Here is a 56,673-nt window from a genome sequence, read left to right on the forward strand (position 1 = left end):
ACGGTGCAGGCAAGGGGGATGCCGCCCGCGCCGCCCTGCTGCCCTTCACCACCACCGACACACGCTCGAAGCGGCGCGGCGTCTATCTGCAGGACCAGATCAGCCTCACCGATGCGCTGCTGCTGGTCGGCGGGATGCGCTACGACTGGTTCCAGGACAAGGTGACGACCAGCACTGGCGGCACCGTCAGCAGTCGATCATCCTACACTGATAATGATATCAGCTTCCGCACCGGTCTGATCTTCAAACCCCGACCGGACGTTTCGACCTACGTAAGCTGGTCGCAGAGCTTCGAGCCGCAGAGCGCCGCCAGTCAGGACGCCAATGCGGGCGGCCCCTTCGCGCCGGTGACTGGCAATCAAATCGAAGGCGGTATCAAGACCGAGCTGCTCGACGGGCGCATTCAGGCGAATGCCGCTGTGTACCGGATCGTGCGGCGGAACATCCTGCAGGTCGATACCACCCGTGCGCCGGTCAACGGTGTCGATCAGTTGGCGCCCATCGGCGAAGTGACCAGCAAGGGGTTCGAGATCGACCTCGCCACGGACATCACGCCCAACTGGGTGTTGCTCGTCAACTATGGCTATAACGACGCCCGCATCACCGACACGGCCCCCGGCCAAGCCATTACCAATGCCGTCGGTGACCGGTTCGCCAATGCCCCGCGCCACAAGGTCGGCTTCTGGACGCGCTATCAGCTGCCCGTCATCGACACCGCTTTCGCCTTCGGCGGCGAGCATGTCTCGCGCCGCATCAGCCTATCCGGGCAGACGGTGAAGCCCTACACGATCTTCGACGCCTCGATCACCAAGGGGCTGGGCTTTGCCGAGGTGCTGCTGCGGGTGGATAACATCTTCGACACGGTCTACGCCGCCTCGGGCTTCAGCGCGCAGAGCGGGCACTTCCCCGGCGAGCCGCGCACCTTCCTCGCCGAGCTGCGGTTCAAGTTCTAAGCGTTCATGACAAGCGCCCGGAAGCCCAAACCCCGTTCGATCTGGTGGCGTGTCCATAGCTGGGCGGGGTTAAAGCTATCGATTTTCCTGACCTTCATTCTCGCGACCGGCACGCTGGCGGTGTTCGCGCATGAGATCGACTGGCTGGTGACTCCAGCCATGCGCGTCACCCAGCAGGATGGGCCCGTAGCAAGCTGGGGTGCGATTGCGCAGGCGGCCGCCCGCGCGGAGCCGGAGGGGCGGCTGCAGATGGTCCACGCCCCACTCGATCCCTGGTTCGCCGCGGAGGTGTGGGTGGACATGGGCAAGGGTTCGCCCCGCCGCGTCTATGTCGATCCCTGGGAAGCGCAGGTGACCGGCACCCATGGCTGGGCCAATGTCCACCGCTTCCTACGGCAGGTGCATCGCCACCTCATGCTGCCGACCAAGATCGGCATTCCCATCGTCAGCGCGCTCTCGCTGCTGCTACTGGCATCGCTCGTCACGGGTATCGTGACGTACAAGAAATGGTGGCGCGGCTTCTTCCGCGCGCCAAGACGCGGGGACTCACGACGCTTCCATGGCGACCTGCACCGCCTTGCCGGCCTGTGGTGCCTGTGGTTCGTCGCGCTCATCACGGTGACCGGGCTCTGGTATCTGGTCGAAACGCTCGGCGGTCGGGCGCCGGTGCCGGAGCTGCCCGAGGTCGCCGCCGCCACTGCGCCGCCGCCGACCGGCGCCGCGCTGGATCGGCTGGTCGCAGTCGCCCATGCGGCCAAGCCGACGCTCTCGATCAGGGAAATCCGCTTCACGCCGGACAATGGCGTCATCTTCCTCGGGCAGGATCAGGCCTGGCTAGTGCGGGACCGCGCCAATGGTGTCGCCGTCGATCCCTCCACCGGCCGCGTGACCGCCCTGCTCGATGGGCGCGACCTCAACGCCCATCAGCGTATCTCGGAAATGGCTGACCCGCTCCACTTCGGCGACCTCGGCGGCCTGCCGACCAAGATCGTCTGGTTCCTGTTCGGCGTGCTGATGACCGGCCTCTCGGTCACCGGGACAATCATCTACGCCCGCCGGCTGCAGAAGGCCGACGGCATGGAGGGCGGCGCCCTGCGCGCGGCCTGGGCAGGCATGGGCGTCTGGGCCTATATCGCCACCGCGCTCATCCTGCTGGCGCTGGTGCTGACGCCGGGCGCAATCGGCGGCGCAAGCTGAAGACGACCTGCATTGCCTAACAATTTTATGGAGCCAATGACCGCCCCGCGCGGCACTGTGCGCCCTATGAAGATCGTGAGAACAAGGGCGTTGCGAGTGAAGGCTGTTCGGAAAATCATCCTCTCCGGCATGATGGCTTTGGCGGGCGTCGCTGGCCTCAGCGCCTGCGCGACCAGTGGTCTGCCAAAGGCAGTGTCGAACGAGACGCCGCTCGGCTCTGGCCCATTTCCGGTGACCCCGTCCACCGATGCCCGCCTGCCCGATCACACGATCTATGATCCCCTGCGGGGGGGCACGCTGCCGAACCAGAAGCTCCCTATTGTGGTGTGGGGCGTTGGCGGCTGTCTGGACAAGGGCACGTGGTTCCGCTGGTTCCTCAGCGAGATCGCCTCCCACGGCTATCTCGTCGTGTCGAACGGCAAGATCGGCGCGCTGGAGGATCAGCGCTGGCGACCCGAGCCTGCCCCCAACCAAGGCCCGCCCGATCCGGCAACGGCACCGCCCGCCCCGACATCGGCCCGGCAGCTGATCGCCGCCATCGACTGGGCCATCGCCGAGAACAGCCGTGCCGGTAGCCCCTATCAGGGCCGCATCGACACGGCGAACATTGCGGTGATGGGCATGTCCTGCGGCGGCGTGCAGGCGATCGAGGCGGGTGCCGACAGGCGCGTGACCACCACCGTCGTGTGGAATATGGGCCTGTTCCCTGACGAGTCCGGCCTCAATGCCACCGCCGGCGGCAAGGCGCTGGTCAAGGCCGATCTGGCCAAGCTGCATGGTGCGGTCGCCTATATCAGCGGCGATGAGATGGATGTCGCCTTCCCCAACGCGAATGACGACTTCGCCCATCTGCCGAACATCCCGGCCCTGCGCGCCTATCGCAAGCAGACCCCGCATGAGGGCACCTATTGGGAGAAGAATGGCGGCGAGTTCGGCAAGGTGGCCGTCGCCTGGCTGGACTGGCGCCTCAAGGGCGATCCCCACGCGCGCGCCATGTTCGTCGGCACCGATTGCGGCCTGTGCCGCAACCCGCGCTGGGTCGTGCGGCAGAAGAACCTGCAATAGCGCAGCACCCGCTTGCGACGGTCACCAGACTTTCAAATGCTGAGGAAAGTGGTGCCCGGGGACGGAGTCGAACCGCCGACACTGCGATTTTCAGTCGCATGCTCTACCAACTGAGCTACCCGGGCACGGGGATCGCCTTTGGTGCAAGACCCGGCGAAAGAGCGTGCGCTATAAGCATGGTCGCGGGGGCATGTCCAGCCCCGTTTCGACCTTTTCCGTTCAAGAAAGTGACGGGAGAGGAAGATGCGCATTCTACCCGCATTTGGCCGGCCTTGCGCCCCGGTCAGCCCCGTGAACCGTCTTCATTGGCGGGCCCGGCACTGCCGCCTTCGCCATCCTCGTCATCATCGGTACGGACGGGGACGCGATAACCCTCGTCCATCCAGCCGATCAGATCACGGTCGCGGCAGCCGCGCGAGCAGAAGGGGCGAAATTCCTGCACGCTCGGCTGGCGGCACAAGGGGCAGACATTCTTAATGGGCATGATGCGCCCCCAGCGCCAGGGCGTCGTCGATGCGCAGGTCCAGCGACCCGCCGCGCCGGCGCTCCAGCAGCTTGATCCAGTCCGGATGAGTGCGGATATCCTTGGCCACCGCAGCCGGCACCGTCAGCACGACCGGCCCGCCTCCTCCGCCGGCCGTCTCTTGCCGCTCGGCCGCGCGTAGCGCCGCCATGCTCGCCGCGCGCACCGGGTCGGCGCGCAGCAGTTCCATGAGCGAGGGCCGCTCGCGCTTGCGGATGATCTGCACGAAGCCAAAGCCGTTGACCGCCGTGCGCTCGAAGGGCTGGGGCAGATATTTGTCGATCTGCGCCGCCGCGATCAGGCGCTCGTCCTTGTTATTCATCGTCGGCAGATCGATGCCGATGGAGCCGGATATGCCCATGCGCGCAATGGCCTGTGCCGCGAGCTTGGCGCCTTTGGGGCCGAGCTGGGCAGGCGGCGCGGCGCCGTCCACATCGATGAGCGTCATCGCCGGCGTCGGGAAGATGCGCAACGCGGCATCCTCGGCGCCGACCTCACCGCTCATCGCCTCGGCCAGCAACTCGCTCCAGCCGGCCGCTTCCATGCGGTCGGCCTCATGCGCCGGGCATGGCACGATCGGCACGCCGCTCGCCTGCAGGCGCTGGAGCAGGCTCGGCCCGGGACCGGCCTGTACGCCGGGCTGCGCGATGCGCCCCTTGGCCAGCTTCTCGCGCGCCTCGTCCAGCCCCGGCTCGGCGATAGCCTCGCGCAGGATCTCGACGCGCACCGGCGCGCCTTCCGCCACCTTGGGCGGGATCGGCTCGATCAGGACCATCTCGCCGCTATCCAGCCGCGCGATGCCGCGCTTGCGGGCGATGAGCGTGCGCACCAGCCGCCCTGAATGAATGCCGCCTGCGCGGGCGCGCTTGTCTTCCCGCTCGATCTGAGCCTCGACGATCCGCCCGCCCCTCACCAGCGCGGCGCGCGCCTCGCCAATGCCCTCTTCATACAGCCAGTGGAGCGTCGTGGGTGTATCAGTCACAAGAATAGCCTGCTGAAAGGAGGAGCGTGCGCGTTTCGTAGAGCGGCAGGCCGATCACGCCGGACGGGCTGCCGGAGAGGGCGCGAATCAGTCCCGCCGCGCGTCCCTGAATGGCATAGCCACCCGCCTTGCCGTCCCACTCGCCACTGGCGAGATAGGCATCGATCTCCTGCGGGTGCAGGCGCTTGAAGGTGACGGTGCTGGTCGAGAGCTTGTGGCGCGCCTTGCCCTCAGCATCGATCAGCGTGACCGCACTCAGCACGCGATGGCGCCGGCCGGAAAGCAGCGTCAGGCAAATACGGGCGGTCGCCTCATCCTCCGCCTTGGGGAGAATGCGCCGCCCGCAGGCGACCACCGTATCGCCGCTCAGCACCAGCGCGCCGGGATGACGCGCCGCCACCGCCGCGCCCTTCTGCGCGGCCATGCGCGCGGCATAGGGCGCCGGCAGCTCGGTCTTGCCCGGCGTTTCGTCGATGTCGGCAGGGTCCACGCCATCGGGCGTCACGCCGATCTGGGCGAGAAGGTCCAGTCGGCGCGGCGAGGCGGATGCGAGAATGAGGCGCATGGAGTCGCCTGTCCGGCTACCGCGGGGCGGAGACGCCACCGCGCTGCCGATCAGGGCTGGCCGGGGCCAGGGCCGCCGCGGCCGGGCATGTAGCGATAGGTGATCCGGCCCTTGGTCAGGTCATAGGGCGTCAGCTCGACCAGCACTTCGTCACCGACGAGCACGCGGATGCGGTTCTTGCGCATCTTGCCTGCGGTGTGACCGAGGATTTCGTGATCATTTTCCAGACGGACGCGGAACATGGCGTTGGGCAGCAGCTCAACCACCTGCCCGCGCATCTCGAGGAGTTCTTCTTTGGCCATAATCTTCCAGTTTTTCGCGAATGGCGCCCCATAGCCGCAAAAGCGCGGATTGGGAAGCGATTGAGCCGTCCGGTGAATTTCAGCGCGTGTGCCAGTTCGGGCGGGTATCCACCGCGTCCGCAATGACGGAGAAAGCCTGCGCAATCTCGGCCGGCGTCGTACGATAAGGCGGCATGAGATAAATGGTGTTGCCGAGCGGCCGTAGCAAGAGCCCCTGCGCCAGCGCATGCGCCCGCAAGCGGGGGGCGACGTCCGACAGATAGCCGCCATCGGGCACCACCATGTCGATGGCCGCAATGGCACCGATCCGCCGGGGGTTGTGCAGGCGGCCACGGCCGGCGAGCGTTGCCAGCCCTTCATCAAGGGCCAAGCCCAGCGCGGCGATGCGCCCCGGCACATCCTCGTCTCGCCAGATCGCCAGATTGGCATTGGCCGCCGCGCAGCAGACCGGGTTGGCCGTGAAACTCGATGAGTGAAAGAACATCGTCGCGCGGTCCATGCTGCGGTGCGACTCGAAAATTGCTGCGCTGGCCAACGTCGCCGCTAAGGGGACTGCGCCTCCGGTCAGCCCCTTGGCCAGGCAGAGGATATCCGGCGCCACGCCGGCCTGTTCGCATGCGAAGAGCGTGCCGGTGCGGCCCCAGCCGGTCATCACTTCATCCACGATGAAGAGCACATCATGCTGCGCACAAATTTCGGCAAAGGCGCGGAGTGTTTCGGGCGGATAGAACAGCATCCCGCCGGCCCCGAGCACCAGCGGCTCGACAATGAACGCCGCAGGCTTCCCGCCCGTCCGGCACAGCCGCTCCAGTGCATCGAGGCTGGCCTGTACCTGCCCTTGCGCGGGAAAGGGCACCGTCTCCGCGTCGAACAGCAGCGGTGCATAAGCGCGATTGAACACGCCGCGCTCGCCCACCGACATCGTGCCAATGGTATCGCCATGATAGCTATGCTCGAGCACCAACAGGCGGTGCCGCGCCTCGCCGCGATTGTGCCAATGGCCGAGCGCCATTTTGAGCGCCACCTCGACAGCCGTCGACCCACTGTCCGAGAAGAATACATGATCCAGGCCGGGCGGGGTCAGCGCCACCAGCGACCGGGCCAGCGCCTCCGCCTGCGGGTGGGTGTAGCCCGCGAAGATCATCTGATCGAGCGTGCCCGCCTGCGCCGCGATGGCCGCCGCGATGCGCGGTTCGCAATGGCCGTGGGTGATGACCCACCAGCTTGAGATGCCGTCGAGCAGTCGATGGCCGTCATTGCAGGTCAGCCAAGCCCCGGAGGCGGAGACGATCTGCGGGATGGGCTCGCCGAGCCCGTGCTGCGTGAACGGATGCCAAACAGGGGAGGTCATGATGCCATGCCCATCGCCGTGCGCACCCCGGCCAGATCAATATGCGCGTGCATGGCCTGCCGCAGATGCGCGGCATCGAGCGGGTCCAGCATCGGCAGGCGGCCGAAGCTGCGCACACCGGTGAGCGCCGGCACGATCGTCTCATTGTCGGGATGTGCCTCCCCGACGAAGATCAGCCCGGCAATGGGGATGGACCGCCCCTTCAGAGCTTCGATGCTCAGCAGGCTATGGTTGATCGTGCCCAGCCCCGTCCGCGCGACGAGCAACACCGGCGCGCCCCAGCCCGCGAACAGGTCGATCATCAACATCGGCGGATCGCGGCGGACGGGCACCATCAAGCCGCCGGCGCCCTCGACGATCAGCGGACGCGCGGACGGGAGGGCGAGACGGGACGGGTCCAGCACAAGCCCTTCCCGCTCGGCGGCCAGATGCGGCGAGGCCGGGAGCGCCAATCGATACGCCTCCGGCAGGCATCGATCCGGCGCGACGCCGAGCGCCACGGCATCCGCACTGTCCGTGCCATCGGCCGTGCCGGCCTGGATCGGCTTCCAGTAGGAGGCGCCGAGAGCAGCAGCGAGGCCGGCCGCAACCACCGTCTTGCCGATGCCGGTATCGGTGCCCGACACAATGAGGGCGCCGCTCATGCCGGCACCTGTCGGAGCGCTTGCTGCAAGGCTTCCCCCAGTTCTGCGATGATCTCCTCATCGACATTCAGCGTGAGCGACAGGCGCAGGCGCGCGGTGCCGCGCGGCACCGTGGGCGGGCGGATACCGCGCACATCGAACCCGGCCTGCTGCAGCAAGGCCGCAACCTGCATCGTCCGCGCATCGTCCCCCAGCACGATCGGCAGGACCTGGCTGGCAGGCGCGGGAAGCCCCAGCGGCGCGCATAAATGCTGCGCAGCATGATCGATCAGATCGCTCAGGCGGGCGCGCAGATCGTCGCCCTCCAGACTGCGCGCCAGCGCGGCCTGCACCGCAACCGCCATCAGCGGCGATGGCGCCGTCGAGAAGACGAAGCTGCGCCCGCGATTGACCAGCAGATCGATGATCGGCCGCGTGGCCGTCACCAGCGCCCCCTCCGCGCCCAGCCCCTTGCCGCAGGTGTGGAGCGCAATGACATTCTCCGCCGACTCAAGATGCGCGCCCAGGCCCCGCCCGCCCGGCCCGTGAACGGCGGTCGCGTGTGCCTCGTCCAGCACCAGCATCGCATCATGTCGCGCGGCGACAGCGGCAAGGTCATCGACCGGCGCCCTGTCACCGTCCATGGAATAGAGCGTTTCGGCGACGATCCACACCCGCCCCGTGCCCCCCTCGCGCCGCCAACCGGCAATGGCATCGGCAAAGGCGTCGGCATCATTATGCTGCGCCAGCACGGAGCGGGCCTTGCCGAGCTTCATCCCGTCATGGGCGCTGGCGTGAATGAGCGCATCCGCGACGACAAGATCGCCCGGACCCGGCAGGCCGGCAAGAATGGCGATGTTCGCGGCAAAGCCATTGGCCAAAAACAAAGCCGCCTCGCTGCCGAATATCTGCGCGGCCTGCACCTCCAGTGCCTCATGCTCCGGCGCATTGCCGCGCAGCAGCCGCGACCCGCCCGAGCCGACCGGCACACCCCGCGCCAGCGCATCAGCCACCGCAGCCGCAATCGCCGGATCGCCGGCAAGGCCGAGATAGTCGTTGGACGCGAAATCATGGCCAGCGCGCGGCATGAGCCGTCGCCGGCGTGCGCGACGCTCCAGCGCGTCAAGCTGGGACTGGAAGGAGGCAAGCGCAGAAGACATGGCCGGCGCTATAGCGTCGGCGCCTCCGGCTCGCCAGCATCGCGGAGAGGGCCCATCGGCCAAGACGTGAAAAGCCCGCCCGGACAGGATCCGGACGGGCTTTCCTCCTCTCCCGTTTCCGGGATTGTGCGCCGGGATCTTTACATCGCCCCGTGCGCCAGCGCGGCGAGCAGAAGCAGCGCCACGATATTGGTGATCTTGATCATCGGGTTGACCGCCGGGCCGGCCGTATCCTTGTAGGGATCGCCCACCGTGTCGCCGGTGACAGCCGCCTTGTGGGCCTCGGAGCCCTTGCCGCCATGATGGCCATCCTCGATATATTTCTTGGCATTGTCCCAGGCGCCGCCGCCACTCGTCATCGAGATAGCGACGAACAGCCCAGAAACGATCACGCCAAGCAGCAGCGCGCCCAGCGCCGCGAAGCCCTGCGCCTGCCCCGCCACGGCGGTGATGATGAAATAGACCGCGATGGGCGTCAGCACCGGCAGGAGCGAGGGAATGATCATTTCCTTGATCGCCGCCTTGGTCACGATGTCTACGGTGCGGGCATAATTGGGTCGGGACGTGCCCGCCATGATGCCCGAATCGCTGCGGAACTGCTCACGCACATCCTCGACCACCGCGCCCGCTGCCCGACCCACGGCAGTCATGCCGAATGCGCCGAACAGATAGGGCAGCAACGCCCCCAGCAGCAGACCCACGATGACGTAGGGATTGCTCAGGGAGAAATCGACCGCGATGTCCGGGAAGTAGATTTCCAGATCCGCCGTGTACGCCCCGAACAGCACCAGTGCGGCCAGCGCCGCCGAACCGATGGCATAGCCCTTGGTCACCGCCTTGGTGGTGTTACCCACGGCATCGAGCGCATCGGTGCGGTGGCGCACATCATCGGGCAAGCCCGCCATTTCCGCGATGCCGCCGGCATTGTCGGTCACCGGACCATAAGCATCGAGCGCGACGACCATGCCGGCCAGTGCCAACAGCGAGGTAGCCGCGAAGGCCACGCCGATGATCCCGGCGATCTGGTAGGTTGCGATCACCGCGATGGTGATGACCAACGTCGGCAGCGCCGTCGATTCCAGGCTGATCGCCAGACCCTGGATCACATTGGTGCCATGGCCCGTGACGCTCGCCTTGGCGATGGACTTGACCGGGCGATAGTTGGTGCCGGTGTAATATTCCGTGATCCACACCAGCAGGCCGGTGACGATCAGGCCGATCAACATGCACCAGAACAGCGCCATGCCGGTATAGCCACCGGTGCCATCCAGCCCCGCGCCGATCGCCATATCCATGTCGCCCAGCACGCGGTTGGTGACATAATAGATGCCGAGCACCGAGAGGCCCGCCGTCACCCAGAAGCCCTTGTAGAGCGCGCCCATGATGTTCTGCGACTTGCCCAGCCGCACGAAATAGGTGCCGATGATCGAGGTGATGATGCAGATGCCGCCGACGACCAGCGGCAGTGACATCAGCGCCATGAGTTGCGCAGACGGCGCATCGACCAGCAGCGCGATGGAGACCATGGTGAGGCCGAGCGTCACCACATAGGTCTCGAACAGATCGGCGGCCATGCCGGCGCAGTCGCCGACATTGTCGCCGACATTGTCCGCAATGACCGCCGGATTGCGCGGATCGTCCTCGGGAATGCCGGCCTCGACCTTGCCGACGAGATCGGCGCCCACATCGGCCGCCTTGGTGAAGATGCCGCCGCCCAGCCGCGCGAAGATGGAGATGAGCGAGGCACCGAAGGCCAGCGCCGTCAGCGCTGCGATGATCGAGCGATCATTGGGCGCGAGGCCGCCCGGCCCGGTCAGATACCAGAACGTCCCGGCGATGGAGAGCAGGCCGAGGCCCGCCACGAGCATGCCGGTAACCGCGCCGGACCGGAAGGCCAGCGTCAGCCCGCCCTGCAGGGATTCGCTCGCGGCCTGCGCGGTGCGGACATTGGCTCGCACGGAAATGTTCATGCCGACATAGCCGGCGACGCCCGAGAGCACCGCACCGATCAGGAATGAGACGGTGGAGAGCAGACCGAGCGTGAAGAAGAGAATGATGGCGACGATGACGCCGACGATAGCGATGGTGGTATATTGTCGCCCGAGATAGGCTTTGGCGCCTTCCTGAATGGCACCCGCAATTTCCTGCATCCTGGCACTACCGGCCGGCGCGCTCAGCACCTGGCGACTGGTCACCAGACCATAGATCACGGCAAGCAGGCCGCAACCAATGGCGATCAAGACCGAGGTCATATCGCGTTCTCCCCTGTGACGGTGCCCGGGCGTTGACCGCCCATGTTCGGCTTTGGAGCGGAAGGTAAACCGCTCTCCCGTGCCGTCAAGCGGTTAAACGGAGGGGACGATTGGGAGGCGACCCTCACTCACCTTACCCCCGTTCGCATCGAGCGAAGTCGAGATGCCGCAAGCCCCGCTTACTGGGCGGGGTGTCTCGACTTCAGCTTACGGCTGAAGTTTATCCTGAGCGCGCGCCCTGCGGGCAGTCGAAGGCCTCGACACGAACGGGGCCAGGAATAAGGCCGTAACAGCTCACGAACAGGTCGCCGGCCTTGCGATCAGCCCAACGGCCGCACTCCCCTAATCCGTTCGTCCTGAGTAACCATTGAGCCTGTCGAAATGGCGTATCGAAGGACCGCTGGCGGCGCGATGCTTCGATACGGCGCCTCGATACGCGCCACGGCGCTACTCAGAGCCTACTCAGCACGAACGGAGGCAAGAGCGACCGTCGATCCCTAGCCGTGCTCGTAACCCAGCCGCGCCGGCAACGGCACTGCCTTGCCATCCAGCCGCACCGTCAGCCCCTCGCCATGCTTGAACCGCCCGACCTCCAGCAGTCCGCGCGGCGGCGCCAGCGTGCCGGGCAAGGCAACGAGCAGCACATAATCATCGCCGGCCGTCGCAGCAGCCAGCCGCGCCTCGATGCCGTTCCCGCGCAGCGACACATAGGCATCCGACAGCGGCACCTGATTGATCTCTACCGCGCAATCGCTGGCCAGCGCCATGCGCTGCGCGTCGATCAGCAACCCGTCGGAGACGTCCATCATCGCATGCGCCTGCGACGAGAGTGTCTGCCCGAGCGTGATATGCGGCGTGGGCACGCGATAGGCACGGATCAGTTCCGCCGGCTCCTTCAACCCCTCATCGAGCAAAGCGAGCCCAGCCCCTGCATCGCCGATCGGGCCGGAAACGAACAAGCGGTCGCCCGGTCGTGCGCCGGTGCGCGCCGGCACCTGTTCATGTGCGGGCACCTCGCCCATGGCGGTCAGGCTAAGCACGCGCGGCGCGCCCGCCGGCAGCTTTACGGTATCGCCGCCGATGAGGTGCATTCCGAAGCTGCGCAGCGCCCGCCCCAGCCCGTCCAGAAACGTCTCGTCCCAGCCGGGCTGACCCGTCAGTCCATAGTTTAGCAGGCAGGCAACAGGCACGGCGCCCTTGGAGGCGAGATCGGAGAGGTTGACCGCCGCCAGCTTCCAGCCGACGGTCTCGGGTGGATCGTCGGCGCGGAAATGCACGCCTTCGACCATCGTGTCGCTGGTGATGACGAGTTGCTGCCCCATGGTGGGCATCACCGCGACATCGTCCATCAGGCCGCGCGCCGCGGGGTCGCTCGCCATGGCGCGCAGACGGCGGAGAAGGTCCGCCTCCGCGCTCATCTTAGCTGCGCACGCTCTTGGCGATGCCGTCGAGCAGGCCGTTGACGAAGCCGGCCTCGCGCTTGTCGTAGAAGGCGTGGGCGACATCGACATATTCGCTGATGACGCTCGCCGTCGGCACATCGGCGCGGGCAAGCAGCTCATAGGTGCCGGCGCGCAGGATCTGCCGCATTGGCTTGTCGAGGCGCTCCATCGACCAGCCCTTGGCCAGCCGATCGATGATATGCTGGTCGATCTCGTCGCGGCGCGCGTCCACGCCCTTCACCACATCATCGAAGAAGGCCTGTTCGGCCGGGTGATAGGTCACGTCCTCGATGGTTGCGCCGAGGCGGTGCTGATGGAACTCGTGGAGGAGCAGCGGCAGAGGCGTGCTTTCCATCTCCTGCTGATAGAGCGCCTGCACGGCCGCCAGCCGCGCCGCAGAGCGGGACTTTGATTTCGTTGGCTTCATTGCGTCCTTCATATCGGTTCGGGCGCGCGATGGATACGGGATTTCCCAACTACCAACCGTCACCTGGAAACTCTAATTCCGTTCGCCCTGAGCTTGTCAAAGGGCTGTCCTGAGCGACTGCTTGCAGCAGTCGAAGGGGGCTGTCGTTCTTTCCGAACAAGATCGAAGAAAATACGGCCCTTCGACAGGCTCAGGGCGAACGGTCTATATTTAATCCTTATTCAGCCGCACCGCCACGCTGGCCGCGTGGGCCGGCAGCCCTTCCGCCTGCGCCAGCGCCAGCGCCGCAGGGCCGATGGTGCCAATGGCGCGCGCGTCGAGTTGGAGGAAGCTCGTGCGCTTCATGAAATCCAGCACGGAGAGGCCGGAGGAGAAGCGCGCGCGCCGCCCGGTCGGCAGCACATGGTTCGGCCCGGCGACATAATCGCCGATTGCCTCCGGCGTCATCCGGCCCATGAACACCGATCCCGCGTGGCGCACCTTGTCGAACAGCGGCTGCGGATCGTCCACGGCCAGTTCGAGATGCTCGGGCGCCAGCCGGTCGACCAGCGGCAGCGCGGCCTCAAGGTTCGGCACCAGGATGATCGCGCCATTGTTGGTCCAGCTCACCCGCGCGCGAGCGCCGGTCTCGAGCCGATTGAGCCAGTCCTCGACCGACGCGGCCACGGCTTTTGCAAAGGCCGCATCATCCGTGAGCAGGATCGACTGGCTGGTCTCGTCATGCTCGGACTGGCTGAGCAGATCGGCGGCGATCCATTCGGGATCATTCTTGCCGTCCGCGACGACCACGATCTCGCTCGGCCCCGCCACCATGTCGATGCCGACCACGCCGTAAACCTGCCTCTTGGCTTCCGCGACCCAGGCATTGCCAGGCCCGACGACGACGTCCACCGGCTTGATCCGCTCCGTGCCATAGGCCAGCGCCGCCACGGCCTGAGCGCCGCCAACCCGCCAGATTTCGCTGACGCCGGCGATGTGCGCCGCTGCCAGCACCGCCGGATTGAGTTGCCCGCCCGGCGTGGGCGACATCATCACGATGCGCTCGACACCAGCGACCTTGGCCGGGATCGCATTCATCAGCAGCGAGCTGGGATAGGCCGCCAGCCCGCCCGGCACATAAATGCCCGCCGCCTCCACAGCGTTCCACCGCGCGCCGAGCCGCACGCCGGCCTCGTCGGTCCAGCCGGCATCTTCCGGCTTCTGCTTCGCGTGATAGGTGGCGATCCGCTCGGCCGCGAGGTTGAGCGCATCGCGCAGCGGCGCATCGATCTGCGCATAGGCCTGCGCGCATTGCTCGGCACTGATCGACCAGCCCTGCGCATCGAGATCGAAGCGGTCGAACCGCGCGGTCAGGTCGGCCAGCGCTGCGTCGCCCTCGCCTCGCACGCGCCGGACGATATCGCGCACAGCCTGTGCGACATCCTCATCCGCCTCGCGCCGGGCGTTGACCAGCGCGTCGAACTGCACGGCGAACGCGGCGTCGCGGGCATCCAGCTCAAGCGGCACGGCTGGCCTCCACGGCAGCGCGGAAGCGCTCGACCATCGGCACCAGCTCGGCAGCGCGCATCTTCATCGCGGCGCGGTTGACGATCAGCCGCGCGGAAATGTCCATGATCTTTGCGGTTTCAGCGAGGCCATTGGCCTTCAGCGTCGCGCCGGACGAGACGAGATCGACGATCCGCCGCGCCAGCCCGAGCGAGGGCGCCAGTTCCATCGCGCCATTCAACTTCACGCACTCGGCCTGGATGCCCAGCGCCTCATAATGCGCGCGGGTGAGATGCGGATATTTGGTCGCGACGCGGACATGGCTGGCCGCGCCCAGCACCTCGGGCACGGCATCGGCCGGCTCGGCGATGGACAGGCGGCAATGGCCGATATCGAGGTCGACTGGCGCATACAGCTCGGAATAGCCGAACTCGGCGATCACATCCGATCCCACAATACCGACCTGCGCCGCACCATGCGCAACAAAGGTCGCGACATCGAACGCGCGCACGCGGATGATGGACAGGCCCTCGACATTGGTCGCGAACCGCAGCGCCCGGCTTTCCTTCTTATGGAACTCTGCCTCGGGCTCGATGCCCGTGCGCGCCAGCAGCGGCAGGGCCTCTTCGAGAATGCGTCCCTTGGGAATGGCGAATGTGATGGAGCGGCTCATAGCCGGCGCGCTTTAGGCCCTCACGCGCGAAACTGCAATTGCGGGCCGCATTCGCCCATCAAGGCAACGGATTGGCGCGCGAGGCATTGGTCAAGGAGACAAGAAGGAGACTGATGACATGGGTAAAGGCATCTTGCTGTGGCTGATCGGGATCCCGATTCCCATCATCATCCTGCTCTATTTGCTCTTCTGACCCGAAGACCGCGAAAGCGGACCGATGCCGGACAGGAAGCTCCGTTCGGCGTCGATCCGCCTTTTTCCTTGCGAAAGCATGCTGGCGCGCCAACGCGCGCCCCGCCTGTCCTCAATCCTCGAACGGATCGCGCACCAGGATCGTGTCCTCACGCTGTGGCGAGGTTGAGACGCTGGCGACCGGGCATTCGATCAGCTCTTCGATGCGGCGGATATATTTGATGGCCTGCGCCGGCAGGTCCGCCCAGGAGCGGGCGCCGACGGTGGTGCCTTCCCAGCCGTCCATCTCTTCATACACCGGCTCGACGGCGGCCTGATCGGCCGCGTGCGCGGGCAGATAATCGATGATTTCGCCATTCAGCCGGTAGCCGGTGCAGATCTTGATCGTCTCGAACCCGTCGAGCACGTCGATCTTGGTGAGGGCAATGCCCGTGACGCCCGAAAGCGCGCAGGTCTGGCGGACCAGCACCGCGTCGAACCAGCCGCAGCGGCGCTTGCGGGCCGTGACGGTGCCAAATTCATGGCCGCGCTGGCCGAGGCGCTCGCCGGTCTCGTCCACCAGCTCGGTGGGGAACGGCCCGGAGCCGACGCGGGTGGTGTAGGCCTTCACGATGCCGAGCACGAAGCCAGCCGCACTCGGCCCCATGCCGGAGCCCGAGGCGACCGTACCGCTCACCGTGTTGGAACTGGTGACGAACGGGTAGGTGCCGTGGTCCACGTCGAGCAGCACGCCCTGCGCGCCCTCGAACAGAATGCGCTTGCCGCCCTTGCGCACATCGCGCAGCCGCTTCCACACCGGCTCGGCGAACTGCAGCACGAACGGCGCGATCTCGCGCAGATCGGCGATCAGCTTGGCCCGGTCGATGGGCGGCTCGCCAAAGCCGGCGCGCAACGCGTCATGGTGGGCGGACAGCCGATCGAGCTGCGGCTCCAGCGAATCAAGATGAGCGAGATCGCAGACCCGGATCGCACGGCGACCGACCTTGTCCTCATAAGCCGGACCAATGCCACGGCCCGTGGTGCCGATCTTGCCCTTGCCGGCGGCCGTCTCGCGCAGGCCGTCAAGATCGCGGTGGATCGGCAGGATGAGCGGGCAATTGTCGGCGACGGCGAAATTGTCGCGCGTCACATGCACGCCCTGACCCTGCAGCTTCTCGATCTCTGCCTTGAGCGCCCAGGGATCGAGCACCACGCCATTGCCGATGATGGAGAGCGTACCCGTGACGATGCCCGAAGGCACGAGGCTGATCTTGTAGACCTGCTCGCCGACGACGAGCGTGTGCCCGGCATTGTGACCGCCCTGGAAGCGCACGACGCAATCGGCGCGGCTGGCCAGCCAATCGACAATCTTGCCTTTGCCTTCATCGCCCCACTGGGCGCCGATCACGGTTACATTTGCCATGGATACACGTCTCCGCCTGCCAGGCGGATCGCGACCACCCTTCGACAGGACTCGGTGGTCGGACTGGATCAAAGCGGGCGCGCCATCGCACCCGGTCCGGGGCGCCCGTTAGCCGCTCGATGGACCTTCCGTCAAGGCAGGTGCGGCGAGCAGGCATGTCAGGAGATGGGACCATTCACCAGCAGCAGACATCCGTTCATCGCATTGTAAGGCAGAGTTCCCGATCAAAAGGCCTGGCGTTTTTGAAAGTCAGGCTCATGATTCGCTTCCATTTACCTCGCGTCACGCTCATCGCCGCAATCGCGGCCACGGTCGGCGTCACCAGCCTGCCCGCCGATGCAAGCCTGCGCGATCGCATCCGCGAGCGCATGGCCGGGCGGATGCAGCAGGATATCGCTGCCGACAAGACGGTGGACGGGCGCGAAATGGCCTATGGGGGCGACCCGGCGCAGACCCTCGCCTTCTGGCCCGCTGTCGGGCAGAGGTCCGAGCCGGTGCCACTCGTCCTCTTCGTGCATGGCGGCGGATGGCAGCATGGCAACAAGACCAATGCCACCGGCCAGCGCAAGGTCGCGCATCTGACGGCGCAGGGCTATGCGCTCGCCTCCATCGACTACCGGCTGGTGCCGCAGGCGACGGTCGAGCAGCAAGCGGCGGATGCGGCCAGCGCCCTCGCCTATGTCATCGCCCACGCGGACAAGCTGAACATCGACCCCCGGCGGATCGTGCTGATGGGGCATAGCGCGGGCGCGCATCTCGTTGCTTTGGTAGGCACGGACCCGCGCTATCTGCGCGAGGCCGGTCTGGCACCAGATGCCGCCGCCGGCATCGTGGCGCTGGATGGCGCCGCATATGACGTGCCGGCCCAAATGAAGTCCGGACCGCGCATCATGGGCAAGACCTACACAGAGGCCTTCGGCAACGATCCGGCCCGGCAGCGGGCTCTCTCTCCGACGCTGCACGCCGCTGCGCCCAATGCGCCGGCCTTCCTCATCTTCCATATCGACCGCGAGGATGGCACCGCGCAGGCCCGCGCTCTGGCCGAGGCTCTGCGCAAGGCCGGAACGCCGGTGCAGATCGACCGGTTCGAGGGCAAAGGCCTGCAGGGCCACATGGAAATCAATCGCCAGCTGGGCGACCCGGATTATCCCGCCACGCCGGTGCTCGACAAGTGGCTCAAGGCGCTCTTCGCGCGCTGAGCGCGGCATAAGCCGGCGATAAGGGTCGCAATCGCGGTCGCGCCGGCCTATCATGCCCGCCCCAGCAAGAACGCCCCGGAGATAGACCCATGCGTGTTTTCCTGATCGGCCTGGCCACGCTCTCGCTCGCTGCCTGCGGCGGCGGCGCCAGCCAAGAGAATAGCGCAGGCGCAGCCAACAATGCCGCGCTGGCCAGCAATGCGATGGACAACGCCGCCAACGCGATCGACCATGTCGCGGCCATCGAAAATCTCTCCGAAACGCAGCAGCAGGCGGTCTTCCTGCGCGCCATTCGCGATGCCGATATTTCCTGCCGCGACGTCACGAAGGTCGAGCGGCTCGAGCCGGAAGGCGGCGTGCCCACCTGGCGCGCCCAGTGCGATCAGGGCGATGCTCATCTCATCATGGTCCAGCCGGACGGCAATGCGCAGGTCATGTCGCGCCCCACGCGCTGACCGCGCCCTCCCGGCAGGATCGTCAGCCAGGCCATTGCACTTTGCCGATGAGTCTCTAGCATCCTGAGCGGCCGGACAATCAAGCCGCAGGGGACGCGTCATCAGCCTGATATTGAGCGAGAGCAAGCGGCTGCGCATCGGCAGCATGATGACCTTCTATGTGGCGCAGGGGCTTCCGCTCGGGCTTTTCCTGACCGCGGTGGCAGCCTGGCTTGCCTCCAACCAGATGCCGCCTGCCGCCATCGCCTCGCTGGTGGCGACCGCCTATCTGCCATGGAGCTTCAAATTCATCGGTGCGGCGCTGATGGATCGTTATGCCTATCTGCCGATGGGGCGGCGGCGGGCCTGGCTGATCGGATCGCAGGCTGTCATCCTGATCGGCCTCACCGTCGCCGCGATTGCCGCACCGGGGCCGCAGGATCTCGGCCTCATCACCGTGCTCGGCGTGCTGATCTTCTCCGGCGGTGCCATTCAGGACGTGGCGGTCGATGGCCTCGCGGTCGATATCCTTCCGGATGAGGAACAGGGAACGGCCAGCGCCTTCATGTTCGGCGGACAGGCGCTGGGCATGGCCATTGGTGGCGCGATGGGGGGCTATCTGCTCCAGCATTATGGCGCCGCGATCGCCTTTGCCGCCTTCCTGCCCTTCAATGCCGGCTTCCTGCTGCTCGCTCTGGTGCTGCGCGAGCGGCCGGGCGAGAAGCTGCTGCCATGGACAAAAGGCCGGGCCTCGGCCGAGGCGCTGAGCGCCCACGGCCTGCCCTGGCTGCGCATCCTCGCCATCACCTTCCGCTCGATGATCAAGCGCGACAGTCTGGTGCTGCTCGCCGCCAGCGTGCTCGGCCGCGCGGTGGGCGGGGCATTCACTGCCTTCTGGCCGGTCTTCGCGACCACACAGGCGAATTTCAGCACCAGCAGCTATTCGGGGATGGTCGCCACGGTCGGCCTGTTGGTGTCGATCTCCTGCATGGGCGTCGGCTCCCTCCTCGTCGGGAAGATCGGGCCGCGCCGCGCGACCGTCATCACCTATGCCGGCTATGCGGTCATGTCGCTGGTCTTCCTGCTCTCGCCCGAGGTCGCGATGATCGGCACCGTCTTCGTGTTGCTCTCCATCGGGCGCGAGGCGACGGACATTCTGACGTCGATCAGTTCCAACCCGCTGCGGATGCGCCTGTCCGACAAGCGGGTCGGCGCCACCCAGTTCACCATCTATAATTCGCTGTCCAACCTGCCGGTCGCGCTGGGCGCCAGCCTTTATGCGTGGATCTACGGCGCGAGCGGCCTTGCATGGCTGATGGGCATCCTGATCGCGATGACAGTGCTGAGCTGCATCATCTTCGCCATGCTGCGCATCGGTGAAGTGGCTGACACGCCCGCCTCCAATGAGGACGACCTCATCCCGGTGATCAACTAACCGCCCACGGGCGTGCCGGCCAGATCGTCAGCCCGCCTCGTAGAATGTCCGGTAGGTATGCAGCACATGCACGCCGGTGACGATGCCGAAGCGGTTCATATACTCTTCCGCCTCGCGCGCCGCCTCGCGGAAATCATAGGTCGCGCCGATGGGCTTGGTGTGTCGGAGCGCCGTGCCGTCGACAACCCCGGTCTTCCAGCCTTTCTTCTCCGCAAGCACCGGCCATACCGGGTCCAACCCCCAGCCATATTTCAGCGAGGGAAAGGGAAAGACGATGTCGAACACTTCCCGGCGAAAGGCGACCAAAGGGCCGACCTCCGTAAAGTTCGTCTCGCGCACCAGCGCGCCCTTGCGCCGCCGCATGATGTCCCAGCCCCAATAAGAGTAGGCGCGTTGCGCGGGGCCACAGATCTTCAGCTCGGCATATTCGGCGAGCGTAAGGAAGGTGTCCATGAACTGGTCGGGCAGCTCGACATCATCGTCGGTCATCACCACCCAGTCGAATTCGCTAAGGTCATGCCGCGCTAGGAGGACATTGGTATTGTCCAGCTTGCCGAGATTATCGACGCCCTTGCTGTCAAAGGTGATGCGGTGTCGCTCGCTCTGCATCCGAGCATAGATTTCGCCCAGCGATTGCGGCGAGCGGTTCGACTGAACGCCAACCACGAGAACCCGCAAGCTCGGCATCGACTGGAAGTGCTGGGAAGCCCGAAAGCGGGCAATTTTGGGATCGATGGCGCGATCGTGGAAAACGTCCACCACCCGGCCTGAGAGATTCCTCGCGGTTCGACTCGCCCGACCCTTGATCCTTTTCAAAATTGCCATGAACGCACTCCCGCAAACCGTCACTCGCCCTACGACATGGGAGTTGACGTTTTATTCACGGCAAAGCGCACAGGATCGTCAGCCCGCCTCGTAAAATGTCCGGTAGGTATGCAGCACATGCACGCCGGTGACGATGCCGAAGCGGTTCATATACTCTTCCGCCTCGCGCGCCGCATCGCGGAAATCATAGGTCGCGCCGATGGGCTTGGTGTGCCGGAGCGCCGTCCCGTCGACGACCCCGGTCTTCCAGCCTTCCTTCTCCGCAAGCACCGGCCAGACGGTGTTGACGCCCCAACCATATTTCAGCGAGGGGAAGGGAAAGACGATGTCGAACACTTCGCGGCGGAAGGCGACCAGCGGACCGACCTCCGCAAAGTTCGTCTCGCGCACCAGCACGCCCTTGCGACGCCGCATGATCTCGCGACTCCAGTAAGAATATCCGCGCTGGGCGGGGCCGCAGATCTTGAGTTCGGCATATTCAGCAAGCGCGAGGAAGGTATCCATGAACTGGTCAGGCAGTTCGATATCGTCATCGGTCATCACCACCCAGTCGAATTCGCTAAGGTCATGCCGCGCTAGGAGGACGTTGGTGTTGTCCAGCTTGCCGAGATTATCGACGCCCTTGCTGTCGAAGGTGATGCGGTGGCGGTCGCTTTGCATCCGGCTATAGATTTCGCCAAGCGATTGCGGCGAGCGGTTCGATTGAACGCCGACCACGAGAACCCGCAAGCTCGGCATGGACTGGAAGTGCTCGGAAGCCCGAAAACGGGCGATTTTGGGATCGATCGCCCGATCGTGGAAAACATCCACCAACCGACCCGAAAGGTTCCTTGCGATCCGATTCGCCCGACCCTTGATCCTCTTCAAAATTGCCATGGACGCACTCCGCAAGCCGCCACTCACCTCTAAGCCATGGGAGTTGACGTTTTGTTTCACGGCAGGGCTCGCGGCCCTTATGCGATGGCCATCTCCGCGCCTTCCGTTTCCGCGATCCAGCCGCCGCCGAGCACCCGGTCGCCATCGTAGAGCACCGCCGCCTGACCCGGCGCCACGCCAAATTCTTCGCTCTCGAAGAGCAACCGGTCGCCATCCAGTCGGGCGGGAACGGGACGGGCCATGGACCGCACCTTTGCGCTCAAGCTTCCATGGAACGTCCCGCCGAGCCAGTTGATCTCGTCGAGCCGCGCGGCGCGCACGGCCAGTGCCGCCTTCGGCCCGACGATCACCCGGCGCTGCTCGGCATCCAGCCGCACGACATAGAGCGGTTCTGCGAGGCCGCCGATCTCCAGCCCACGCCGCTGGCCGACTGTATAATGGATCAGGCCCTTGTGCGGCCCCAGCACGCGGCCATCGATATGGACGATCTCCCCCGCATCATCGGCTTCGGGCCGGATTTTCCGCACCACGCCGGCATAGTCGCCATCCGGCACGAAGCAGATGTCCTGACTGTCCGGTTTGAGCGCAACCCCAAGCCCCAGTTCTGCCGCGATCTGCCGGACGACCGGCTTTTCCATGCCGCCGAGGGGAAAGCGCAGATAATCGAGCTGATCCTGCGTCGTTGCGAACAGAAAATAGCTCTGGTCTCGCGCGGGATCGACGGCGCGATGCAGCTCGGCGCCGGCCGGGCCTTCAACCCGCCGGACATAATGCCCGGTGGCCAAGCAATCGGCACCCAGATCGCGGGCCAGCGCGAACAGGTCGGTGAACTTAACGCCCATATTGCAGCGGACACACGGAATGGGCGTGCGGCCGGCCAGATACTCATCGGCGAAGCGGTCCATCACGCTTTCGCGGAAGCGGCTTTCATAATCGAAGACATAATGCGCGATGCCGAGCTTGTCTGCGACCGCCCGCGCATCGCGAATATCCTGCCCGGCGCAGCAGCTTCCCGTCCGCCCCACGGCGGCGCCATGATCGTATAGCTGCAGCGTGACGCCGATCGTTTCCGCGCCCGACCGTGCGGCCAGCGCCGCGACGACGCTGGAATCCACGCCGCCGGACATAGCAACGACGATGCGCTTGCCCTGCAGAGGCGTTGGAAGCTGAAAAAGTCCGTCCATTGGCACCATATAAGCGCATTGGGGCGCAGCGACCAGCACCCGCAACCGGTGACCAGCGAGTAAAGACCGTCCGTCGCGGTCTATGCACCGGTAATCTCACCTAACAACCTGTCACCACGGCCTTTACGAGCGCTTATCTTTTGGCTGCTAGCAGGGTGGCCATGGACATAAGTGCCAACCTCGATGATCAGGCCCTGCCTGTCGCCCTGGCAAGCGGACGCAACCCCCGGATTCCGGATCTGCGCCTGCTGCTCACGGTTCACGCCGCGCGCCAGGATACGACACCGACGGCCCGGGCCATTCGTGAAGCCGATCTTCCGGTCGTGCTTGCGGATGAGCCGTCACGGCTGAGCCTGATCTTTGCATCGGACACACCGAGCCCCGCAGCGCTGCGACGCGCGGCGGGATCGTTCAATGCATCCGTGGCGGCATTCATGGCGGTGGGGACCAATGGTGAAGGCGCCGTTCACTCTGGCGGTTAGCCGGAGTGAAAAGCTTTGGGGTCAACATCATGAGCAAGAAGACCGTGTCAGACCGATCCCCGTCGGTGAATGAGGAAAGAATGATCGAGAACCAGAAGATTCGCCCTGCTCAAGTCGTCGGCCCTCTCGGTGAGCCGCTGACGCTTGACTCGCTGCCGCCCCCGTCGACCACCCGCTGGGTGGTGCGTCGCAAGGCGGAAGTCGTGGCGGCCGTCAATGGCGGCCTGCTGACAGTGGACGAAGCCTGTGCGCGTTACGATCTGACGCTCGAGGAATTCGCCAGTTGGCAGCGCGCGGTGGACCGGTCCGGCATGCCGGGGCTGCGGGTCACACGGATCCAGCATTACAAGTCGCTTTACGAGCGCCAACAGCGCTTCTGAGGCAGCGCGGGGCCTAGCCCCCCGCGCTCAAAGAAACAGGCCCGCCCGAGCCATCGGCGCGGGCCTTTCTTTATGCGCGATTGTGGGACGACTTTGCTTTGAGGCGGCGCCAGCGGCGCCAAAGCCACGCGGCGGTCATCATAGCCAGTCCGGGCAGCCAGATCAGCAGCAGTTCGGAGTAGGCCGTCTCCAGCCCACGTGCCGAGAAGAAGCCCGCGCCGATCGGGGAGACGCGGATCGGCTGCCAGTCGAGGAACAGCCGCTGATGGTCGAACGGCCATAACAGCATCACGCCCTGCCCGCCGTCGGTCAGCATATCGAGCAGAGGATGGGACACTGCGCAGGCGAACAGAAAGGCAAAGGCCGCTGGACGTCGTGCGCGCGGCCAGACCAGCGCGATCAGGCCGACCACGCCGAATGCAAACGCCAGCGAATGGGTAAAGCCTCGATGCCCCCATTTGCTGGCATAGCCGATGCCGAGGGGAAAGCCGATCACATCGAGGTCCGGCAGGGCAGCGAGCGCACCCCCGATGATCGCAAGGGCTGGCGCAATCCGGCGCCGGCCCAGCGCACCGCCGGTGAATAGGGATATGGCGGCATGGCTGAAGATGGTCGGCATGTCGCCTCTCTGCGCGACTTTCGGCTGTCAGCCAACCGCCATCGTCGACGCTCAGTAGCCGACCGTCAGCCCCACGGACACATAACGGTCCCCGACATTGCCCTTCACGGCAACGCGGGGCAGCAGGGGCATGGCGACGGTGCCATAGACGCGCGGCTCCTCGCCGCTGATCCGCGCGCCGATGCCGATGCGCAGGGACATAGGGATCTGATAAGCCGCTTCCACCCGGCCATAGGCAGCCGTACCGCCATCGCGCAGATAAACCCCGGCGCCCGGCGTGAGGCTGAAGCCTGCAAAGTCCACCGCATAACCAGCGCCCAGTTCAGCACCCCAGCGCCCATTGGCGCGGGCATAATTGCCCTCCGCCCCCAGCCCTTCTGCCTGCGCGGGGACGGCAAGACCCGCAAGAAGAAGCCCCGTGCAAGAAATCAACGCGGTGCGAATGGTCATTGTCATGGGGAACTCCGGGAAACTGGCTTCGCGATCGGCTAGACGGGCAGTTCCGCAGCAGCAACGTTGCGGGGACGAACCGAGTCGCCGGCGCGACGGACAGACTCCGGCCCCCCCGCGAGCCATCGCGCACAGTTCCGCGCGAAAAGTGGCAAGGCTCCGGGCACCCTTTTGCGTTGCAACCGTAATGATAGCCGTTACGCCTCAGGGTTCCGATGGCGATTGAAACGGGGAAAGCATGATCGAAGCAGGCCGCCTACAGCCCCACCCTCGCGGACACGTCGAGGCGGGGGTCGCGGGGAGCGCGTCGGCATGAAGGGCAATTATTGGCGGGCTGCCAAGGCCGCGAAAGCCTGCGTGATCGTCGATGCGGAGGATTATTTCCGGTTCGCGCGGCAAGCCATGATCCGCGCCCGCAAGCGCATCATGCTGGTCGGCTGGGACTTCGACGCGCGGATCGAACTCGCGCACCGGGGAGAGGGGCAACCCGATGGACCGGAACCGACTACCATCGGCGATCTCATCTACTGGCTGGTCGAGACCAATCCCGAGCTCGAAGTCTATCTGCTACGCTGGGACCTCGGCGCCATTGGCTCGCTGTTCCGCGGCAAGACCATCTTCACCGTGGCCAAATGGGCCATCCATCCGCGCATCCATGTGAAGCTGGACGCTCATCACCCCACCGGCGGGTCGCATCATCAGAAGATCGTCGTGATCGACGATTGCTTCGCCTTTTGCGGCGGGATCGACATGACCGGCGACCGGTGGGACACGCGCGCCCATCGTGACGAGGAACCCGAGCGGCATCGCCCCGGCAAAGGGCCGGCCTACATGCCCTGGCACGATGCGACGACCGCGCTGCAGGGGCCGGCGGCGGCTGCGCTGGGCGAGCATTCGCGCGACCGCTGGAAGCGGGCGACCGGGCAGACCATTGCCGGCATCCGCAGCAAGCATGACGTCTGGCCGGAAGCGCTGCCCGTGCAATTCGAGGATGTGGAGGTTCTCATCGCCCGCACGGCACCCAAAATGCCGGATCAGCGCGAGGTAACCGAGATCGAGCAGCTCTATATCGAGCAGATCGGGCGCGCGAAGCGGTGGATCTATGCCGAAAGCCAGTATTTCGCCTCCCGCCGCATCGCCGAAGCCATGGCCCGGCGACTGGACGAGCCGGACGGGCCGGAGATCGTGATCGTCAATCCCGAAGCCGCGCAGGGCTGGCTCGAACCGCTGGCGATGGATACCGCGCGCGCCCGACTGGTGGCCGCGCTGCGGCGGCGGGACAAGCATGGCCGGTTCCGGCTCTACCATCCCGTCACCCGCGATCAGGAGCCGATCTACGTCCACGCCAAGGTGATGATCGTGGATGATATGATCCTGCGCGTCGGCTCATCCAACATGAATGCGCGGTCCCTGCGGCTCGATACGGAATGCGACGTGGCCGTGGACTGCTCCCGGCCGAGCAATACAGGATGCAGCGCCGCCATCGCGGAGGTTCGCAACGATCTGCTGGCCGAGCATCTCGATGCCAGTATCGCACAGGTCCAGAAAAAGCTGGCCGCCAGCGGATCGCTGATCGAGACGATCGACGCGCTCCGCTTCAAGGGTCGGAAAAATGCGAAGAGCCGCCGGCGCACGCTGGTGCCCTATGAGATTCCCGATCTCACAGGCGTCGAGGCCTGGCTGGCGGACAACCAGATCCTCGACCCGGAAGGACCGGACGACATGTTCGAAGCCCTCAGCAACCGCGGCCTGCTCCGCCGCCTCTCCGGCTGGCGCCGTAGCAGGGTCTGAGCCTCCCCAACGATCAAGCGGGTAGCGCGGCACAGCCTTATTGTCGGCCTCACCCGACTTGCTTCCGCGCGCGAAGGGTCTAAACCTGTAATCGATTGCGACGCCATTAGGGCAAGGAGAGGAACATGACAGGTTCGGGTGGAGAGGGCGCAAGTCGTCGGGCGCTTCTGCAAGGGCTTGTCGCCACCGGTGCCTTAGCCAGCGCGGCGCGACCGGCGCAGGCGAGTCCCGAAGCCGTCGGCGGGCGCGGTCCCATTTTTGCCGGCGCAGGCATGGCGGATGTCGAGACCGCTAACGGCCGGGTGCGCGGCTTCATGCGAGGCGGGATCACCATGTTTCGCGGTATCCCCTATGCCGACACGACCGGCGGCGCCAATCGCTTCCTCCCGCCCAAGCCAGCCAAGCCCTGGACCGGCGTGCGCAGCAGCCTCGCCTATGGGCCGATCTGCCCGCAGGACAAGGGCACAGGCCGCCAGAATGACGAAGAGGCCTTCATTTTCCAGTGGAATGACAGCTTCGACGGCGAGGATTGTCTGCGCATCAATATCTGGACGCCCGGCACGGACAATGCCCGACGACCGGTGATGGTCTGGCTCCACGGCGGCGGGTTTGTCGCCGGCTCCGGGCACGACGTCCCCGCCTTCGAGGGCTATAATCTCGCCCAGCGGGGCGACGTGGTGGTCGTCACGCTCAATCAACGTCTCAACCTGCTCGGTTTTCTCGACCTCTCCTCCGTGGACCCGGCCTATGCGCAGTCCGGCAATGTCGGCATGCTGGATATCGTCGCGGCGCTGCAATGGGTGAAGCGCAATATCGAGGTCTTTGGCGGCGATCCTGGTCGGGTCACGATCTTCGGCCAGTCCGGGGGCGGCGCCAAGGTTTCGACGTTGATGGCCATGCCCGCCGCGCGCGGCCTGTTTCACCGTGCGATTGTTCAGAGCGGGTCCTTTGCAAAGGCCACGCCCCACGCCCAGGCCCGTAAGCTGGGGCAACTCATGCTGGCGGAGTTGGGCATCGGCAAAACCGATCTGCGCGCCTTGCACTCCTCACCCTATGATCGCTTGCTGGCGGCGAGCTCGGCCATCTTCCGCCGGGAGAATCCGCCACTGCCCGAAGGCGGCTCCATGGAGGCTCGGACCCGCGGCCGCTACGGCTTTACCCCGGTAGTGGATGGCGCGGTGCTGCCCGCCAATCCCGACGCCCCGCAGTCCCTTGCGCTGTCGGCTGATGTGCCGCTGATCGTCGGCACGACCCTCAACGAGTTCACCACCGGGATCAACCAGCCGGACTTTTTCACGATGAGCGAGGCGGAGCTGCTGAACCGGGCTGATCGATACACGGGAGGGCGCGGCGCGGCGGTGGTGGCCGCGTTTCGTCGGACGACGCCGGAGGCCCTGTCCTGCGACATCTGGTCACGCATCGCCACCGCACCGATCCGCCAGACCGCCATCGATCAGGCGAGCGGCAAGGCCGCGCTGCGTCGCGCCCCGGCATGGCTTTACAGCTTTGATCGGAGCACGCCCGTGCTGGACGGGCGTCCGCGCGCCTTCCACTGCGCGGAAATCCCCTATGTCTTCGCCAATGCCGAACGATGTGCCAGCATGACCGGCGGCGATGCCGAGGCCCTCAAGCTGGAGGCCGAGATGGCCGATGCGTGGATTGCTTTCGCGCGGACGGGCAACCCCAATCATGGCGGGCTGGCGCAATGGGACCCTGTGGTGGGCCATGGCGCGCAGACCATGCGGTTCGACACCGTCTCGGCCATGCGAACCGGTTGGGACGAGGCCGAGCTCGGCGCGATGAAAGGCTGACGACCCACGCCCGATCGACGGTAAGGAAAAGGGGGCGACCTTGCGATCGCCCCCGTCTGTGCTCTCCGACCGGTGAGGGCCGGCAGACGCTGTGGATCAAGCTACGGCTTATTTCTCTGGCGTCGCCAGAGCGCGGCGCAGGGCTTCGATGCGGGCCTTGTTGAATTGCTTGGCCTGCGGCGAGTCCGGCGCCATGGCGTCAAAGCCGTGATAGGCGGAGGGCACGACGAGCAACTCGGTCGGCACGCCGGCCTCGGTCAGGCGACGGGCATAGTCGATGTCTTCGCTCACGAAGAGATCGACACCGCCGACAGCGATGAACGCGGGCGGCAGACCCTTGAGCGAAGCAGCGCGCGCCGGCACGGCGGTGGCCGGCACCTTGTTCGTGCCCGGCTGCTGGCCGAGGAACGCCTTCCAGCCGAGCTGGTTCTGCTGCGCGTCCCAGCCGACTGTGGCGATGTGCGGCGGCACCTTCACCACGCCGCCGGTGCGATCATCCAGCATCGGGTAGATCAGCACCTGGAAAGCAACCGGGATTTCGCCGCGGTCGCGCGCGGTCAGCGCCAGCAGCGCCGCATGGCCACCACCGGCGCTCTCGCCCATCACGGCGATCCGCTTGGGATCGAGGCCGAGCTTGGCGGCATTGTCATGCATCCAGCGCAGGCCGGCATAATTGTCTTCGATGGACCCGGCATAGGTCGTTTCCGGCGCGAGGCGATATTCGACGGAGACGATGACCACGTTCAGTTCCTTGGCCATCTCCTGCAGGCGACGCACGTCCGTGGCGGCCGTGCCGAGGATGTAGCCGCCGCCATGCGTGTGCAGGATGCCGCCGCGCCAGGCGCCTTCCTGCGCATTGATGACGTACAGCTTGACCTGCGGCGCGCCGGCCACGCCGGGGATCATCTGCTCGACGACCGGAACGTCGCGGTGATGCGGCGGCGGGGGCGGCCCCATGCGGCCCGACGTGCGCGAGGCGCGCACGCTTTCCTCGTTCATCGGCCCCATCAGGGTCGAATAATAGAGCGCCATGCGTGCAGCGCCGTGCAGTTCCGGCGCGACGGGCGCGAGCTTGGCTGCGTCCTCAGCGCTCAGCGGGGCCGCAGCGACGGCGGCGGGATCGGGCAGGGGCTGGGCGCTGGCCATGTGGGCCGGGCCGGTCGTGGCGAGCAGCGTCGCCACCAGCCAGGCCGAGGATCGGTTCAGAAACTTCATGAATGCGTCTCCTGTCGCATGAGTCAGATTAATGATCGCTGGCGCCGGCGGCGCCGATGCCGGTCTCGGACCGGATGCGCTGGGCGGTGTAGCCGGCCCGGTCCACCTGCGCCCGCGCGCTGCGGTCGAGCGTCGAGATCAGCCAGATGGTGAAGAAGGCCAGCGGCATCGACACCAATGTGGGCGAGGCGAGCGGGAAGATGGCGTGCGCGGCGCCAAGCTGGCCAACCCAGATCACCGGCGAGAGGATCGTCAACGCCAGCGCGGTCAGCGTGCCGATGGCCGATCCCCAGGCGACGCCGCGCGTCGTGCAATCCTTCCACAGGATGGAGAGCAAGAGGGCAGGGAAATTGCCCGAGGCAGCCACGGCGAAAGCCAGGCTCACCATGAACGCCACATTCTGCTTTTCGAACGCGATCCCCAACCCCACCGCGATCAGGGCCAGCACCAGCACGGTGATCCGCGACAGGCGCAGCTCGGTCGCCTGGTCGACATTGCCCTTGCGGATGACCGAGGCGTAGAGATCATGCGCGATCGTCGAGGCGCCGGAAAGGGTGAGCCCGGCCACCACTGCCAATATGGTGGCGAAGGCGACCGCCGAGACGAAGCCCATGAACACCTCGCCGCCCACCGCGTCCGCGAGATGGACGGCAGCCATGTTGCTGCCCCCGCGCAGCCCGCCGCTCAAGGCATCGAAATAGGCCGGGTTGCTGCCGACGAACACGATCGCGCCAAAGCCGATGATGAAGGTAAGCACATAGAAATAGCCGATCCAGCCCGTCGCCCACAGCACGGAGGCGCGCGCGGTGCGGGCATCGCGCACCGTGAAGAAGCGCATGAGGATGTGGGGGAGGCCGGCGGTGCCGAACATCAGTGCCATGCCGAGCGAGATCGCGGACAGCGGGTCCTTGATAAAGCCGCCGGGTGCGAGAATGCCCCGCGCGCTCGCCGCCGCTGCATCGGCGCTGGCGCCTGCGGCCAGCGCGATCGCCTGCTTGGCGGCGACGGCCTGCTCGAACAGCGTGTCCAGCGAGAAGCCGACCCGATACAACACGGCAAGCGACATGAAGGTGGCGCAGCCGAGCAGCATGACCGCCTTGATGATCTGCACCCAGGTCGTCGCGATCATCCCGCCAAACAGCACATAAGCGGTGATCGCGAGGCCGATGATCCCGACCGCATAAGGATAGGGAATGCCGAACAGCAGCTGGATGAGCTGCCCCGCGCCGACCATCTGGGCGATCAGGTAAAAGAGCACGACGGTGAGCGAACTGAAGGCGGACGAAATCCGCACTGGCGTCTGCGCGAAGCGGAACGCGACGGCATCGACAAAGGTGTAGCGCCCGAGATTGCGCAACCGCTCGGCGAGCAGGAACAGGATGATCGGCCAGCCGACCAGAAAGCCTGTGGAGTAGATCAGCCCATCATAGCCATCGGCATAAATCTGCGCGGAGATGCCGAGGAACGAGGCGGCGGACATATAATCGCCAGCAATGGCCAGGCCATTTTGCCGACCGCTGATGCCCCCACCGGCCGTATAGAAATCGCTCGTCGTGCGCGTCCGCCGGGCGGCCCAGGCCGTAACGCCCAATGTGACGATGATGAACAGGCCGAAGGTGACCACGGCCGGCATGTTAGGGCCGGCATTGCCCAGTGTCGCCGCGCGGGCGATGCCGGGCATCAACGCGCCGATGGTCACCATAAGGACGAGCGCCGCCCAGCGCGAACCGCTCACAGGCGATGCTCCGCGCGCAGCGCATCCAGCTCGGCATCGAACCGGCGGTTGGCGATCCAGACATACAGGCCGGTCAGCGCGATGCCCGAGAGGATCACCGCCATGCCCAAAGGCACGCCGATGGTCGTGGTCATGCCCGGCAGCGGCTGGCCGAGAATGGTGCGCCCGAAAGCCACGAGAAGGATGAAGCCGAAGAAGATCGCCATCATCACGCCGCTCAGAATCCAGCCAAGGCGCCCCCGGGCGTGGACGAGAGCCTGATAATGCGGATCGCGACTGATGGCCGCAAGTTCATGATCGCCATCCAGATCCATCAGCCACTCCCCTCGCCCGCCGCATTTATGTGCGACAGGCTATTGTCCATCGATTGCAAGTCAATCCCTCATCCGGCGGCTGGGGACTTTATCCGCATGGGTCGCCCAACTCTGCCCGGCCAGGTGTGCTGGATGGCCGGGCAGAGGGTTCGGGCGACCCGAACTCGTAGGTCCGAAAGCAATTTTGCAATCGATTGCCATTCAATACACGGGAGGTTCGGCTGTGACAAGCGTGGGTTGGAATCGGCGATGGGGCGAATTTTTATAGGAAGGTTTGCGATACGTTCGCCGGGCGATATGAGCCTCCGCTTCATCAACCGCCCTCTTTCAGGCTGATGAACCCATCTGCCCCAGAATTTCGACGGCGCGTTCGTCAGGGCTGTCAAATCAGCGCTCGATCGCGGCACGGAAAATCGGCCTGTCCTCAGCGCTGTTAAACAGCGTCAGTGATGACCTGAGCTTGATCGCGTCGATGGCGCCAAAGACCTGCTCAGCGCTGGAGCCATGCAGCTCCTGTAATGCGATGACGCATTCCTCATAGCGCGGGCCGAGGACCGGATGCGCCAGATAGGCTTTGGCTTCGGCGCGCGAGCGGATCGCGAAGTGCTGCGCCGTGGGGCTGGTCCCCAGGCCCGCAATCTGCGGAAAGATGAACCACATCCAGTGCGTTCGTTTTGCACCGCTGCGGATTTCCGCCAGGGCCTGCGCGTAGCGTCCCTGCTGGGCGTCGACAAATCGGTTCAGATCGAATGGATCGCTGGTCATCCCGCACATTGGCAGTGGGAGCCTGTAAAGCCAACCTATCCCGAGCGGTGCCGAACAGGCCGGGAAGTGCCGCGCCTGTCTGCCACCCACGATAATTTGGAAGCCAATTGGCGGCTGCTGCGTTCGGCCAGCATGGGATTATCCAATCAGCAGGTGCGAAGGACGACGATGCCATGGATCGATCGGAGGAGTGGCACGTCTCTCGACGCGGCGTGCTGGTTGGCGGCTCGGCCACGGCGGCGACCATGAGCCTGAACAACGCCGATGCTCGGCAGCCCTTGCCGCAACCACGCGAGGCGATGGTCGAGGTTACCCTGAGCGTGAATGGTCAGCCGCACAGGTTCAAAACCGATACGCGCACCACCTTGCTCGATGCGCTGCGCGAAGAGCTCAAACTCACCGGCACGAAGAAAGGCTGCGATCATGGCCAGTGCGGCGCCTGCACCGTGCTGGTCGACGGTGTCCGGATCAACAGCTGCCTGACGCTCGCGGTGATGCATGATGGCGACAAGGTCACCACCATCGAAGGGCTGGGCACGCCGGAGCAGCTCCACCCGATGCAACGCGCCTTCGTGAAGCATGATGGCTATCAGTGCGGTTATTGCACGCCGGGCCAGATCTGCTCTGCGGTCGCCATGCTGGATGAGATTGCCGCGGGCGTGCCGAGCCACGTCACCGATGATCTGTCGGCCAAGCCGCAACTCAGCAACGCGGAACTGCGCGAGCGGATGAGCGGCAATATCTGCCGCTGCGGCGCCTATTCCAACATTGCCGAGGCGATTACCGAAGTCGCGGAGGCCAAGGCATGAGGCCGTTCACTTATGAGCGCGCGACCTCGCCCGCTCAGGCCGCGACGGCCGTCTTGAGCCACCAGGGCGCCCGCTTCATTGCCGGCGGCACGAACCTGCTGGACCTCATGAAGCTGCAGATCGAAACGCCGACCCATCTGGTCGATGTCCAGGATCTGAAGCTCGATCAGATCACGCAAGAGCCCGATGGCGGCCTGCGAATCGGCGCGCTCGTCACCAATACGGCACTCGCGGCGGATCGGCGCGTGCGCAGCGATTATGCTGTCCTGAGCCGGGCCATTCTGGCCGGCGCGTCCGGGCAGCTCCGGAACAAGGCGACCACCGGCGGCAATCTTCTGCAACGGACCCGCTGTCCCTATTTCTACGATACCAACCAACCCTGCAACAAACGTCAGCCGGGGACCGGCTGCGCGGCCATTGAGGGCGCCTCCCGCCAGTTGGCGGTGATTGGCGGCAGCGCTGCCTGTATCGCGACGAACCCCAGCGACATGGCGGTTGCGATGCGGCTGCTGGATGCGCGCGTGGAGACGGTCGATGCACAGGGCAATATCCGGTCGATCGACATTGCCGACTTTCACAAATTGCCCGGTGAGACGCCCCACGTGGAAACCGCGTTGGCGCCCGGCGAACTGATCACGGCCGTGCTGCTGCCCAAGCCGATTGGCGGCCAGCATGTCTATCACAAGGTGCGTGATCGGGCCTCTTATGCCTTTGCGCTCGTGTCGGTGGCGGCGATCCTCCAGCCGGATGGCTCTGGCCGTGTTGCGGTGGGCGGGATCGCGCCCAAGCCCTGGCGCACGGACGCTGCGGATGCCGCGCTTCCGCAAGGGGCGGAGGCAGTGGCCCGGCACCTCCTCGCCGGCGCCGCGCCGACCAGGGACAATGCATTCAAGATCGAGCTGGTCGAGCGGACGCTTGCCGGCATCTTGCACGACGCGAAGGGTTGATGCCGTGAAGTTCGATGCCCCTGCCACCCAGAACCCGATCGATCAGCTCAAGGTCGTCGGCAAGTCCACCGATCGCATCGACGGGCCGCTCAAGACAACGGGGCGCGCACCCTATGCCTATGAGCGGCATGATGTCGCCGCGAACCAGGCCTATGGTTTCGTCGTCGGCGCGGCCATCGCCAGGGGGACGATCCGGTCGTTCGATCTGGTCGACGCCAAGGCCGCGCCTGGCGTGCTCTCGATCATCACCACGTTGGACCATAAGCCGCTGCCGCTCGGCGGCCAGAACACCGCCAATCTATTCGGCGGGGCGAAGATCCAGCATTATCATCAGGCGATCGCGCTGGTGGTCGCCGAGACGTTCGAGCAGGCCCGCGCGGCCGCGTCGCTGATTCAGGTCGATTATGTCCGGGAGGATGGCAAATTCGATCTCCAGCGTGAGGCGCCTCGGGCCGAGCCCGTTCCGGACGAGGACGAGACCAATAAAGCCGGCGATTTCGCAGCCAGCTACGCCAAGGCTGAGGTCAAACTCGACCAGCGCTACAGCACGCCGGACGAGAGCCACGCGATGATGGAGCCGCACGCCACCATCGCCGCATGGGAGGGCGAGAAGCTCACCGTCTGGACGTCGAACCAGATGATTGCCTGGGGCAAGCGCGATCTTGCCAAGGCCCTATCGCTCAAGCCCGAGCAGGTGCGGCTCGATTCCCCCTATGTCGGGGGCGGCTTTGGCGGAAAATTGTTTCTGCGCTCCGATGTCGTGCTTGCGGCGCTGGGGGCCAAGACGGTCGGGCGGCCGGTGAAAGTCGCCCTCACGCGCCCGCTCATCATCAATAACACGACCCATCGGCCCGCGACCCTGCAGCATATCCGGATCGGCGCGAACAAGGATGGGCGCATTCTCGCGATCTCGCATGAGAGCATTTCGGGAAATCTGCCGGATGGCGAACCGGAGACCGCCGTCCAGCAAACCAAGCTTTTCTACGCGGGGGAAAGCCGGGAAGTCGCCATGAAACTGGCGCAGCTCGATCTGCCGGAAGGCAACGCAATGCGCGCGCCTGGCGAAGCGCCGGGGCTGATGGCGCTGGAGATCGCCATGGATGAAATGGCCGAGAAGCTGGGGATGGACCCGGTGGAATTTCGTATCCTGAACGATACGCAGGTCGATCCGATGAAGCCCGAGCGTCCCTTTTCGGCGCGTCATTTCGTCGAGTGCCTCAGGACCGGCGCGGAGCACTTCGGATGGCACAAGCGCAAGACGGCCCCCGGCTCCGTGCGTGAGGGCCGCTGGCTCATCGGCATGGGCGTGGCCGGCGGCTTTCGTAACAATCAGCTGACCAAATCCGCGGCACGGGTCCGGCTGTCGGGCGACGGTAAGGTCACCGTCGAGACCGATATGACCGATATCGGCACCGGCACCTACACGATCATCGCACAGACCGCCGCCGAGATGATGGGCGTGGATCTGGGCGACGTCATCGTGAAATTGGGCGACTCTGATTTCCCCGCCGCAGCGGGCTCCGGCGGCCAATGGGGCGCCGCCAACTCGACGGCTGGCGTCTATGCCGCCTGCATCAAGATGCGCGACCAGGTGGCGGCGCGCTTGGGGCTGAACAATGCCGATGTGACGTTTGCCGACGGCGAGGTCCGCTCGGGCGATCGCGCCGTGCCCTTGCGCGACGCCGCGCGCGATGGGGAACTCGTCGCCGAGGATGGCATCGACTATGCCGACGACTTTTCCGACCGGGCGCAACAATCCACCTTCGCTGGTCATTTCGTGGAGGTCGGGGTCGACGCCTTCACGGGCGAAACCCGCATCAGGCGAATGCTCGCCGTGTGCGATGCTGGACGCATCCTCAACCCCAAGTCAGCGCGAAGCCAAGTGATCGGCGCCATGACCATGGGCGCAGGCGCGGCACTGATGGAGGAACTCGTGGTCGACAAGCGGTTCGGCTTCTTCGTCAATCACGACCTCGCGGGTTATGAGGTCCCGGTCCATGCAGACATCCCGCATCAGGACGTCATCTTCCTCGATACCACCGACCCTTGGTCCACGCCGATGAAGGCGAAAGGCGTTGGGGAACTGGGGATTTGCGGCGTGGGAGCCGCGGTCGCCAACGCCATCTACAATGCCACCGGCGTGCGGCTGCGCGATTATCCGATGACCTTGGACAAGCATCTCTCGCGCTTACCGAAGGCGGTTTAGGCGGACGCGAATGAGGTTTAGTGGAGCAGCGCTGGACGGCCTGAGTTGAGCGCGACGAAGAAATGTCGCGGCGGCCAAGCCATGGTTGCGAGGCATTCTGCTCTCATGGAGGCCGCGCTCTGCTCCAACTGAGGATTGGACGATGAGTGTCAATCGTCGGCGCCCAAGATGACTATTGGGCTTCCTATGAGGAAACATGCTGGTGGTTCCTGAGCTTGGATCCGCTAATGACGAATGTTGGTGGTTTCTCAGGCCGGCTGACTATGGGATTTAGCAAAACCGCTGAAATAGGCTTTCAAATTTGCGTCGGTGACAGGTTCAAGCAAGCTTGCCACCTGCTCTTCAAGGGTCGAGCCCTCGTTGACGTCGCCACCCCGCTGAAATCCCATCTCCCAACGCGCGAACGACCGTGCCGCGATTGCCTTGTTATTCAGTTGGACCACAGCATAGTGACGCTGATCCTTTGAAATGCGGGAGAACGTCGAATTGACGGCGTCTTCAGGGCCTTCGAGAACCTGAAGGAAGCGCCGATTCCCTACCACGAGCAAGCCCGTTACATCAGCGAGCCGGTTATTCCGTCGGGACGCGACCAAAATGTCCTCAAGCTCCGCATCCGAAAGCGTCCGACGGACAGTGCTGATATATAAAATGCGATGCATGGCAGGCTCCTTAGCGACCGGGCTAGGGATGCGATGTTAATCAAATACTTCCAGCACGGTGAGCCGAGTGCGCGAGCCGAAATCGACGAGGATTTGACTTTAAGTCATCAAATCCGCGTTCCGTTGCACCGGGCGGATTTCCCTGTGCGCCCCTCATTTCACAGCCATCCATAGCGGAGGCGGACTTCTCAGGACGCACCCGGCCGCTTTCGGCCTGGAGCGGATCAACCGCTTCGAACGAAGAGGGATCGGGCTCTGTCGACTTCTGACCAGCAGCGTCGCCGACATGGCGACTGGTCCAGTAACACCAAAACAAGCGCTGCTTGACCGATAAAACATGTAAACATATGTTTATAGTGGTGAGTGCGCGCAGGTCGAATTGGCCTATGTGTGAAATGTGAGCCGCGAGAAGACTTCTGGCCTGACGGCAAGAGAGGATGCAGATATGAAGATGCGGTTGCTGGTTGCCCTTGGGCTTGTCACCGCCTCGCTGGCCGCTGGCGCCGCTCCCGCCGCTCCATCGATCGCAAGCGAGGCCGAAGCCCCCAACATCCAGGTTCGGGTAGAGCGACGGTTGGTCCACTCACAAGCCATAACCGACAATCTTCTTGGGACCTCCGCCGAGCGCGAGGTCTTTGTCGTTCTTCCCCCGAGTTATGGCCGCGACATCAAGCGGCGATACTCCGTGGTTTACGCCCTGCACGGCTTCTCCATCGACGCGGCGAGCTGGATGCAGAAACTCGATGCGGCCAGGCGGATCGCTGCAGCTTTTGCTGCGGGAGTGCCGGAGGTCATTGTCGTGTTCCCCGATGGGAGCAATGAGTATGGCGGATCTTTCTATGGCAGTTCTACTGTCACCGGCGATTTCGAGACATTCATAGCGGATGAACTGCCTGCCTATATCGACCGGGAGTTCCGCTCGATTCCAGAGGCGGCCGCGCGTGGCTTGATGGGGCATTCCATGGGCGGCTACGGCGTCGCGCGCATTGGCATGAAGCGCCCAGGGCGGTTTGGCGTTCTCTACATGATGTCGCCCTGTTGCCTGAGCGCTCTCGGAACGCAGGGATTGACCGCAAAAGAAGTGAGGGAGATCAACGATCTTGCATCCCCTCAGGCAGCCCGGGGGCTTCCGTTCAAATATGCAGGGCCACTTGCGACAGCGGCGGCGTTCTCGCCCAATCCGGCGAAGCCGCCGCTCTTTGTCGATCTGCCGATTACGGAACAGGGCGAGTCGCGCGAGGCGATCATGGCCAAGCGCGCAGCCAATGCCCCGCTCAGTTTCATCGACCAGTATGTCGCTGCTCTCAGGACCTATCGCGCCATTGGCATCGACGTCGGCGATCAGGACACGATCGTCACCGCAGCAACCGAGCTCCATAAAAACCTAGACAACTATGCTATAAGCAATCAACTGGACATTTATCCGGGCGATCACAGCAGTAAAGTTCCGGAAAGACTGCAAAAAGAAGTCCTCCCATTCTTCGGAAAACATCTGAAAATTGTCGTAGATCGATAAACATATACATGAACTCCCTCAGCGAGATCATACATGTAGACAAGACATATCTGTAGTTGATCACATATTTTATCGCCCGACTCATCACAGTCCTGTCTCATTTTTACAAAATAGATACATCGCACCTCTACCAAATTTCTCTGGATTTCGCCGATTATTAGGATTGCAGCTGCCGAAAATGCGCGCTAGATCGCTAACCGGAAAAATATCCGGAAATATGGCGAGCATCGCGAGAGGCGACGAGAGGGTCTCCATTTCGCTAGAATTCGCCCGAGGGAGACTGAGATGAAAAACCTGGAATTGGCAACCATAAGCTCGGCAGCGCTGGTTCTCGCTTTGTTAGCAGGGCCGGCAAGCGCACAGGTTGGATCGGCATCGGCGGCCCCGCAAGCGACGCCACAGGACAGCCGGGCAGGCGGCCTTGAGGACATCGTGGTTACCGCCACGCGCCAGTCGACGAATTTGCAGGATACGCCGATCGCCATCACTGCGGTCACGGCCGAGGCGATCGAGCAGAAGGGCATCACCAGTGTCGGCGAACTGACCGCTGTGGTTCCCAACACGCAATTCCGGAAGTCGCAGGGTGCATTCGGGCCCGGTATCGACGCGACAATCCGGGGGATCGGCAATCGGGACACGAGCCTCGCCAGCGAGCCTGTCGTCGCTTTCTATCTCGACGACGTCTATTTCCCGACGCTGCTCGGGTCGAACTTCGATCTTCTGGATATCGAGCATATCGAGGTGCTTCGGGGCCCGCAGGGCACCCTGTTTGGGCGGAATTCGCTCGCCGGCGCGGTCAACATCATCAGCAAGCAGCCCTCCACCAGCGATGTTTATGGGCGTATTCAGATCACAGCCGGCTCCTATGACCGCATGGACTTCCGCGGCTCGCTAAATCTGCCGTTGAACGAGCAGCTCGCCCTCTCCGTTTCCGCGCTTTCGAAGAAGCGGACCGGCTATCAGAAGATCCTCGATTTCACCTGCGAGATGCGCGCGCGCGGCACGCCTGCGCTATCGGGCTCCTTGCCTTATGCCTCGACCCTCAACATGCCGACCGCCGGGTTCACGCCCAAGGATTGCGTCGTCGGCCATCAGGGCGGCGAAGATGTGCAGGCCTACCGGGGGTCCTTGCTCTGGAAGCCGTCCGAGGATCTGCGTTTCACGGTGACGGGCGACTATATCCGCGATACGAGCGAGAACAACGCCGATAGCATCGTCGGGATCATCAACAACCGGGTGTCCGGGACGGTCGTGTCCGCCGCCAACACCTTGGGTCTGGCCTATGACACCCGCTTCCTGACGGGCGATCCCTACAGCACCTATGCCAGCTTCAGCGATCCCATCGCCGCAGGCACGGTCATCCCAGGCAACACATTCTATAATGGCCTGCGGATCAATGGTGTGGCCGTGCGCGGCGGCGCCAGCTTTTCGCCGTTCATCGACCTCAAGAACTGGGGTGTCTCAGCCAAGATGAGCTGGGACATCAATCCCGACATCAATTTCCTCGCGGTGGTCGCGCACCGTGAGATGGTCGAGACCCATTCCTATGACGATGATGGCTCGCCGCTCAATGTGGTGTTGCGGTCCAATACCTTCTCGGAGGAATATTGGACGGCCGAAGCGCGCCTGTCCGGCAAGTCATCGTTCATCGACTGGGTCGTGGGCGGCTTCTACTTCACGGCCGATGGCTCGCAGCATGCCGCCTTTATCTCGCCCCAGAGCTCGTTCCAGCGGCTGATCGATTCTGAGTTCAACCCGACGAGCAAGGCGGTCTTCGCCAACGCCACGATCCGGCCATTTGGTGAAGCGCTCAGCTTCGTGGGCGGCCTGCGCTATTCGGACGATAAGAAGGTCGTCGACTTTTATAACGTCCTCGACACCTCGCCCAGCGCCAGCGACACGGTCTTTTACGTCGTTCCGCAGCAGACGCGGTTCGACTGGAAGGCCGGCGTCAATTATCAGCTGGCGTCCAACGCGCTCATCTATGTGTCCGCTGCGACCGGCAACTCGCTTCCCGGCTTTGATCCGCGCCCGCAACAGCCCTCGCAGATCGCGCAATATGATGGCAATGACGACATCGCTTACGAAATCGGCGCCAAGCTCGATCTCTTCGATCGTCGGGTGCGCCTGAATCTCGCGGCCTTCTATACCGACTTCAAGAACCGTCCTACTTCGATTTCGGGATCCGAGGCCCTACTGGACGCAAATGGTCAGCCCGTGCCCGGAAATCGCACGCTCGTCCCACTCGCGGGAGGCCCTGCGGGGTCGACCACCTGCGGAGCGGTCGTGGCGGCAGGCACCGGCATCACCTGCCTCGGACGGACCTACTATCGCAATCAGGCCGCAAAAATCCGCGGTTTTGAAGCCGAGTATACCATCAATCCCGTCGATGGCCTGCTCATCAATGGCTCGGTGGGGTACACCAAGCTGACGGCGCCGGATATTCGGGAGCGCGCAGTCAACCGGCGGCAGAATTCGCCGTTCTGGACAGCGAATGCGGGCGTGCAGTACACGGCGGAGCTTCCGTCACTGGCCGGATCGATCACGCCCCGGGTGGACTGGATCTATGAATCGAGCCAGGTGGTGTCCGGCACGTCGACCACCTTTGATAACCTTATGCCGGCGCGTTCGGTCTTCAATGCCCGCCTGACTTACGACAACGACGAATATGACTTCTCGATCGCCGTTGGAGCCACGAACCTGTTCGACAAGGTTTATTATTACAACGTGTTCGACTCCCAGGCGTTGGGCGCGGCCTACACCAACGCGCAGCCGGCGGCGCCGCGCCAGTTCTACCTGACTGTGGAGAAGAGCTTCTAATGATGCGCTGAGCCGAGCATTCGGCTTGCCCCAAAGCAACACAGGGCTGTCGGCTGGCGCCGGCGGCCCTGTCTGCTTCTGGCTCTGTCCGCCATGCAGGATCGGCTAAGGACGTCAGCTTGATTCTGACCGCCAGCCGTGGAAAGCAGAGCAGCATCATTCCCCGCGAAAAAGTCGGAATATTGAACATGGCCAAATCGAAAACGCAGACCGGGGAGCAGGAGGGCGTGCGCGCGGTGGATGACGACTTCATTCCCTCGCTGGAAAAAGGGCTAGCCGTCCTGGAGTTGTTCGGATCGGACAATCCTGACTGGACCTTGAGTCAGATTGCACGGGAGCTCAAGCTCACCCCGGGAACCACCCGCCGTATTCTGCGGACCCTGGAGAAGCTGGGCTATGCCGTTGCCGACGAGGGGCGTTTCTGCCTTACCCCCCGGGTTCTCAAACTCGGCTTTTCCTATCTATCGTCGCAGCCATTCGCTACCATCGCGAAACCGCTTCTCACCCAGCTTGCGCGCAGGCTGAATGCGACGTGCTGCATCACGGTGCTGGACGAGCGGGATGTGGTCTACATCGCGCGGGGCACGCACAAGCCGATCGAGCCCTTTTACGTACATGTCGGCGCGCGACTGCCGGCCTATGCGACGGCGCCCGGCAAGGTCCTGCTCGCCGGATTGGCGCCGGACGTCTTGGACGAGCGCCTGAAGGGCTGGGACTTCCAATCCTTCACGCCCAACACCCTTTCCAGTGCCGCAGCCCTGAAGGCCGATGTGGAAGAGGCTCGGAGCAAGGGCTACGCCCTGAACGATCAGGAGATATTCCTGGGCCAGCGCTCCATTGCCGTTCCCCTGTCGCTGGGCGGGGTTCAGGCGGCTTCGATTGTCGCAGCCGCCTCGGTCAGCAGTGCGTCCCTGGATCGGCTGGTGGCCGATCTGCTTGGCCCATTGCAGGAGGCTGCGATCGAGATCGAACAGGCGGCGTCTTCGCTGCTCTGACGGCAGCCGCACCGGCGCAACTAGTCCTTCCAGGAGGCCTTCCACGTCGCGCAGACTTTGTTGCCGTCGGGATCGCGCAGATAGGCGATATATGGCTGGCCGTAGCTGCCCGGCCGCGTGCCAGGCGTGCCATCGTCTACCCCTCCATTGGCCAATCCGGCACGATGAAACGCATCGACATGTTCCGGGCTTGGCGCCCGAAAGCCGATCGTGCCGCCATTCGCGAAGGTTGCCGGATCGCCATTGCGGGGCGCCCTGACGGCGAACCCTTGCTCGCCACAGCGATAAGAAAGCAGGGGCGCGTCCGGGGCGGCGGTATTGGCGTGCCCCAGTGCCCCCATCACGGCATCGTAAAACTGCCGCGCTCTCGCCAAGTCGTTCGTTCCGACAAAGATGTGATTGAACATCATGGTTGGGACACGCAGGCCCCTGCTGTGCACCCCGCCCGATCGAGGCGAATGCCCGAAACGGAGATACGCTGCATGACCCGCCGCTCGCCGTGATAATCATTGACGGCATAGTGCAGCACCTGGAGATTGTCCCAGAACGCCACCGTTCCCGGGCGCCACTTGAGACGGACCTGATATTCCGGTCGTTCGCACTTCTGGAACAGATATTGGAGCAAGGGCGCGCTCTCTTCCTGTGTCCATCCCTCAAAGTGGGTCGTGTAGCCGCGGTTGACGAACAGCGATTTACGGCCGGTGATCGGATGCCGGATAACCACGGGATGGGTCGCCTTCACGACCTTCGCCTTGGTGCCTGCATATTGGGGCAGCAGGGACATCGACGTGATGACCCGCTCGTTATTATGCTCTGCGCGCATCGTTTCGAGCTGGGTCTTGATGCCCTCGGAGAGATCATCATAAGCAGCCGCGAGGCTCGCAAAGACCGTATCGCCGCCGGCTGACGGCAGCACTTTCGCCGCGAGGATCGAGCCCCAGGATGGAATCTCGTTAAACGTTTGGTCGGCATGCCAGCCGCCGCCCACATTCTTGAGCTGCTGCTCTTCCTTCTCGATCATGGTGATCTGCGCATCCGCCACCGGCGCGCGCTTTGCGCCCGGCAAGGTAAAGCGGCCTGCAAATGCGCGTTGCCGGTCGGCGCTGAGATCCTGATCGCGGAAAAAGATGACGCCATTCTCGGCGAGAGCTTTTGTGATCTGCTCGATCGTCCGGTCATCAAGATCCTTGGAAATATCTACATTGCCAATTTCGGCGCCGATAAGACCGTTGATCCGCGTGATTGAAATGTCGTCCAAATTTCCTCTCCAACGCCCGCGATGCATCGCTCTTGTCTGGGCGGAAGCCTACTCAAGACGCCGCTGAAACCTGCCCGCGCCGCAATAAGCCGGAAAATATTCCGGATTTACAGATTGCATGGCTTTGTCTTGGACGCAAGCCATCCTCCGGCCTTGAGAAGCGGAAATTTCTCCGGTAGCATTCACCGAGCAATGGATGATGCAAGACCGGCGGTGGGAAACTGCCTCCGCGCCCTGCGAGCCTCCTGCCATTCGTCATCTGTCTTTCCGGGGAAGACCGAATCCATGAGAAGAACACTGCGCCGATTGATAGCGTTGACGAGCATCGGCAGCTTCTGCGTCGCCGCGAGTCCGTTCACGGCAACTCCCGCATTCGCTGCGCCCATCGTCCTTGAGCGGCAAGGTTCGTTTTCGGTCGGTGGTGCGCTGCTGGGTGACGCCGCATCGGGACATCTGTCGTGCGATCATGGTTTCGTGGAATATCAGATCCCCCGGCGGGCGCGGAAGACAGCGCTGCTGCTGTGGCACAGTTCCAGCGTGGCCGTGTGGCAAAACCGGTGGGATGGCGGCGAAGGCTTCCAGAGCATCTTCCTGCGCCGCGGTTTCCCGATCTACCTCTGGGATGGCCCGCGCGTTGGCCGCGCGAACTGGGGCTGCGAGGATTATACCTACAAGGCGGTGCCCGGCCGAGATGAGGGGAATTTCAAGGCCTGGCGCCTGGGGGAAGCCTACCCCAACTGGTTCCCGGGCATCCAGTTCCCCAAGGACGACCCGCAAGCCTGGGATCAGGCAATGCGCGCGCGGTACGATGAGTTCGACACTGTACCGAACGCTCAATTGCAGAGCGCGGCAGCGGCGAAGGCGGTCGACCGAATTGGGCCGACGGTGCTTGTCACCAATTCCGGCGGCGGGTTCAGAGCCTTCATGACCGCGCTCGAGAGTGACAATGTCAAAGGCATCGTCGCTTACGAGCCACCCGGGTTCGTGTTTCCTGAAGGGGAAGGCCCGCCGGCCGGAAAGGGACCGTTCGGCCCGGTCAAGGTGTCCGCCGAGCAATTCAAACGACTCACGCGCATTCCGATCCAGATCGTGTACGGCGACCACATTGCGCAGTCGACCAACTGGAGTGCGGCCTATCGCGCAGCGACGACCTTTGTGGCGATCGTCAACGCCCATGGCGGCAAGGCGGAAATCCTGTCCTTGCCTGCCGCCGGCCTCTCGGGGAACACCCACCTCCCCTTTGCGGACCTCAATAATGTGGCCGTGGCCGACCTCCTCTCGGCCTTCCTTCACCGGCACGGGCTGGACGAGCGCTGACCACCGCCGTCGCCGGAAAGCCGGACTTAGGACGGGCGCGGCGGCATGGTCAGCCCGCGCTGAACTGCCGGCCGCGCCAGTCCTTGTTCGAGCCATCGCGCGACGTGGGGCATTGATCCGAAGTCAACCAACTCTGCCGCGTCGAACAGGCCGACAATATTGCGGATCCATCCGAGCAGCGAGATGTCGACGATCGAATAGTCCTTGCCAAGAAACCACTCCCGATCTTTGAGCCGCGTGTTCATGACGCTGAGCAGCCGAGCCGTTTCCGCCGCGTACCGGTCTCTGGGTCGCTTGTCCTCCCAGTCCTTGCCCGCGAATTTGTGGAAAAATCCCAGCTGGCCGACCATCGGACCAACGCCCCCGACCTGGAACATCAGCCACTGCAGCGCTTCCCAGCGACCGGATGCATCGGTAGGCATGAACTGCCCGGTCTTCTCCGCAAGGTAGAGCAGAATGGCACCGGACTCGAACAGCGCGATCGGGTCTCCTCCGGGACCAGACGGATCGACGATGGCCGGAATCTTCCCGTTCGGGCTGATCGAGAGAAACTCCGGGCTCTTTTGCTCGTCCGTCGAGAAGGCGACGAGATGCGCTTCGTAAGGCAGCCCCGTCTCTTCAAGCATGATAGAGACCTTTACGCCATTAGGCGTGGGGACGGAGTAGAGCTGAATCCGATCGGCGTGTTCGGCCGGCCAACGCTGGGTGATTTCCATCTCAGACAGGCTGGGCATCGCAATTCTCCGCTATGTTGAGGCCTGGGAAGCATCAACACTCGAAAAGTAGGTTCTTGCCGCGTCCATCAGGTGATCAATGACCGCCTGCCGCGCTTCGAATGTGAAGCTTGCGGCGTGCGGTGTCAGGATCACATTCTCGAGGCGGGCCAGGCGCGGGTCGAAGTCCGGCTCCTTGTCGAACACGTCGAGCGCTGCGCCGGCGATCGTGCGACCTTCCAGCGCGTCGATCAATGCCACCTCATCGATCACAGCACCGCGCGCGATGTTGACGACGATGCCTCGGGGGCCAAGCGCGTCCAGGACCTCGCGGGTGACCATGCGCCGCGTCTGATCCGTCACCGCGCAGGCCAGCACCAGAATGTCGCACGCTGCGGCGAGCGCAGTCACGTCGGAATGATAAGTGTAGGCGCAATCCGCGACCGGCGCGCGCGCATGGTAATCGACAGACATGCCCAGGCTGGCACATTTCTCGGCGAGCCTCCGTCCGATCCGACCCAGCCCGACAATGCCAACCCGCCGGGCGCTCACGCGACGGCCATTCATGAAGCGGTTCTCCGCCCAACGTCCGCTGCGCATGAACCGGTCCGCCGCGACGATGTTGCGCTCGGCGGCGTAGATGAGCCCGAGTGCAAAATCGGCCACATCTTCCGTGAACTGGTCTGGGGTGTGCGCGAGGACGATCTGGCGTGCGGCCAGCGCCTCGACGTCGATATTGTCCAGACCCGCGCCGAGGGAGAGCACGAGTCCTAAATCCGGCAGCGCTTCCAGAAGGCCCGAGGGAATGCCAAGGACCGCCCGCGTGGCCACAGCGCGCACAGTCGATGGAATTGCCGTGACGGGCTGCGCATTCGCGCCTTCGAGCGGGACGGGGATCAACCGAAAATCGCGTTCGAGCGCGGTTCGCAAATCTGCGGGTAGCTCGGCGATGACGGCAATTTCGGGCAGGTCGTTCACGTTCGCTCCTTCTGGCTGACTTGCATGACCTAAAGAATTAGGTCAATAGCGCTAGCCCCGGCCGTCGCCCGACGGTGAAATCACGTCAGGAGGCAGAAGCATGACCAGCAACTCCGGAATCTCCGGTGACGGTCGTCCTCCGCACATCCTGCCGGCCGGCGCCTGGGATTGCCACACCCATGTTTTCGGGCCGCGTCGGCACTTTCCGCTCGCACCAGGCGGCGCTTACGAGCCTCCGTCCGCCGACCGCGACCTGCATCTTGCGACGCTCGACCGGCTGGGGTTCGATCATGCGCTTCTCATCCAGCCCTCCCTCTATGGCGACGATCATAGCGCCCTGCTGGATGCTTTGCGCCACGGCCAGGGCCGGCTGCTGGGAGTCGGCTCTGTCAGCGCGACGATCGATCGAGATAGGCTGGCAGCATTAAGAAGCGCAGGCGTCGTCGCCCTTCGTTTTGTCGGCGTGCCGGGGCCGGACGGCGGCCCCTATCCGGGGACGCAAGGCTTTGATCGACTTGAGGATCTGCGCGGCGACATGCGCGCTCTCGGGCTTCACGCCCATGTGTGGGGAAGTTTGGAGCAATGCGCTGATCTGGCGCTTGGCGACGCTGGGAGCGATATGCCGTTGGTGTTCGATCACCTCGCCGGTCTCTCCCCGGATGACCGTCCGGGCACCTATCGCTTCGACCGGCTACTGGATGCCATCGCCACCGGCAAGGCCTGGGTCAAGCTGACTTATTTTCGGCGGTCGGCACTGCCGGGCGCCTATAGCGACATGCAGCCGGTCGTATCCGCACTTGTAGACGCGGCACCCCACCGGGTGATCTGGGGATCGGACTGGCCCTTTGTACGGACCGCTCAGGTGCCCGACCCGTCGGCCCTGCTCAATCAGCTCCGGTCCTGGGTGGGAGAAGAGGCTTTCCGTCGCTGCCTTTCAGACAACCCTGCCGCCCTTCTCGGCATGAAAATGCCTTGACCGTGCCGATCGCGACTCCTAGAACTAAAACCTAGTTATATGGGTATTCTCTTGTCATGATTACCGAGGATCTGGTCCAGGAGATATCGGAATCCCTCTACTCAGCCGCTTTGCGGAGGGTTCCGCCGGACACGATCCAGGCGCTGGAAACTGCACGGGAAGATGAAGCGCAGGAGAGCGCCAGGGCAACGCTCGATCTCATGGTGCGAAGTGCGCGTCTCGCAGAGGCGAGAGACACATTCGTCTGCTCGGACAGTGGTGTGCCGACCTATTTCGTGGAAATCGGCGGGGCGGCACAGTGGCAGGGCGACCTTAAGGCCGCCATTACCCGCGGCTTCGATCATCTTGTCGAGACCATCTCACCGCCCCTTCTCAAGCACGTCAATAATCCCCTGACGAACGAGCGCGGCGGCCCGGGCAAGGACATGCCGGCCATTACCGTCGATCTGCTCGGCAATGCCGATTATATCGACATCACCTGCGTGCCCAAGGCGCTCGGGTCCGGACGTTGGGCATCCTTGCGCACGTTGATCTCGCCTTCGCTGGAAGACATCGAAGCCTGCGTGCTGGATGCCATCATCGAAGCGGGGTCTCAGCATTGCCCCCCTGTCGTTGTTGGCGTGGGAATTGGCGGTAATTTCGACCTGACGGCCAAACTCGCCAATCGCGCGACCTATCGTGAGATCGGCTCTCTCAACCCCAATCCAACGCTCGCGGCCATGGAAGAGCGGCTGACCGAGGCGGCCAATGCAACGGGTTTCGGCCCGATGGGGGTTGGCGGCAGCACCACGGCGCTTGCCGTCCACATCGATTATGCTTTCGGTCATGGCTACACGCCGGTCGCGGTCTGCTTCAATTGTTGGATCAACCGGCGGGCGAAGGCGCGGCTCCATAGCGATGGCCGCGTGGAACGACTGCTTTGATGGCCGTCGTCTCGATCACATGCCCGCCTTCCCGGGAAGCGGTGGCCGCGCTCAATGTTGGCGATCTGGTCTTTTTGAGCGGCGATATCGCCGTCACCGGCGGCCTGCCGGCCCACAAGCGGATGATCGACTGTCTCGATCGCGACTTGCCGCTGCCGCTGACGTTTGAAGGTGTTTTCATCCATCTCCCGCACATGATCGAGGCGCGGCCCGACGGCGGTTATGATGTGCAGTACGTCAATCCCACGACCAGCCGCCGCTTCGACGCCTATATGCCGCAGCTTATCCGGGATCTGGACCTGCGCATCGTTGGCGGCAAGGGCGGCCTGGGCGCCGATGTCGCCCAGGTCATGGCGGAGACAGGCTGCGTCTACCTGTCGCTGCTTGGCGGCGGGAGCCCGATCCTGTCCGAAGCGATCAAAGCGGTTCTCGCCGTCGAATGGCACGATTTTCCATCGCATTTCAGGCTGAGCAAGATGAGGGTCGAAAATCTCGGCCCTCTCACCGTCGGCATCGATGCCCGGGGCCGCTCCATCTACCAGTCTCTTGAAGATCAGGCGCGCAGTCGCCTGCCCGCAATCATGCAGACGCTCAAACAGCGTCGCGTAGCAGCCGAAAGATCGGAATAATCATGGCCAATGTTCAGCCCCTCTTTTTCGATCCGAAGGACAGCGCGTCGTTCAAACGCGGTATCTTCAATGCCATCGTGGCCCCCAGGCCCATCGGCTGGCTGAGCACGGTCGACGAGCACGGCAAGTCCAATCTGGCGCCCTTCTCCTATTTCAATATCGTCTCGAACCTGCCGCCCATCCTCATGTTCTCCTGCAACACGCCGGAGGATCGGCCGGCCAAGGACACGTTGGCGAACGTTAGGAAAACCGGCGAATTCGTCTTCAATCTCGTTGCTGCCAGTCAGCTCGAAGCGATGAACGATACCTCCTCGCCGGTGCCTTACGGCGTCGACGAATTCGAGCATTTCGGGATCGAAAAAGCGCCCTGCCGGGTCGTCGCCGCGCCCCGCGTTGCCGCCTCGCCCTGCAGCCTGGAATGCCGGGTCATCAAGGTGATCTCGTTCGGCGGCGGCGATCTGGGACCGGAGACGAATGTCACGTTCGGCGAGGTGGTGGGGATGCATATTGCGCCCGGCTATCTGCACGAAGACGGGCATTTCGACACGCTCGCCGCCCGTCCGGTGTCGCGACTGGGCGGCGCCGAATATGCGGTGACGCAGGAGAGCTTCGAACTGACGCGCAAATTCAAGCGCGCCAATGAAGCAACCTATTGAGGGCCGAACACATGAACAAGCCAGTGCGAACGCCCATGCTCGTGGACCTGATGCCCGCTCCTGCCGATGAGCTTGGCCGCACCGCTGCCAGAGCGCAGAATTTCTCCATCGAGCGGGTCGAGAGCGGCCCCGCCGCATCGCATCGCTTCGCTTCGGAGCGGGAGATCATCCTGCTTCTTCCGCATGCCGGGGGAACGCTGAGCGGAGATCGGGCCATGGCGCTTCCCGGCCATAGCGTGGTCATCATCCCGGCCGGCGCCTATGCCTTCGCGTTGGACCGGCCGGGGGCCTTCTATCTTCTCGCGACCCATCGTGAGCAGGCCGACATGGCGACACCGCTCAATGCCGATGCCTATGCATCGCATGACGCGCGGGTGCGTCCCGTGGGCAAGGCTTATGAGCGCATCGCGCATGTGGGGGATGTCCGCATTCACCGGATCGAGGATGTGACCATTCCGCCCGACAATGGCAGGCTGCGTTTCCTTCAAAGCGAAACCATGAGCATCAACTGGGTCGAATATGACGGGCTGCGGGACAATAGCGCGCTAAGCCCCCATGCCCATGCCGATCTGGAGCAGGCAAGCCTGGCCATCGAAGGCCAGTTCACCCACCATCTGCGGACCCCCTGGGGCCGCGATGCGCGGCTCTGGCAGGAGGATCAGCATCTGCATGCCGGCCCCGCCAGCGTGGTCGTCATTCCGCCCGAGATCATCCACACCACGGAAGGCGTGGGGGATGGCAAGCATGTGCTGGTCGACGTGTTCGCGCCCCCTCGCGCCGACTTCATTGCGAAGGGCTGGGTGTTCAACGCGCACGAATATCAGGCCCATGCGGAGCCGGCGGCATGAGCCGGGAAGCGCCTCGCGGGCTGTTCATCAAGACTCCGGCGCCCCAGATTGTCGAAATCCTGGCACTGGAGAAGCCGGACTTCGCGGTGATCGATGCGGAGCATGGCCCTTTCGACCGGGGCATGCTCGATCTCATGATGCTGGCAGGACGCGCGGCGCAGTTGCCCTTATTGGTGCGGGTTGCCGACGCCCAGAGCAGCTCGATCTGCAGCGCTCTGGATCTTGGGGCCGCCGGGATCATGGTTCCCCATGTCGCGTCGGTGGAGATGGCACGCGCCGTGGTCGCGAGCGCCCGCTATAAGGGCGGCAAAAGAGGCTATTCGAGCGCGCCGCGCCACGCAAATTACGGCTCGGGCTCGATGCGTGACGTCATCGATGCCGCGGACGATGTCCTTGTTCTGGTGCAAATCGAACATCCGGACGCGGCACATGAGGCGAAAGCGATTCTGGAGCTTGAGGGCGTGGACGGAATTGTGATCGGCCGGGCGGACCTCGCCGTCGCCTTGGGCGAAAGCGACGCCTCCTCCCCTGCTGTCGAAGCGATCGTGACCTCGATTTTTCAGGCCGTGGCAGACAGCGAAAAGATCAAGGGCGTCGTCGTCTCTAGCGAGGCGGAGCGCCGTTACTTCTCGGACATGGGTGCCAACTGGTATATCATGGGGAGCGATCAAAGCCTTTTACGGAAGGCAGCCCGGCAGCTAATGGCGGACTCTTTGTAACGGAGACAGGCTGTGAGCACGCATTCAACCCGGTCCAATCCGAAAGGCCCTGGTGGCCGGCCCGCAGGAGCCGCCGACCTCGGCAGCCGGGGCATCGCGCGCTATCATCAACTCGCGGCCGTCTTCCGCCGCCATATCGAGACGGGCGTGTGGGAAGTCGGCAGCCAGATACCGACCGTCGTTGAGCTGGCCCTGTCCTATGATGTGGCGCGGGAGACGGTCCGGCAGGCCCTGGGCATGTTGGCCGATGAAGGTCTGATCCGCCGATACCGCGCCAAAGGCACGTTCGTCACCGGCGCACCGCGCGATCAGATCTGGTGCCAGTTGGAGACCAACTTCCTCGGCCTGCTCCAGGCGCGGGAAGGCGCACAGATCGAACTGATCGGCGAGGAGCGCAAGGTCGGCATCGCTGGAACGATCGAGTTTGGCGTTGCCGACGGGGCCTATCGCAAGCTGAGCCGTCGGCACTGGCGCGATGACCAGCCCTATATGATCGCCGAGGTCTTCATTTCCGAGCGCTGGGCGAACAAGATTCCGCGCGCGGCGTTTACAAGCAAAACGGCGTTGAAGCTGGTCGCCGACATCGATGGCCTCGCCATTGCCGATGTGGAGCAGATCATGACCATCGGCGTAGCGGATCTCGACGCGTCGGTTTCCCTCCAGATCCCGCTCAACGCCCCTGTCGCGCAGATCGAGCGCTATGTGGTCGATGCGGACGGCATCCTCGTGCTGTTTGCCCGGAACACCTATCGCGGGGACGTCGTTCGCCTCAACATCAAGTCCAAATAGGCTTGAAACGGCTCTTTCTTGGCCATTTCCTCCCAATCTCCGCTTTACTAGGCCGTTAATCTGGATATATAGGTTTTATGTGAGGGAGAGCGTGCGCTGATGAGGGCGCGCTGTCGAGCCGGAGGGATGCAATGAACTGGCCACAGTTGATCGGCATAGGTTGCGCAGTGACATCGTCATGCGTCGGCGCCTTCGGGCTCTTCACCCTCAAGCCATTACCGCCATCAGCCCGGCTGGGCGCCCTCGCGACGCTGGATAGCGACGGAAACGGCCAGCTTTCGCGCGCGGAATGGGCATCTGGCGGTCGAAAGGCTGCCGCTTTCGACGCCCAGGATACCAACCGCAACGGCACCCTTGAACCCGCCGAGGTCCGGTCTCGGCGCGGCGCTGCTCGGAAGGATTGATTATGGATGCTCGGCCGGGCCTTGCCGGTGGCGCTCTCAAGCCAGCCGCCACCAAATTCTCCAGTCAGCAGCTCTGGGCGCTGACGATCCTGGGGATTTTCAGCGGCTTCAACATGGTCGATCGCGGCTTGCTGGCGCTCAATCTGGAGCCGATCAAACTCGAGCTCGGTGCGACCGATACCCAGATGAGCCTGGCCGCGGGCATCGGCTTCTTCCTGCTGAATGCCGTCGCCGGCGTGCCCCTGGCGCGTCTGGCCGATCGCTACAGCCGTCGCGACATCATCGCTATCGGTTTCGGCTTTTACAGCCTCATCATCGGCTTGATGGGGATGGTCACCAGCTTCATGGGGCTGCTGTTCACGCGCATGCTGCTGGGGATCGGCGAGGCATCGGGTAACGCGCCTTCCAGCGCAATGGTTAACGATCTGGTGCCGCCGCAAAACCGCCGGATGGCCCTTGCGAGCCTGCGGATTTTCGGCGCGATCATCGTTCTCGTGATGATGAGCAGCCTCGGCTACGTCACGGATCGCTACGGCTGGCGTGCGTCTTTCTACGTTCTGGCTTTGCCGGCGATCATCCTCGTGCCCTTGGCCATCTTCACCGTGCGCGAGCCGGAGCGCGAGAAGGATGCCCAAGGCAAGGCCATTGCGCCTGTCAGCCTGAAAGCGGCCTGGGCTCAGTGGCGCCGCTCGCCGGCTTTCCTGCTTGTGATTACCGGGTTCGCGCTGGCTGGCGTGACGTTGCAGGCCAACAGCGTTTGGGCGCCGGCCTTCCTCGTTCGCGTTCGGGAACTGTCTCCTACGGAAATTGGCGTGCTTTCGGGAATTTCGCGCGGCCCGGCTTTGCTCATCGGCGCGCTGGTCGGCGCATGGGTCACCGACCGGCTTGCCCGGCGGGACCATCGCTGGCGCTTCTGGGTGCCGGGGATCATGCTGATGCTGGGGGCGCCGGCCGAAATGACCTATCTGATGGCGGACGACTATTGGGTGTGGATGCCCGCCTATCTGCTCACCGGAATGCTCATCATGGGGTCGCAAGCCTCGACGGTTGCCATCTGCATGGACGTATCCGGGGCCGGTCTGCGCGCGACAGGGTTGGCCTTCGCGCTTCTCGCCAGCAATTTCCTGGCCGATCTCATCGGGCCGACCAGCATCGGCCTGATGAACGATACGATCTTCGCCGATCTTGGCGTCCACGCATTGCGCTATTCGATGGGAATCGTGGCGTGCTCGGCGGCCGTTGGCGGCTTTCTGATCTTCGTCGCCTCCCGGTTTGAGACGGAGCAAACCCGATCCGGTTAACAGATCGCGGCGGGACTTGGACACATTGGGCGGATCGGCGTTCGCCGCCTGCCCTACCCCGCATGATCCGTTCGGTTTTTGCCTCCTGGATTTAACATCATGATCGACAAGACCTTTGCATCCCTGATCGAGGCGACAGCGGATATTCCTGATGGCGCCTCGGTGATGATCGGCGGGTTTGGAACCGCTGGCATGCCGGACGACCTCGTCGACGCGCTGATTGCGCGGGGCGCGGGCAACCTCACCATCATCAGCAACAATGCGGGCAATGGCGAAACCGGCCTCGCAGCTTTGATCCGGGCCGGATGCGTCGCGAAGATCATCTGCTCCTTCCCGCGCCAGGTCGATTCCCACCATTTCGACGCGCGCTATCGGGCCGGAGAGATCGAGCTCGAACTCGTGCCGCAAGGCAATCTCGCGGCGCGGATACAGGCCGCCGGTGCGGGCCTTGGCGCCATCTTCACGCCCACCGGCTTTGGCACGCAACTCGCAGAGGGCAAGGAAACCCGCCGCATCGGCGAGCGCGATTATGTGCTGGAATATCCTATCTCGGCGGACTTCGCGCTGATCAGGGCGCATCGCGGCGACCGCTGGGGCAATCTCGTCTACAGCAAGACGGCCCGCAACTTCGGCCCGATTATGGCGATGGCGTCCAAAACATGCATCGCTCAGCTGTCCGAAATCGTCCCGCTGGGAGCCCTCGATCCTGAAGCGATCGTGACGCCCGGCATCTTTGTCCAGCGGGTGGTGCAGGTCGATCGCCGGCGCGTGGCCGCCGCATGAGGAGAAGCCTGCCATGAACCGACGCGATCGCAATCAGCTTGCCCAGCGCGTGGCGCAGGACATCCCGGAGGGCGCCTACGTCAATCTTGGCATCGGACTGCCAACCAAGATCGCGGATTATCTGCCCGCAGATCGCGACATTTTCCTGCAGAGTGAAAACGGCTTGCTCGCCATGGGGCCTGCGCCAGCGCCGGGCGAGGAGGATTGGGAGCTGATCAACGCCGGCAAGCAGCCGGTCACCCTGCTGCCCGGCGGCGCCTATTTCCACCATGCGGACAGCTTCGCGATGATGAGGGGCGGCCATATCGATATATGCGTGATGGGCGCCTATCAGGTGTCCGTGACCGGCGATCTCGCCAACTGGCATACCGGCGAGGAAGGCGCGATCCCGGCTGTCGGAGGCGCCATGGATCTCGCAATCGGCGCCCGGCAGACCTTTGTGATGATGGACCTGCTGACCCGGCAGGGGAAAAGCAAGCTCGTGGCCGAGTGCAGCTATCCGCTGACAGGGCTGGCCTGCGTGTCCCGCGTTTACACCGATCTAGCGACCTTCGAGGTCGGGCAGGCAGGCGCCCGCGTCATCGACATGGTGGATGGCCTCGGCCTTGATGACCTCCGTGCGCTCACCGGGGTCCCCTTGGAACTCACGGCCGGAGCGCAAGGCCTCTGCGGATCGGGGCAAGAGGCATGAGAGAGGCCTTTATCTGCGATGCCATCCGCACACCGATCGGACGCTATGGTGGCGGCCTCTCCGGCATAAGGGCGGACGATCTGGGCGCGCTGCCTATCAAGGCGCTGCTCGAACGCAATCCGCAACTCGACCCAGCCGCGATCGAGGAGGTGTTCTACGGATGCGCCAATCAGGCGGGCGAGGACAATCGCAATGTCGCGCGGATGAGCCTCTTGCTTGCCGGGCTACCTGTCACGGTGCCGGGCGTAACCCACAACCGCCTGTGCGCTTCGGGCCTGGAGGCCGTCAGCGCGGCCGCGCGCGCAATCGGCACGGGCGAGATGCAGCTTGCGCTGGCCGGCGGTGTGGAGAGCATGAGCCGCGCGCCGCTTGTCATGGGCAAGGCCACAGGCGCTTTCGACCGCGGTCAGCAGTTGATGGATACCACAATGGGCTGGCGCTTCGTCAATCCAGCGCTGGATGCCGCCTATGGCACGGAGACGATGCCGCGAACGGCCGAGAATGTCGCATCGGCATACCAGATCAGCCGCGCGGATCAGGACGAATTTGCGCTCCGCAGCCAGCAGCGTGCCGCCGCGGCCAGAAGCAGCGGCTTCCACGACGGTGAAATTCTGCCGGTCGCGGTGCCGGGAAAGGTGCGTGGAGAGACGGATCTCATGTCCTTCGACGAACACCCGCGCCCCACGACCTCCCTTGAAACGCTCTCGCGGCTGAAGCCCTTGTTCGGTGCCGAGGGCACCGTCACCGCCGGCAATGCGTCCGGCATCAATGACGGCGCGGCAGCGATGATCATCGCGACCGAGCAGGCTGCGAAGACCTTTGGACTGACTCCCCGTGCGCGCATCCTCGGCGCGGCCGCGGTGGGCGTGGAGCCCGGGCTGATGGGAATCGGCCCGGTACCGGCCACGCAAAAGCTGATGCAGCGCCTCGATCTCACCATCCGTGACTTCGACGCGATCGAGCTGAACGAAGCTTTTGCCAGCCAGAGCCTGGCGGTCCTCCGGTTGCTCGGGCTGGAGGACGATGCGGCGCACGTCAATGCGCATGGCGGCGCCATCGCGCTGGGGCATCCGCTCGGCATGTCGGGCGCGCGCCTCGCGCTGACATTGGTGCGTCAATTGGAACAGACCGGTGGCAAACGCGGGCTCGCCACCCTTTGCGTGGGCGTGGGCATGGGTCTGGCGCTGGCGGTGGAGCGCGTCTGAACAGGCGGTTGCAGAACTTACACGAAACAACCCACGCTAGGCGCCGGCCTTGAACGGGAGGGCCGGAGACCGGCCCTCCCTCAGCCTCAGTATCTCACCCGAACACCGGTCTGGAAGCGAGCGCCCAGCGTGTCGAAGAACACCGGGTTCGTGGGGTAAGGCGAGCCGCCGCTCCCGCCGGTAGCAACCGCAATCGGCGGAGATTTATCGAACAGATTTTCGATCTTTCCGAAAATCTCGAAGTTCTGATCGCCCGAGCCGAAGGGGATGCGATAGGTCATCGCCAGATCCACATAGGTCGCACCGTCGAAACGATTGACGCTGATGCTGTTGGGAAGAGAAGGATCATAACCCCCGTCCTCAGGACCGATCTTGGTCACGTCGCCAATGCCGGAGCCGATCCGCCGCAGCTGCAGGACACT

At 64.3% G+C, this 56,673-nt stretch carries 57 protein-coding genes and 1 tRNA gene (2 of these 58 only partly in view); 29 read left to right on the forward strand and 29 right to left on the reverse strand.

What is annotated here, in order from left to right:
• From M2332_RS08645 to M2332_RS08655, 3 genes are all read left to right on the forward strand, one after another.
• Positions 1–953 carry the 3' portion of a TonB-dependent siderophore receptor gene (locus M2332_RS08645; protein ID WP_264573742.1) on the forward strand. It extends 1,180 nt beyond the left edge of the window, so the window shows 953 of its 2,133 coding nt (coding positions 1,181–2,133); its start codon lies beyond the left edge, outside the window; it ends in the stop codon at positions 951–953.
• 6 nt (positions 954–959) lie between these two features.
• Positions 960–2,150, forward strand: coding sequence for a PepSY-associated TM helix domain-containing protein (locus M2332_RS08650; RefSeq protein WP_264573743.1), 1,191 nt, complete (start codon positions 960–962; stop codon positions 2,148–2,150).
• Positions 2,151–2,246: 96 nt separating this feature from the next.
• Positions 2,247–3,215: a hypothetical protein gene (locus tag M2332_RS08655; protein WP_264573744.1), complete on the forward strand. Its 969-nt coding sequence runs from the start codon at positions 2,247–2,249 to the stop codon at positions 3,213–3,215.
• A gap of 49 nt (positions 3,216–3,264) precedes the next feature.
• Here the strand turns inward: M2332_RS08655 and M2332_RS08660 are convergent.
• The 14 genes from M2332_RS08660 to M2332_RS08725 all read right to left on the reverse strand — a co-directional run bounded on the left by M2332_RS08660 (position 3,265) and on the right by M2332_RS08725 (position 16,594).
• Positions 3,265–3,340 (reverse strand) — tRNA-Phe (locus M2332_RS08660).
• 158 nt (positions 3,341–3,498) lie between these two features.
• A complete protein-coding gene (locus M2332_RS08665; protein WP_264573745.1) occupies positions 3,499–3,699 on the reverse strand; it encodes a DNA gyrase inhibitor YacG in 201 nt (66 codons plus the stop codon).
• The gene (locus M2332_RS08670) at positions 3,689–4,726 is read right to left on the reverse strand and encodes a ribonuclease (RefSeq protein ID WP_264574931.1); all 1,038 of its coding nucleotides are present in this window, start codon (positions 4,724–4,726) and stop codon (positions 3,689–3,691) included. Before M2332_RS08670 ends, M2332_RS08665 begins: the two co-directional genes overlap by 11 nt.
• A complete protein-coding gene (locus tag M2332_RS08675) occupies positions 4,713–5,285 on the reverse strand; it encodes a Maf family protein (RefSeq protein ID WP_264573746.1) in 573 nt (190 codons plus the stop codon). Before M2332_RS08675 ends, M2332_RS08670 begins: the two co-directional genes overlap by 14 nt.
• A 50-nt stretch (positions 5,286–5,335) precedes the next feature.
• On the reverse strand, positions 5,336–5,587 hold the full coding sequence (gene infA / locus M2332_RS08680) for a translation initiation factor IF-1 (protein ID WP_181558542.1): 252 nt from the start codon (positions 5,585–5,587) through the stop codon (positions 5,336–5,338).
• A gap of 79 nt (positions 5,588–5,666) precedes the next feature.
• Entirely contained in the window at positions 5,667–6,938 is a 1,272-nt protein-coding gene (locus M2332_RS08685; protein ID WP_264573747.1) for an adenosylmethionine--8-amino-7-oxononanoate transaminase, read from the reverse strand.
• Complete coding sequence (gene bioD / locus M2332_RS08690) at positions 6,935–7,582, reverse strand: dethiobiotin synthase (RefSeq protein ID WP_264573748.1); 648 nt, start codon at positions 7,580–7,582, stop codon at positions 6,935–6,937. The genes M2332_RS08685 and bioD overlap by 4 nt, the downstream gene beginning before the upstream one ends.
• Complete coding sequence (locus tag M2332_RS08695; RefSeq protein WP_264573749.1) at positions 7,579–8,721, reverse strand: 8-amino-7-oxononanoate synthase; 1,143 nt, start codon at positions 8,719–8,721, stop codon at positions 7,579–7,581. Before M2332_RS08695 ends, bioD begins: the two co-directional genes overlap by 4 nt.
• Positions 8,722–8,861: 140 nt before the next feature.
• Positions 8,862–10,973 (reverse strand): sodium-translocating pyrophosphatase, encoded by a 2,112-nt coding sequence (locus tag M2332_RS08700; RefSeq protein WP_264573750.1) that lies wholly within the window; start codon positions 10,971–10,973, stop codon positions 8,862–8,864.
• Between the two features lie 497 nt (positions 10,974–11,470).
• Entirely contained in the window at positions 11,471–12,391 is a 921-nt protein-coding gene (gene thiL, locus M2332_RS08705; RefSeq protein WP_264573751.1) for a thiamine-phosphate kinase, read from the reverse strand.
• Between the two features lies 1 nt (position 12,392).
• Entirely contained in the window at positions 12,393–12,842 is a 450-nt protein-coding gene (nusB, locus tag M2332_RS08710) for a transcription antitermination factor NusB (RefSeq protein WP_264571892.1), read from the reverse strand.
• 210 nt (positions 12,843–13,052) lie between these two features.
• Positions 13,053–14,348, reverse strand: a complete 1,296-nt coding sequence (gene hisD, locus M2332_RS08715; protein WP_264573752.1) for a histidinol dehydrogenase — start codon at positions 14,346–14,348, stop codon at positions 13,053–13,055.
• Entirely contained in the window at positions 14,338–15,000 is a 663-nt protein-coding gene (gene hisG / locus M2332_RS08720) for an ATP phosphoribosyltransferase (RefSeq protein ID WP_264573753.1), read from the reverse strand. The genes hisD and hisG overlap by 11 nt, the downstream gene beginning before the upstream one ends.
• Before the next feature lie 304 nt (positions 15,001–15,304).
• On the reverse strand, positions 15,305–16,594 hold the full coding sequence (locus M2332_RS08725) for an adenylosuccinate synthase (RefSeq protein ID WP_264573754.1): 1,290 nt from the start codon (positions 16,592–16,594) through the stop codon (positions 15,305–15,307).
• 368 nt (positions 16,595–16,962) lie between these two features.
• Here M2332_RS08725 and M2332_RS08730 point away from each other — a divergent pair, with 368 nt between their 5' ends.
• From M2332_RS08730 to M2332_RS08740, 3 genes are all read left to right on the forward strand, one after another.
• On the forward strand, positions 16,963–17,793 hold the full coding sequence (locus M2332_RS08730; protein WP_264574932.1) for an alpha/beta hydrolase: 831 nt from the start codon (positions 16,963–16,965) through the stop codon (positions 17,791–17,793).
• 89 nt (positions 17,794–17,882) lie between these two features.
• Positions 17,883–18,248 carry a hypothetical protein gene (locus M2332_RS08735; RefSeq protein ID WP_264573755.1) on the forward strand — a complete coding sequence of 122 codons (366 nt, stop codon included), beginning with the start codon at positions 17,883–17,885 and terminating at the stop codon, positions 18,246–18,248.
• Positions 18,249–18,360: 112 nt separating this feature from the next.
• Positions 18,361–19,662 carry an MFS transporter gene (locus tag M2332_RS08740; protein WP_264573756.1) on the forward strand — a complete coding sequence of 434 codons (1,302 nt, stop codon included), beginning with the start codon at positions 18,361–18,363 and terminating at the stop codon, positions 19,660–19,662.
• Positions 19,663–19,689: 27 nt separating this feature from the next.
• Here the strand turns inward: M2332_RS08740 and M2332_RS08745 are convergent, their stop codons facing one another.
• The 3 genes from M2332_RS08745 to mnmA all read right to left on the reverse strand — a co-directional run bounded on the left by M2332_RS08745 (position 19,690) and on the right by mnmA (position 22,547).
• The gene (locus tag M2332_RS08745; protein ID WP_264573757.1) at positions 19,690–20,421 is read right to left on the reverse strand and encodes a hypothetical protein; all 732 of its coding nucleotides are present in this window, start codon (positions 20,419–20,421) and stop codon (positions 19,690–19,692) included.
• Positions 20,422–20,565: 144 nt separating this feature from the next.
• Positions 20,566–21,297, reverse strand: coding sequence for a hypothetical protein (locus M2332_RS08750; protein WP_264573758.1), 732 nt, complete (start codon positions 21,295–21,297; stop codon positions 20,566–20,568).
• 143 nt (positions 21,298–21,440) lie between these two features.
• The gene (mnmA, locus tag M2332_RS08755; RefSeq protein ID WP_264573759.1) at positions 21,441–22,547 is read right to left on the reverse strand and encodes a tRNA 2-thiouridine(34) synthase MnmA; all 1,107 of its coding nucleotides are present in this window, start codon (positions 22,545–22,547) and stop codon (positions 21,441–21,443) included.
• A gap of 161 nt (positions 22,548–22,708) precedes the next feature.
• On the opposite strand from mnmA, the gene M2332_RS08760 reads away from it, so the two are divergent.
• Together M2332_RS08760 and M2332_RS08765 are read left to right on the forward strand one after the other, a co-directional pair.
• Complete coding sequence (locus M2332_RS08760; RefSeq protein ID WP_264573760.1) at positions 22,709–23,029, forward strand: hypothetical protein; 321 nt, start codon at positions 22,709–22,711, stop codon at positions 23,027–23,029.
• 80 nt (positions 23,030–23,109) lie between these two features.
• Positions 23,110–23,409 (forward strand): DUF1153 domain-containing protein, encoded by a 300-nt coding sequence (locus M2332_RS08765; RefSeq protein ID WP_181561284.1) that lies wholly within the window; start codon positions 23,110–23,112, stop codon positions 23,407–23,409.
• 70 nt (positions 23,410–23,479) lie between these two features.
• On the opposite strand, the gene M2332_RS08770 is transcribed toward M2332_RS08765, so the two are convergent.
• Entirely contained in the window at positions 23,480–24,028 is a 549-nt protein-coding gene (locus M2332_RS08770) for a metal-dependent hydrolase (protein ID WP_264571885.1), read from the reverse strand.
• Between the two features lie 51 nt (positions 24,029–24,079).
• Complete coding sequence (locus M2332_RS08775) at positions 24,080–24,484, reverse strand: hypothetical protein (protein ID WP_413715950.1); 405 nt, start codon at positions 24,482–24,484, stop codon at positions 24,080–24,082.
• A 306-nt stretch (positions 24,485–24,790) separates the two neighbouring features.
• Here M2332_RS08775 and M2332_RS08780 point away from each other — a divergent pair, with 306 nt between their 5' ends.
• Together M2332_RS08780 and M2332_RS08785 are read left to right on the forward strand one after the other, a co-directional pair.
• Positions 24,791–26,269: a phospholipase D-like domain-containing protein gene (locus tag M2332_RS08780; RefSeq protein ID WP_264573761.1), complete on the forward strand. Its 1,479-nt coding sequence runs from the start codon at positions 24,791–24,793 to the stop codon at positions 26,267–26,269.
• A gap of 125 nt (positions 26,270–26,394) precedes the next feature.
• Positions 26,395–28,080, forward strand: a complete 1,686-nt coding sequence (locus M2332_RS08785; protein WP_264573762.1) for a carboxylesterase/lipase family protein — start codon at positions 26,395–26,397, stop codon at positions 28,078–28,080.
• Between the two features lie 108 nt (positions 28,081–28,188).
• On the opposite strand, the gene M2332_RS08790 is transcribed toward M2332_RS08785, so the two are convergent.
• From M2332_RS08790 to M2332_RS08805, 4 genes are all read right to left on the reverse strand, one after another.
• Complete coding sequence (locus tag M2332_RS08790) at positions 28,189–29,295, reverse strand: alpha/beta hydrolase (protein ID WP_264573763.1); 1,107 nt, start codon at positions 29,293–29,295, stop codon at positions 28,189–28,191.
• A gap of 28 nt (positions 29,296–29,323) precedes the next feature.
• A complete protein-coding gene (gene actP / locus M2332_RS08795) occupies positions 29,324–31,030 on the reverse strand; it encodes a cation/acetate symporter ActP (RefSeq protein WP_264573764.1) in 1,707 nt (568 codons plus the stop codon).
• Positions 31,027–31,344, reverse strand: coding sequence for a DUF485 domain-containing protein (locus M2332_RS08800; protein ID WP_264573765.1), 318 nt, complete (start codon positions 31,342–31,344; stop codon positions 31,027–31,029). The genes actP and M2332_RS08800 overlap by 4 nt, the downstream gene beginning before the upstream one ends.
• Positions 31,345–31,731: 387 nt before the next feature.
• Positions 31,732–32,109, reverse strand: a complete 378-nt coding sequence (locus tag M2332_RS08805) for a DUF1810 domain-containing protein (RefSeq protein ID WP_264573766.1) — start codon at positions 32,107–32,109, stop codon at positions 31,732–31,734.
• 173 nt (positions 32,110–32,282) lie between these two features.
• Here M2332_RS08805 and paoA point away from each other — a divergent pair, with 173 nt between their 5' ends.
• Genes paoA through paoC form a run of 3 tightly spaced genes read left to right on the forward strand, consistent with a single transcriptional unit; the run spans position 32,283 to position 36,071 of the window.
• Positions 32,283–32,918 (forward strand): aldehyde dehydrogenase iron-sulfur subunit PaoA, encoded by a 636-nt coding sequence (gene paoA, locus M2332_RS08810; RefSeq protein WP_264573767.1) that lies wholly within the window; start codon positions 32,283–32,285, stop codon positions 32,916–32,918.
• On the forward strand, positions 32,915–33,865 hold the full coding sequence (locus M2332_RS08815) for an FAD binding domain-containing protein (RefSeq protein WP_264573768.1): 951 nt from the start codon (positions 32,915–32,917) through the stop codon (positions 33,863–33,865). Before paoA ends, M2332_RS08815 begins: the two co-directional genes overlap by 4 nt.
• Before the next feature lie 4 nt (positions 33,866–33,869).
• The gene (paoC, locus tag M2332_RS08820; RefSeq protein WP_264573769.1) at positions 33,870–36,071 is read left to right on the forward strand and encodes an aldehyde oxidoreductase molybdenum-binding subunit PaoC; all 2,202 of its coding nucleotides are present in this window, start codon (positions 33,870–33,872) and stop codon (positions 36,069–36,071) included.
• A 248-nt stretch (positions 36,072–36,319) separates the two neighbouring features.
• On the opposite strand, the gene M2332_RS08825 is transcribed toward paoC, so the two are convergent.
• Positions 36,320–36,730 (reverse strand): BLUF domain-containing protein, encoded by a 411-nt coding sequence (locus tag M2332_RS08825; RefSeq protein ID WP_264573770.1) that lies wholly within the window; start codon positions 36,728–36,730, stop codon positions 36,320–36,322.
• A gap of 445 nt (positions 36,731–37,175) precedes the next feature.
• On the opposite strand from M2332_RS08825, the gene M2332_RS08830 reads away from it, so the two are divergent.
• From M2332_RS08830 to M2332_RS08840, 3 genes are all read left to right on the forward strand, one after another.
• On the forward strand, positions 37,176–38,246 hold the full coding sequence (locus tag M2332_RS08830; RefSeq protein ID WP_264573771.1) for an alpha/beta hydrolase: 1,071 nt from the start codon (positions 37,176–37,178) through the stop codon (positions 38,244–38,246).
• A 285-nt stretch (positions 38,247–38,531) separates the two neighbouring features.
• Complete coding sequence (locus tag M2332_RS08835) at positions 38,532–41,066, forward strand: TonB-dependent receptor (protein ID WP_264573772.1); 2,535 nt, start codon at positions 38,532–38,534, stop codon at positions 41,064–41,066.
• Between the two features lie 119 nt (positions 41,067–41,185).
• Positions 41,186–42,061, forward strand: coding sequence for an IclR family transcriptional regulator C-terminal domain-containing protein (locus M2332_RS08840; RefSeq protein ID WP_264573773.1), 876 nt, complete (start codon positions 41,186–41,188; stop codon positions 42,059–42,061).
• Between the two features lie 20 nt (positions 42,062–42,081).
• Here the strand turns inward: M2332_RS08840 and M2332_RS08845 are convergent, their stop codons facing one another.
• Both M2332_RS08845 and M2332_RS08850 read right to left on the reverse strand, forming a co-directional pair.
• Positions 42,082–42,471 carry a VOC family protein gene (locus tag M2332_RS08845; protein WP_319801485.1) on the reverse strand — a complete coding sequence of 130 codons (390 nt, stop codon included), beginning with the start codon at positions 42,469–42,471 and terminating at the stop codon, positions 42,082–42,084.
• Complete coding sequence (locus tag M2332_RS08850) at positions 42,468–43,319, reverse strand: TauD/TfdA dioxygenase family protein (RefSeq protein ID WP_264573774.1); 852 nt, start codon at positions 43,317–43,319, stop codon at positions 42,468–42,470. Before M2332_RS08850 ends, M2332_RS08845 begins: the two co-directional genes overlap by 4 nt.
• 192 nt (positions 43,320–43,511) lie before the next feature.
• On the opposite strand from M2332_RS08850, the gene M2332_RS08855 reads away from it, so the two are divergent.
• Complete coding sequence (locus tag M2332_RS08855; RefSeq protein WP_264573775.1) at positions 43,512–44,636, forward strand: alpha/beta hydrolase; 1,125 nt, start codon at positions 43,512–43,514, stop codon at positions 44,634–44,636.
• A 26-nt stretch (positions 44,637–44,662) separates the two neighbouring features.
• Here the strand turns inward: M2332_RS08855 and M2332_RS08860 are convergent, their stop codons facing one another.
• Both M2332_RS08860 and M2332_RS08865 read right to left on the reverse strand, forming a co-directional pair.
• The gene (locus M2332_RS08860) at positions 44,663–45,370 is read right to left on the reverse strand and encodes a glutathione S-transferase N-terminal domain-containing protein (RefSeq protein WP_264573776.1); all 708 of its coding nucleotides are present in this window, start codon (positions 45,368–45,370) and stop codon (positions 44,663–44,665) included.
• Between the two features lie 12 nt (positions 45,371–45,382).
• Positions 45,383–46,327 (reverse strand): 2-hydroxyacid dehydrogenase, encoded by a 945-nt coding sequence (locus tag M2332_RS08865; RefSeq protein ID WP_264573777.1) that lies wholly within the window; start codon positions 46,325–46,327, stop codon positions 45,383–45,385.
• Between the two features lie 100 nt (positions 46,328–46,427).
• On the opposite strand from M2332_RS08865, the gene M2332_RS08870 reads away from it, so the two are divergent.
• The 12 genes from M2332_RS08870 (at position 46,428) to pcaF (ending at position 56,251) form a co-directional block, all read left to right on the forward strand.
• Positions 46,428–47,303 (forward strand): amidohydrolase family protein, encoded by an 876-nt coding sequence (locus M2332_RS08870; protein ID WP_264573778.1) that lies wholly within the window; start codon positions 46,428–46,430, stop codon positions 47,301–47,303.
• Positions 47,304–47,359: 56 nt separating this feature from the next.
• Positions 47,360–48,226: a fumarate hydratase gene (locus tag M2332_RS08875; protein ID WP_264573779.1), complete on the forward strand. Its 867-nt coding sequence runs from the start codon at positions 47,360–47,362 to the stop codon at positions 48,224–48,226.
• Positions 48,226–48,855, forward strand: a complete 630-nt coding sequence (locus M2332_RS08880) for a fumarate hydratase C-terminal domain-containing protein (protein ID WP_264573780.1) — start codon at positions 48,226–48,228, stop codon at positions 48,853–48,855. The genes M2332_RS08875 and M2332_RS08880 overlap by 1 nt, the downstream gene beginning before the upstream one ends.
• A gap of 2 nt (positions 48,856–48,857) precedes the next feature.
• Positions 48,858–49,511 (forward strand): flavin reductase family protein, encoded by a 654-nt coding sequence (locus M2332_RS08885; RefSeq protein WP_264573781.1) that lies wholly within the window; start codon positions 48,858–48,860, stop codon positions 49,509–49,511.
• An 11-nt stretch (positions 49,512–49,522) separates the two neighbouring features.
• Positions 49,523–50,359 carry a hypothetical protein gene (locus tag M2332_RS08890; RefSeq protein WP_264573782.1) on the forward strand — a complete coding sequence of 279 codons (837 nt, stop codon included), beginning with the start codon at positions 49,523–49,525 and terminating at the stop codon, positions 50,357–50,359.
• Complete coding sequence (locus tag M2332_RS08895) at positions 50,356–51,078, forward strand: HpcH/HpaI aldolase family protein (RefSeq protein WP_264573783.1); 723 nt, start codon at positions 50,356–50,358, stop codon at positions 51,076–51,078. Before M2332_RS08890 ends, M2332_RS08895 begins: the two co-directional genes overlap by 4 nt.
• 12 nt (positions 51,079–51,090) lie before the next feature.
• Complete coding sequence (locus tag M2332_RS08900; RefSeq protein WP_264573784.1) at positions 51,091–51,867, forward strand: GntR family transcriptional regulator; 777 nt, start codon at positions 51,091–51,093, stop codon at positions 51,865–51,867.
• Positions 51,868–51,998: 131 nt separating this feature from the next.
• Positions 51,999–52,271, forward strand: a complete 273-nt coding sequence (locus M2332_RS08905; protein ID WP_264573785.1) for a hypothetical protein — start codon at positions 51,999–52,001, stop codon at positions 52,269–52,271.
• A gap of 2 nt (positions 52,272–52,273) precedes the next feature.
• Complete coding sequence (locus M2332_RS08910; protein WP_264573786.1) at positions 52,274–53,572, forward strand: MFS transporter; 1,299 nt, start codon at positions 52,274–52,276, stop codon at positions 53,570–53,572.
• Between the two features lie 99 nt (positions 53,573–53,671).
• Positions 53,672–54,355: a 3-oxoacid CoA-transferase subunit A gene (locus tag M2332_RS08915; protein ID WP_264573787.1), complete on the forward strand. Its 684-nt coding sequence runs from the start codon at positions 53,672–53,674 to the stop codon at positions 54,353–54,355.
• 13 nt (positions 54,356–54,368) lie between these two features.
• Entirely contained in the window at positions 54,369–55,046 is a 678-nt protein-coding gene (locus M2332_RS08920) for a 3-oxoacid CoA-transferase subunit B (RefSeq protein WP_264573788.1), read from the forward strand.
• Positions 55,043–56,251: a 3-oxoadipyl-CoA thiolase gene (gene pcaF, locus M2332_RS08925; RefSeq protein ID WP_264573789.1), complete on the forward strand. Its 1,209-nt coding sequence runs from the start codon at positions 55,043–55,045 to the stop codon at positions 56,249–56,251. Before M2332_RS08920 ends, pcaF begins: the two co-directional genes overlap by 4 nt.
• 86 nt (positions 56,252–56,337) lie before the next feature.
• Here pcaF and M2332_RS08930 read toward each other — a convergent pair whose 3' ends face one another.
• Positions 56,338–56,673, reverse strand: partial view of a TonB-dependent receptor plug domain-containing protein gene (locus M2332_RS08930; protein WP_264573790.1) — the end only. Its footprint extends 2,613 nt past the window's final position; 336 of the gene's 2,949 nt are visible here — the last part of the coding sequence; the start codon falls outside the window, past its right edge; the stop codon is at positions 56,338–56,340.

The sequence above is a fragment of the Sphingobium sp. B11D3A genome (genome assembly GCF_025961695.1).
Lineage (GTDB): Bacteria > Pseudomonadota > Alphaproteobacteria > Sphingomonadales > Sphingomonadaceae > Sphingobium.

Bases quoted from the DNA above. Each gene is read 5' to 3' on its own strand.
- M2332_RS08650 (WP_264573743.1), top strand. From the start codon at position 960: ATGACAAGCGCCCGGAAGCCCAAACCCCGTTCGATCTGGTGGCGTGTC.
- M2332_RS08665 (WP_264573745.1), bottom strand. From the start codon at position 3,699: ATGCCCATTAAGAATGTCTGCCCCTTGTGCCGCCAGCCGAGCGTGCAG.
- M2332_RS08675 (WP_264573746.1), bottom strand. From the start codon at position 5,285: ATGCGCCTCATTCTCGCATCCGCCTCGCCGCGCCGACTGGACCTTCTC.
- infA (WP_181558542.1), bottom strand. From the start codon at position 5,587: ATGGCCAAAGAAGAACTCCTCGAGATGCGCGGGCAGGTGGTTGAGCTG.
- M2332_RS08685 (WP_264573747.1), bottom strand. From the start codon at position 6,938: ATGACCTCCCCTGTTTGGCATCCGTTCACGCAGCACGGGCTCGGCGAG.
- bioD (WP_264573748.1), bottom strand. From the start codon at position 7,582: ATGAGCGGCGCCCTCATTGTGTCGGGCACCGATACCGGCATCGGCAAG.
- M2332_RS08695 (WP_264573749.1), bottom strand. From the start codon at position 8,721: ATGTCTTCTGCGCTTGCCTCCTTCCAGTCCCAGCTTGACGCGCTGGAG.
- M2332_RS08700 (WP_264573750.1), bottom strand. From the start codon at position 10,973: ATGACCTCGGTCTTGATCGCCATTGGTTGCGGCCTGCTTGCCGTGATC.
- thiL (WP_264573751.1), bottom strand. From the start codon at position 12,391: ATGAGCGCGGAGGCGGACCTTCTCCGCCGTCTGCGCGCCATGGCGAGC.
- nusB (WP_264571892.1), bottom strand. From the start codon at position 12,842: ATGAAGCCAACGAAATCAAAGTCCCGCTCTGCGGCGCGGCTGGCGGCC.
- hisG (WP_264573753.1), bottom strand. From the start codon at position 15,000: ATGAGCCGCTCCATCACATTCGCCATTCCCAAGGGACGCATTCTCGAA.
- M2332_RS08725 (WP_264573754.1), bottom strand. From the start codon at position 16,594: ATGGCAAATGTAACCGTGATCGGCGCCCAGTGGGGCGATGAAGGCAAA.
- M2332_RS08730 (WP_264574932.1), top strand. From the start codon at position 16,963: ATGGCCGGGCGGATGCAGCAGGATATCGCTGCCGACAAGACGGTGGAC.
- M2332_RS08735 (WP_264573755.1), top strand. From the start codon at position 17,883: ATGCGTGTTTTCCTGATCGGCCTGGCCACGCTCTCGCTCGCTGCCTGC.
- mnmA (WP_264573759.1), bottom strand. From the start codon at position 22,547: ATGGACGGACTTTTTCAGCTTCCAACGCCTCTGCAGGGCAAGCGCATC.
- M2332_RS08760 (WP_264573760.1), top strand. From the start codon at position 22,709: ATGGACATAAGTGCCAACCTCGATGATCAGGCCCTGCCTGTCGCCCTG.
- M2332_RS08765 (WP_181561284.1), top strand. From the start codon at position 23,110: ATGATCGAGAACCAGAAGATTCGCCCTGCTCAAGTCGTCGGCCCTCTC.
- M2332_RS08770 (WP_264571885.1), bottom strand. From the start codon at position 24,028: ATGCCGACCATCTTCAGCCATGCCGCCATATCCCTATTCACCGGCGGT.
- M2332_RS08775 (WP_413715950.1), bottom strand. From the start codon at position 24,484: ATGACAATGACCATTCGCACCGCGTTGATTTCTTGCACGGGGCTTCTT.
- M2332_RS08780 (WP_264573761.1), top strand. From the start codon at position 24,791: ATGAAGGGCAATTATTGGCGGGCTGCCAAGGCCGCGAAAGCCTGCGTG.
- M2332_RS08785 (WP_264573762.1), top strand. From the start codon at position 26,395: ATGACAGGTTCGGGTGGAGAGGGCGCAAGTCGTCGGGCGCTTCTGCAA.
- M2332_RS08790 (WP_264573763.1), bottom strand. From the start codon at position 29,295: ATGAAGTTTCTGAACCGATCCTCGGCCTGGCTGGTGGCGACGCTGCTC.
- M2332_RS08800 (WP_264573765.1), bottom strand. From the start codon at position 31,344: ATGGATCTGGATGGCGATCATGAACTTGCGGCCATCAGTCGCGATCCG.
- M2332_RS08805 (WP_264573766.1), bottom strand. From the start codon at position 32,109: ATGACCAGCGATCCATTCGATCTGAACCGATTTGTCGACGCCCAGCAG.
- paoA (WP_264573767.1), top strand. From the start codon at position 32,283: ATGGATCGATCGGAGGAGTGGCACGTCTCTCGACGCGGCGTGCTGGTT.
- M2332_RS08815 (WP_264573768.1), top strand. From the start codon at position 32,915: ATGAGGCCGTTCACTTATGAGCGCGCGACCTCGCCCGCTCAGGCCGCG.
- M2332_RS08825 (WP_264573770.1), bottom strand. From the start codon at position 36,730: ATGCATCGCATTTTATATATCAGCACTGTCCGTCGGACGCTTTCGGAT.
- M2332_RS08830 (WP_264573771.1), top strand. From the start codon at position 37,176: ATGAAGATGCGGTTGCTGGTTGCCCTTGGGCTTGTCACCGCCTCGCTG.
- M2332_RS08835 (WP_264573772.1), top strand. From the start codon at position 38,532: ATGAAAAACCTGGAATTGGCAACCATAAGCTCGGCAGCGCTGGTTCTC.
- M2332_RS08845 (WP_319801485.1), bottom strand. From the start codon at position 42,471: ATGATGTTCAATCACATCTTTGTCGGAACGAACGACTTGGCGAGAGCG.
- M2332_RS08855 (WP_264573775.1), top strand. From the start codon at position 43,512: ATGGATGATGCAAGACCGGCGGTGGGAAACTGCCTCCGCGCCCTGCGA.
- M2332_RS08860 (WP_264573776.1), bottom strand. From the start codon at position 45,370: ATGCCCAGCCTGTCTGAGATGGAAATCACCCAGCGTTGGCCGGCCGAA.
- M2332_RS08870 (WP_264573778.1), top strand. From the start codon at position 46,428: ATGACCAGCAACTCCGGAATCTCCGGTGACGGTCGTCCTCCGCACATC.
- M2332_RS08875 (WP_264573779.1), top strand. From the start codon at position 47,360: ATGATTACCGAGGATCTGGTCCAGGAGATATCGGAATCCCTCTACTCA.
- M2332_RS08880 (WP_264573780.1), top strand. From the start codon at position 48,226: ATGGCCGTCGTCTCGATCACATGCCCGCCTTCCCGGGAAGCGGTGGCC.
- M2332_RS08885 (WP_264573781.1), top strand. From the start codon at position 48,858: ATGGCCAATGTTCAGCCCCTCTTTTTCGATCCGAAGGACAGCGCGTCG.
- M2332_RS08890 (WP_264573782.1), top strand. From the start codon at position 49,523: ATGAACAAGCCAGTGCGAACGCCCATGCTCGTGGACCTGATGCCCGCT.
- M2332_RS08895 (WP_264573783.1), top strand. From the start codon at position 50,356: ATGAGCCGGGAAGCGCCTCGCGGGCTGTTCATCAAGACTCCGGCGCCC.
- M2332_RS08905 (WP_264573785.1), top strand. From the start codon at position 51,999: ATGAACTGGCCACAGTTGATCGGCATAGGTTGCGCAGTGACATCGTCA.
- M2332_RS08910 (WP_264573786.1), top strand. From the start codon at position 52,274: ATGGATGCTCGGCCGGGCCTTGCCGGTGGCGCTCTCAAGCCAGCCGCC.
- M2332_RS08915 (WP_264573787.1), top strand. From the start codon at position 53,672: ATGATCGACAAGACCTTTGCATCCCTGATCGAGGCGACAGCGGATATT.
- M2332_RS08920 (WP_264573788.1), top strand. From the start codon at position 54,369: ATGAACCGACGCGATCGCAATCAGCTTGCCCAGCGCGTGGCGCAGGAC.
- pcaF (WP_264573789.1), top strand. From the start codon at position 55,043: ATGAGAGAGGCCTTTATCTGCGATGCCATCCGCACACCGATCGGACGC.